Genomic DNA, 55994 nt, shown 5'->3' on the forward strand with positions numbered 1-55994 from the left:
GGGCCTCGGCCTGGACGCGCTGCTGGTCGCGGACCTGAGCCTGCGCCTGCTGGTCGTGCGCCGCGCGGGCGGCCTGCACCTGCTCGGCTTGTTGATGGCCCGCCTGGGTGCGCTGAGCCTCGGCCTGGACGCGCTGCTGGTCGCGGGCCTGAGCCTGCGCCTGCTCGTCGTGCGCCGCGCGGGCGGCCGGCGCCTGCTGGGCCTGCTGGCGGCCCGTCTGGACACGCTGAGCCTCGGCCTGGGCGCGCTGCCGATCGTTCGCCTGAGCCTGCCGCTGGCGCTGAGCGTCGTTGACCGCCCGGGTCTGCGCCTCCGCCTGCAGGCGTTGCTGGTCTCGGCCCTGCGCCTGGGCGGCCTGTTGACGTTGGGCCTCGGCCTGGGCGCGGGCCTGCTCCTGCGCCTGGATCTGCCCCTGGACCTGTGGCGGGCGGCCCTGGGCGTCGACTTCGCGGCGAGGCTCGGCTTGCGGACCCTGGCGTTGCGGCGCGGCCGCGGCGGCGATCGCCGGCGCGACGCGGGCGGCGTAGGCCTGGCGCTGGGCGCGCTCGCGGTCGAATGCGATCTGGCGCTGCTGCGGCTGCGGCTGGGCCGCGCTTTGGTCGCGCCAGCGGCGCCAGTCGTCGTTGCGCTGCCGCTCGGCGGCCCACTGGCGCTGCGGGGCCAGGACCACGTCGCGATGCGTCCGCCAGTCGGCGGCGTAGGCGGCCTGGCGCTGCTGGTGGATGGCGGCGTAGTGCAGCCGCTGCGCGCGGACGAAATAGCGGGCCGCATAGTCGATCAGATCGGCGCCATAGCCGGAATAGGGCCGGCCATGGCTGTCGTAGACGCCAACCAGCTCGCCGTCGTCGTAGGCGTAGGAATAGTCGGTGTCGCGGATCAGGAACGGGCGGTCGCTGCCGTCGCGGTAGAAGTACTCGCGGATTCCATAGGGGGTCTGCTCGACCACGCGGTATTCGCCGCCGCTGGAGCGCCAGACCCAGGGGCGCTCGCCGTCATAGTCCACCGTGTAGTCGGGCGGGCTGTCGGCGAAGGCGTCGCCGAGGTCGTAGGCGGCGTCCACATAGCTGTAGAGCGGCCGGGGCGGCCTGGCCGCGCGGCGCAACACCGGCGCGGGCGGAAGCTGGTTGGCGGCCGGCGCAACAATCTCGGGCGGCGGCGGGGCCTCGGCCAGGGGCAGGCTGGCGATCGGCGCGCCGGCGACGAGCGCGGCCGGTTTCCGGTCGCACGCGGCGAGCAGCAGGCTCGCGGCGGCGGCGGTCAGGAGAAGGCTGCGGTAGGACATGGGGCTAAAACCCTTCGGCAATCGTCGCTGTTCCAATCGGGCCGGCGAACATGGCCCACCGGACATGAACGGCGACGGACGGGCCTGTTCAGGCCTTACTCTGGCCACCCGCGTCAGGTCTTCTGGGGGCTGGCCAAGGGAGTATCACCATGGCGGACGTGCATTACGGCGTGGTCCAGCAGGACGGCGCCTGGACGATCATCGGCGAGAGCCTGCACTTCGGCTCCTACAAGACGCGCTGGAGCGCCGAACGCGCCGCGCGGCGGCTGGCCCGGAAATCCGGCGGCCTCCCCGTCCAGCTCCACGTACAGGACGAAACCGGCGTGCTCATGCCGCCCGCGCGGCTGGTCTCGGAGGACTGACGCGGCGGGCCACCCGCGCCCATGCCGGCTCCCACTTGACGGTGAATATCACAGGCGTAATATATTACGTATGTGAGATGGGAGTGCGCCATGGTCATCCGTCAGGTCCTGCCCTTCGATTTCGAACCCCGCAGCGGACGGCGACTGCCGCCGCACATCCGCATGGCGATCGGCGCCTCGCTGGCGCTGCACGCGGCGGGGGTCGTCTACCTGGCCTATGCGAAGTTCAATCCGCCGCCCCCGCCGCCGGTGTTCGCCGACCCGATCACTGTCGGGCCGATGGTCAAGCTGCCCAGGCCGGACCTTCCGCCGCCGCCGCCCGCGCCGCGTGTCCCCATCCACGAGACGACGATCTTCGATCCGCCCCCGCTGGCGCCGCTTCCGGTCCCGCCGCAGCTCGATCCGCCGCGCGAGCTGAAGCCGGCCGACCCCATTCCGCAGATCACCGCGACGGCCGGCGAGACGGCGCCTCAGACCCACACAATCGGCACCCCCAGCTGGCTTCGCCGGCCGACCGGCGAGGAGATGGCCAACGTCTATCCCGAGGGCGCGCTGCGCCATGAGCTCGGCGGCTCGGCGACACTGGCCTGCCTGGTCGCGGCGAGCGGCACGGTCCACGACTGCCGGGTCGACGGCGAGACCCCGGCCGGCGCCGGCTTCGGCCCCGCTGCGCTCAAGCTCGCGCGCTTCTTCCGCATGAACCCGCAGACGATGGACGGGCGGCCCGTGGACGGGGCCAGCGTCAACATCCCGATCCGCTTCAACCTGAAGTGAGGCGCGCTCAGTAGCTCTTCGGCAAGCCCAGCACCCGCTCGGCGATGAAGTTGAAGATCATCTCGCGGCTGACCGGAGCGATGCGCGGGATCATCGCCTCGCGGAAGTAGCGCTCGACGTCATATTCCTTGGCGTAGCCCATGCCGCCGTGGGTCAGGACCGCGGCCTCGCAGGCGCGGAAACCGGCCTCGCCGCCCAGGTACTTGGCGGCGTTGGCCTCCGCCCCGCATTCGCGCCCGGCGTCGTAGAGGGCGGCGGCCTTGAAGGCCATCAGATTGGCGGCCTCCAGCTCGGCCCAGCAGCGGGCCAGCGGGTGGGCGACCCCCTGGTTCTGGCCGATCGGGCGGCCGAACACGACCCGCTCCTTGGCATAGCCGGCGGCGCGCTTCAGCGCCGCGCGGCCCAGGCCCACGGCCTCCGCGCCGATCAGGATCCGCTCCGGGTTCAGCCCCTCCAGCAGGTAGTAGAAGCCCCTGCCCTCCTCGCCGACCAGGGCGTCGGCCGGAACCTGCAGGTCGTCGATGAAGACGGCGTTCGATTCCACGGCCTTGCGGCCCATCTTGGCGATCGGGGTCGCCTGGATCTTCTCGCGGTCGAAGTCGACGTAGAACAGGCTGATGCCGTCGGTGGCCTTCTTCACCTCCGCCCGCGGCGTGGTGCGGGCCACGATCAGCATCTTGGTCGCCCGCTGGGCCATGGTGGTCCACATCTTCCGGCCGCGGATGACGTAGCCGTCGTTGGTGCGCGCGGCCTGCGTCGTCAGGCTGGTCGTGTCGAGCCCGGCGTCCGGTTCGGTGACGCCGAAGCACATCTTGTCCTCGCCCGAGATCAGGCGCGGGATCAGCTTCTGTTTCTGCTCAGGCGTCCCGAACTTCACCAGCGGCATGGGCCCGAAGATGTTGAGGTGCAGCGCGCTCGCGCCCGAAAACCCTGCGCCGCTCTCGGCCACCGCTTGCATGGCGATGGCGGCCTCGGTGACGCCCAGGCCCGAACCGCCCAGCTCGACCGGCATGGCCGCGCCCAGCCAGCCGGCCGCAGCCATCGCGGCGACGAAATCCTCGGGGAACTCGCCGGTCTCATCGGTGCGCCGCCAGTAGTCTGCGTCGAAGCGCGCGCAGAGCCGCAAGACCCCCTCACGGATCGCCTCCTGCTCGTCGCTGAACCAGAAGCCGTTCATCGCGCCGTCTTCCCCGTGCCGCCTGACGCGAATCTCGCCGGATCAAGCCGCGCCGCATAGGGGCCAGGATCACGCCCGGTCACGCAAGCCGTCACGAGCTTGGCGGCCAGGGGCGCGAGCAGCCATCCGTTGCGCCGCGCGCCCACCGCCAGGATCACGCCGGCCGTCCGCGACAAACCGACCATGGGCAACCCGTCGGGCGTCGCGGCCCTGACACCCGCCGAAACGCCGAAGGTCGCCCCGGCGAGCCCCGGGAGCAGAACGCCGGCCGCGCGGACCAGGGGCTCGAGGGCCGCCCGGTCGATGCGGGTATCGCAGAGGCCAGGCTCCATGGTGGCCCCGACCGCCAGGCCGTCGCGCCCCGGCACGGCGTAGGCGCCCTCGCCGCGCAGGCTCATCCGCCCGCCGCGCACATCGGAGAAGCGCAGGATCTGGCCCTTGATCGGCGAGAGGCGCGAAAGTTCCGGGGCGACCTCGGCGAGACCGTGAGCGGCGCCGGTGGCGATCACCAGCCAGTCGGCGTCGGTTCGCTCCCGCACGGCCTCGCCGCGGAATTCCACGCCCGCCGCCTCGGCCTCGCGCCGCAGGGCGCTGAGCGCCGGCCCGGGCTCCAGCCGCCAGTCCTCCCGCACCAGCAAGGCCTGAAGGCCAGGAGCCACGCCGGGCGCCAGGTCCTCCAGCAGGCCCCGCGGCAGGTCCGGGCCCCGGAGGCCCAGCCGCATCAGCCGCGCGCGGACCTCGCTCAGCCAGGCGGGCGACCCCGCCGCCACCGTTCCCGACCGGTCGATCCCGATCCCGGTCCGCGCGGCAAGTCCCGGCCAGAGGTTGCGGGCCGCCAGCAGGAGATCGAGGTCGCCGGCCGTCTCGGCGTCCAGCGCCGCCTCGAACGCAGGCGCCAGCATGCCCGCCGCCACGGCCGAAGCGCTCGGGCTCTCCGTCGGGTCCCAGACACTGACCGAACAGCCGGCGTCGGCCAGGGCGAGGGCCGCGCTGAGGCCCAAAGCGCCCGCGCCTGCGACGATCACCTGGGGTCCCGGGCTCATGGCCCTAACGAGCCGCCCAGACCGGGAAAATCAAGCGGAACCCGGCGCGGGCGAAGGGGTTAAGCCGCCAGAGGGGGGCGTGGGCTCCCATGTTGATTCACGGAGCTGCGTCATGGTCACCGCCACCCAATCCGCCTCGAAGAAGAAGGCCCCCGCAAAGTCGACCGCCAGCCGCGGACCCGACGCGGTCGCCCTTCTGAAGGCCGACCACCGCGCGGTCGAGAAGCTGTTCGGCCAGTTCGAAAAGGCCCGTGACGCCGATCGCAAGAAGGCGCTGGCCGACAAGATCTGCCTGGAGCTGCGCGTGCACATGCAGATCGAGGAGGAAATCTTCTACCCGACCAGCCGCGAATATCTGAAGGACGAGGACATCGTCGACGAGGCCGTGGTCGAGCACGCGGCGGCCAAGGACCTGATGGGCGAGATCGCGGGCATGCAGCCCGGCGAGGACCTCTACGACGCGAAGATGACCGTGCTGCAGGAGCAGATCGAGCACCACGTCGAGGAGGAGGAGACCGAGTACTTCCCGAAGGTCAAGAAGACCGACATGGACTTGAAGGCGGTCGGCGCCCGAATGCAGACCCGCAAGGACGAGCTGATGGCCCAGATGGACACCGCCCAGGGCAAGGCGGTCCAGTAGGCCTCTACGAAAACGCCCGCCGGAATCCGGCGGGCGTTGACGTCCGGTGGTTTGGGTTCGCCTATTCCGCCGCGATGCTGACGGGACGGGCGCGGTCCTTGAAGTTGATCTCCTGGAGGTACTTGATCCCCTCCTCGGCGATGTCGTCGCCGACCATCTTGTCGCCCTCGGCGCGCAGCTCCTCCATGTCGACATAGGTCGCGTAGAAGGCCCGTGTCCGCTCGGTGATCAGGCCCGCGTTGTTCAGCGTCTTGATCAGCACCCGGAAGATGTTGGTCTGGCTCTTCAACCGCTCGCGGCGCGCCTCGTCGTTCTGGATGATCTCGCGCACCCCCTCCAGCACCTTGTCCGGATCGAGGCCGAAGTCGCGGTAGACCTGAGCCTGCTGGATCGGCGAGCCCAGGTTGAAGAGCAGGCTCTGGAAGCAGTGGGCCGCCCAGTCCTCGACCGTCTCACGCTCTTCCTGGCTCATCTTCGGGATCGTGCGGTCGGCCCAGATCTTCCCGAACTTGTGGTGGAAGGCCTCGTCGGTCATCACCAGCTGGAAGAGCTTCCGGGCCAGGGGATCGCGGTTGTACTGGAAGCTGGTGGCGAAGGCGCCCATGGCCAGGCCCTCGACCAGCATCTGCATGCCGATGATCTTCTTGTAGACCTCGGGCGCGGAGATGATGTCGACGAGGAGCTGCTGCAGCACGACGCCGCAGGGCCGCGGCCGGCCCCAGCGGGCCTTGATGTAGCGGGCGAAGGCGGTGACGTGGCGCGCCTCTTCGCGGGTCTGGTTGGCGGCATATTCCTGCGCGCCCTGGTCCTTCAGCACATGGCAGAGCGAGGCCGAGAGGTTCAGCGCGCCCTGCTCGCCGTGCAGGATCGAGGAGAATTGCCAGAGCGTCATCTCGTTGATGAACTTGGCCTTCTGGCCGGTCTTCTCAAGATGCTCGAGGACATAGGGCACGCCCAGGCTGACCACCTGGTCGTCGGGCAGCAGGGCGTCGTTCTCCATGTCCCAGGGGGCGGAGAAGTCGATGTATTTCGGGTCGAGCGGATCCCAGAAGTGGTCGTGTGTCGCCGAGATGATCTTGTCGAAGGCGGTCGAGCGCGCGCCATAACGGTCGAGCTCCAGCATGGACTCGAAATCGTCGGGCGCGACGGCGTCGTAGAGGATATCCTTGGTGATGTTGCCGTCGGCCATCTGATGTGTCCTCCCTGGGGCAATCCATAAGAGAACATCAAAGCGCTAACTGAACAATGATCTCTTACGTCACAGTCCGCCTCGAAGAGCACCCGCGCGGCCGCGTCGCCTTCGTCGAGATCGACAATCAAAAGAAGCTCAACAGCCTCTCGTCGGAGGTGATGGAGCAGTTCGTCGAGGTGTTCCGCCATCTGTCGGCGGACCCCGCCCTGCGCGCGGTGGTGCTGCGCGGCGCGGGCGGCAAGGCCTTCATCGGCGGAGCCAACATCGACGAAATGGCCGCGGTCGACAGCCCCGAGGCCGGGCGGGCCTTCATCCTGAAGGTGCACGGCTGCTGCCAGGCGATCCGCGACCTGCCGGCGCCGGTGATCGCCGCGGTCGACGGCTGGTGCCTGGGCGCGGGCCTCGAAGTGGCGGCCGCCTGCGACATGCGCCTCTGCTCCGATCAGGCGCGGTTCGGCATGCCGGAGGTGCGCCTCGGTATCCCCTCGGTCGTCGAGGCCGCCCTCCTCCCGTCGCTGATCGGCTGGGGCCGCACGCGCCGAATCCTGATGACCGGCGAGATCTTCGGCGCCAATGAGGCTCTGGCCTGGGGCCTTGTCGAGGAGGTCTATCTGCAGGCCGCGCTGGAATTGGCCGTCCATGATCTCCTCGAGAAGCTGCTGGAGGCCGAGCCTCGGGCCGTGCGGCTGCAGAAGGCGCTGATCCAGCGGTGGGAGGAGCTGCCGATGAGCCGGGCCATCGCCGCCGGCGTCGACGCCTTCGAGGACGCCTGGACGACCGAGGAGCCCAGGGCGTCCATGGCCCGATATCTCGCCGATCGGGCCGCCGCCCGACGCTGAGGGTCAGACGACGGGGTGCGCCTCGCCCCAGCCCTGATGCCATTCCGGCTCGCCCGCATACCGCGCCGCCAGGAAGTCCACGAAGGCGCGGACCTTGGCCGCCAGGTGGCGGGCGTGCGGATAGACCGCGTGCACATGGATCAGCTGCGGTTCGTAGGCGCAGAGCAGCGGGACGAGCCGCCCGGCCCGCAGGTCGTCGGCCGCGGCGAAGGCTGGGGTGCGGATGATCCCCAAGCCCCGGCGGCCGGCGGCCACGCAGGCGTCGGCGCCGCCGAACCGCAGGCGGCCGTGCACGCGCACCTCGGTCCGGTCGTTGGGGCTGCCATAGAGCCAGATGGTCGGATCACGCACATTGGTGTCGAGGATCGCCTCGTGCCGGGTGAGATCCTCAGGCGTCGCCGGCGTCCCCGCCGCGTGCAGGTAGGTCGGCGAGGCGCAGGTCACCATGCGCACGGCCGCGAGCTTGCGCGCGATCACCGAGGAATCGGCGAGGTCGCCGATCCGCACGCCGACATCGAAGCCCTCCTCCACCAGATTGACCATGCGGTCGGTCGAGGAGACGTCGAGCGAGACCTCCGGATAGGCCGCGGCGAAGTCCAGCAAAGCCGGGGTCAGCTGGCTCGCACCGAAGGAGACGGGCGCGGAGATCTTCAACAGGCCCCGCGGCCCGCTCTGGTCGCGCACCGAGCCCTCGAGGGCCTCGAAGTCCTCCAGCAGGCTGCGCGCGCGCTCCAGGTAAGCCCGGCCGGTGTCGGTGAGCGAGACGTCGCGCGTCGTGCGGTTCAGCAGGCGTGCGCCCAGCCGGTTCTCCAGGCGCGCAACCAACTTGGATACCTGGGCGCTGGACACCCCGAGACGGCGAGCGCCTTGCGTGAAACTGCGCGCGTCCGCGACAGCCGCGAAGGCGCTGATCTCGTCGAAGCGGTCCATGGCGATTAGTTCCTCAGCGGAAACATACTTATGCGGAGGAGCCGGATTATCAACGATGGAGCGTGGGTCCATCTCTCGGTCAACAAGGCACAGGAGCTTGAGACATGGCCCAATCCCGCACCGTCGCCGTCGTGGTCGGCAGCCTCCGCAAGGAGTCGTTCAGCCGTAAGCTCGCCAAGGCGATCGCCGCGGTCGCACCGCCCCACCTCACCTTCGACTTCGTCGACATCGGCCAGCTGCAGCACTTCAACCAGGACCTCGAAGCGACCCCGACAGCGGAGTGGACGGCCTTCCGCGAGAGCATCAAGGCGGCCGACGCGGTGCTGTTCGTGACGCCCGAATACAATCGCGGGCTCCCGGGCGTGCTGAAGAACGCCATCGACGTGGGATCGCGGCCCTATGGCGCGAGCGTCTGGAACGGCAAGCCCGCGGCGGTCGTCAGCAATTCGCCCGGCGCGATCGGGGGTTTCGGCGCCTATCACCAACTTCGCCAGTCGCTGGTCTTCCTCAATGTGCCGACGGTGAACCAGCCCGAGACCTATGTCGGCGGCGTGGCCGAGCTCTTCGACGCCAACGGCGAGCTGATCAACGAAAGCACCGCCGAGTTCCTGACCGGCTTCGGCCAGACCTTCGCGGACGCCATCGAGAGGCATCTGAGCTGATCGCCATGACGCTTCCCACCCTGTTCATCCCGCACGGCGCCGGCCCCTGCTTCTTCATGGACTGGACCCGCGGTCCCGCCGACACCTGGGATAAGACCGCCGCCTGGCTGAAGGGTCTCGTCGCGGCCCTGCCCGAGCGGCCGAAGGCGATCCTGATGATCTCCGGCCACTGGGAAGAACCGGTGTTCACCGTGGGCTCCTCGCCCGCGCCGCCGATGCTCTTCGACTACTACGGCTTCCCGGAGGAGACCTACCGGCTGAGGTTCGACGCGCCCGGATCGCCGGCGCTGGCCCAGCGCGTGCGCGACCTGTTGGGCGCGGCAGGCTTTGCGACCGCGGAGGATGCCGAGCGCGGCTATGACCATGGCGTCTTCGTGCCGCTGAAGCTGGCCACGCCCGACGCCGACATCCCGGTCGTCCAGCTCTCCCTGCGCGGCGACCTCGACCCCGAGGCGCACCTGGCCGCCGGCCGGGCCCTCGCGCCGTTGCGCGACGAAGGCGTGCTGATCGTCGGCTCCGGCATGAGCTGGCACAACATGCGTGGCTTCTCGCCGGCCTTCACCGCCAAGTCGGAGGTCTTCGACGCCTGGCTCGCCGACGCGCTCGCCGATCCGGCCCGCCGCGAGCAGGCGATCCGCCACTGGGACCAGGGGCCCTACGCCCGCGAAGCCCATCCGCGCGAAGAGCACCTCGCGCCGCTGTTCGTGGCGGCCGGCGCGGCCGAGGACGAGCCTGGGCGCGTGGTCTTCCGCGATGTCGCGATGGACGTGGCGATCAGCGGCTACGAATTCGGCGCGCCGAGCTAGATCCGCTCCCCCCGAGCGGGCGGGCGTTCTCCTGACGGTGTTTCACACACCCGCCGTCGGGAGGGCGTCCGCGTTCGCGTTCAGGCCGCGGCGGTCGCCTGGTCGTCGATCGCCTGGCCGGCCAACGACTTTTCGAGGGCGGACTGGATGACCGCGTAGAGACGGCCGGCCTCGATCGGCTTGGCCACGAAGTCGTCCATGCCGGCCTGCATGTATTCGGTGACCTGGTGGGCCATGGCATTGGCGGTGAGCGCCACGATCGGCGTGCGCGTCCGGCCCTCGGCCCCCTCGCGGGCGCGGATGACCCCGGTGGCGGTGGGGCCGTCCATCTCCGGCATCTGCACGTCCATCAGGATCAGGTCCCAGGGCTCGGCGGCCCAGGCCGCGACCGCTTCACGGCCATTGCCGACGATGACCGGTGTGACCCCCACCTGCTCCAGGAGGGTGCGCAGCACGAGCTGGTTCATGCCGTTGTCCTCGGCGGCCAGGACCCGGAGCGAGACGCCTTCGATCGGGGCTGTGGGTTGCGCCGACGGCGGCGCGAGCTTGGCCGGCGCGGCGGCGATCCTGGCCAGCGGCAGTTCGACCGTGAAGGCCGCCCCGGCGCCAAGCGTGCTCTCGGCCCTGATCGTCCCGCCCATCAGTTCGGCCAGGTCGCGGCAGATCGCCAGCCCCAGGCCGGTGCCGCCGTAGCGCCGGGTGGTCGAGGCGTCCGCCTGTTCGAATTTCTGGAAGAGGCCCGCGAGCTTGTCGGGCGCCACGCCGATGCCGGTGTCGGTTACGCTGAGGACGAGGCGCTTGGCCTTGCGGGTCACGGCCACCTTCACCCCGCCGGTCTCGGTGAACTTGAGCGCGTTGGAGACCAGGTTGTAGAGGATCTGACGCACCCGGACGCTGTCGCCGCGATAGACGCCGCGGGCGCCGCGCTCGACCTTGAGCTCGAAGGCCAGCCCCTTGGCCTGGGCGGTGGCGGCGAAGGCGCCGAGCGCGCCTCGGGAGAGTTCGGCGATGTCGAACTCCGCCTGTTCCAGCTCCAGCTTGCCGGCCTCGATCTTCGAAAGGTCGAGCACGTCGTTGAGGATGGCCAGCAGGCTCTCGCCGGACTGGCGTATCACGTCCAGCCGCTCGCGCTGGTGGCTAGCGAGCTCGCCCATGGCCATGGCCTGGGCCATGCCCAGCACCCCGTTCAGCGGCGTGCGGATCTCGTGGCTCATGGTGGCCAGGAAGGCGCTCTTGGCGCGCGTAGCGCTTTCCGCCTCGTCCTTGGCCTGGACCAGGGCGCGTTCGGCCGCCTTGCGTTCGGTGATGTTCTGCAGGGCCCCGATCATCCGCAGGGGCAGCCCCTCTTCGTCGGTGAGGTAGCGCACCGCGCCCTGCACCCAGACCTCCCGGTCGTCGGAGCGGCGGACGCGGTATTCCGGACGGTAGGGAACGCCTTCGGCTTCGTGCCGCGCCCAGGCGGCCTGTGTCGCCGGCAGGTCGCGCTCGTCGATGGTGGACCAGATGTCCGCCGCGAGCTGGCCGTAGGTCGACGGCTCGGTGAAGAAGGCGCCCTCCGCCCCGACCTTGATCAGCTCCTGGCGGCGGTAGTCGAGCTCCCAGACGTGGATGTCGGCGATTTCCATCGCCAGCCGCAGCCGCTCTTCGGATCGCTCGGTGCGCTCCAGCGCTTCGACCATCTCGGTCACGTCGTGCGAGGTGATGATCAGGCCGCCGATCTCGCCGCCGGCGGCGCGCCAGGGCGTCAGCTCAACCTGCAACCAGATGACCGAGCCGTCGGCGCGCTTGAACTCCACGCGGTCGGCGCGGACGGATTCGCCGGCCAGGCAGCTGTCGTAGACCGAGCGCCACTTCCCATAGGTCTCCGGGAAGATATCGTAGAGCGAGCGGCCGATGACCTCGCGGCCGACCAGCTGGCGGCTCTCGATCCAGCGGGGGCTGGCCGAGACCACCCGCATCTCGCGGTCGGTCATCAGCAGCGACAGGGGCGCGGTCTGGATGATCTGGGCGACCATCCGCTGGGCCACATCGCTCTCACGGCGCGCCGCCTCGCGGGCCAGCTTCGACTGGATGCGGCTCCATTCGTCGGCCACGAAGTCGGCGAGGTCCTGCAGCCGCTCGGCGAGCTCGGCGTCATAGGCGCGCGCCTTGGGGCCGGCGACGGCCAGCACGCCGGGGATCGTGCCATCCTCCAGGCGGATCGGGGCGGCGACATAGAGACGGGCGTAGGGCGGGCCGGTGACCCTGGGCCGGTCACGGAACCGCGGGTCCTGGCTCGCGTCGGCCAGCCAGAAGAGACGCCCTTCCTCGACGGCGATCCGCGCGACCGGGGCGTCCTTGGGCAGGCGGCCCTCGGGATCGGTGCTGCGCCAGGTCTCGCCGTCGCCCACCAGCACCACCGAGGCCTCGACGTCGGCAAACAGCGTCCTGGCGAGACGCCGCGCCCGGTCGAACACCGGCCCGGAATGCTCAAGGCCGTTCGGCATGTTCAGGCGACTTGCGCCGGCCATTCATCCCCCCCGGGATGCGAGTTCGTCGTCATTGGCGGAGTTGTCGCCCACCGGAGTTAAGAAAGGCCTCTAGGAGCCTCCCCGGCGAGGCGTTCCCGCAACCATGTGGTGCAGCACGATCCCGCTCGCGGTCGCCACGTTGAGGGAGTCGAAGCCGCCGGCCATTTCGATCCGCACGGTCCTGGCGCAGGCCAGCACTGCATCCGGCAGTCCGGGGCCCTCGGCGCCGAACAGGATCGCCGTGTGCGCGGCGGGGACGAGGTCCGCGAGATCGGTCTCGCCTTTCGGAGAAAGCGCCACGACGGAGAAGCCGGCCGCCTGCAGCCGCGCGGCGAGCGCCGCGGCCTCCCCGCCGCGGGCGAAGGGCGTCGTCAGCGCCGCTCCCACCGAGACCCGGATCGCCTTGCGGTAAAGCGGATCGCAGCAGCCGTCGTCGAGCAGCACCGCGTCGGCCCCGAAGGCCGCGGCGTTGCGGAACAGGCCGCCCATGTTGTCGTGGTTTGCGATGCCGACCAGGCCCAGCACCAGCGCCCGCGCCGGCAGGACCGCCAGCAGGGTCTCCAAGTCCGGCTCGGCCCGGGTTCCGGCCGCGAGGACGCCGCGATGGATCGAGAACCCCACCACCGCGTCCATCACCGCCTGGCTGGCCGCATAGACCGGCGCGCCCGGCGGCAATCGCGCCAATAGCGGCTCCAGGGCCGCAACCCGCTTGTCCGCGACCAGGACGGAGCCGATCGGATGGCGGCCGGCCGCGATCAGCTTTTCCAGCACCACCACGCCTTCGGCGATGAAGCCGCCTCGACGGCCGACCAGGTCGCGCTCGCGCACCTCGCGATAGTCGGCGAGCCGCGGATCGTCGGGGTCTTCGATAGCGATGGCGGCGGTCATGCGAGGCTTTTGTCATGCGCCCCGGCCCGCCTCCAGCCCGCAACAAAGTTGACGCTGGCGTCACCTTGCGATCTATACAATGCTAAAATCGCAGGAGGACGCATCATGGCGGACGGCAATCTGGCGAACCTCGCCCAGGCTCGGGAAGAGGCGTACGCGACGCCGCTGGCGGACCTCAACCCGGCCCAGCCGGCGCTCTTCCAGGCCGACGCCATGTGGCCGATCTTCGATCGCCTGCGCGCCGAGGACCCGATCCACTACACGCGCGAACACGAGTTCGGGCCCTACTGGTCGATCACCAAGTACAACGACATCATGGCGGTGGACACCAACCACCAGCAGTTCTCGTCGGACTTCATGAAGGGCGGGATCACCATCGCCGGCGGCCAGGCCGACATGGACCCGCTGCCGATGTTCATCGCCATGGACCCGCCCAAGCACGACGTGCAGCGCAAGACGGTGAGCCCGGCGGTCTCGCCGATGAACCTGCACACCATGGAGCCGCTGATCCGTGAGCGGGCCGCCGCGATCCTCGACTCGCTGCCGATCGGCGAGGAGTTCGACTGGGTGGACCTGGTCTCGAAGGAGCTCACGGGCATGACGCTCGCGACGCTGTTCGACATGCCGCAGGAAGACCGCCGCCAGCTGGTCTACTGGTCTGACGTGGTCACCGCCGCGCCCGGCCAGGGCCTGATCGACACGATCGAACAGAAAATGCAGATCTTCGTCGAGTACCACGCCTATTTCACGAAACTGTGGAACGAGCGGGTCAACGCGCCGCCGCAGGGCGACCTGATCTCGATGCTGGCGCACGGCGAGGCCACCCGGAATATGGAGCCCCGCGAGTTCTTCGGAAACATCGTGCTGCTCACCGTCGGCGGCAACGACACGACGCGCAACACCATCTCCGGCTCGATCCTGGCGCTGAACCAGAACCCCGACCAGTACGCCAAGCTGAGGGCCAATCCGGGCCTCATCCCCTCGATGGTCTCCGAGACGATCCGCTGGCAGACGCCGCTCGCGCACATGCGCCGCACCGCCGTCGAGGACGTCGAGATCGGCGGCAAGACCATCCGCGCCGGCGAGAAGGTGGTCATGTGGTACGTCTCGGGCAACCGCGACGAAGAGGTGATCGACAATCCGAACGCCTACATCATCGACCGCGAGCGGCCGCGCACCCACATCTCCTTCGGCTTCGGCATCCATCGCTGCGTCGGCAATCGCCTCGCCGAACTGCAGCTCAAGGTGATCTGGGAAGAGATCCTCAAACGCTTCCCGACCATCGAGGTCACGGGCGAGCCCAAGCGCGTCTATTCGACCTTCGTGAAGGGCTATGAGCGGATGAACGTGGTCATCCCCACGCGGACCTGACGATGGATGCGAAGACGGCGATCGGGGCTGCGGTCGACGCGATGTACGCCATGGTCTCCGGCCCCGCGGGCCCCCGCGACTGGTCACGGCAGTGGGAGGTTTTCCACGAAGACGCGCGCCAGATGCGCACCGGCGTCGACGGCGCGGGAACGCCCTGGATCAAGATCATGGACCCAGCGTCCTACACCGCCGACACCGCGCCGTTCTTCGCGGCCACGCCGTTCTTCGAGGTGGAGATCGCCCGCCGGATCGACCTCCTGGGGAACATGGCCCACGTCTGGAGCCTCTACGAGGCCCGCAACGCGCCGGACGACGCGACCCCGGAGCGCCGTGGGATCAACTCGATCCAGCTCTACAACGACGGCCAGAAGGGCTGGCGGATCATCTCGATGATCTGGGACAACGAAAGGCCCGGCGTGGCGGCCGAGCGCTTCTAGCGATCGTCCGGCGTTTCGCGCACGCGGACGATCAGCGACTGGCTGGCGGTGGCCATCAGCTCCCCGTCCTGGGCGAACAGGTACATCGCCCCGTGGCCGAAGCCGCCGTGCACGCCGAGAATGCGGATGTCGCAGAGCACCCATTCGGTGGGCACGATCCGGCGGATGCGCAGCGTGTTGTCGAGGCTGTTGCCGCCGGCGTTCTTGCCGAGCGCATTGCCGATGCCGGACGGCACGTGGTCGGCCATGACCGCCAGCATCGGGGCGTCGATGGCGAAGCGCTCGCGCGGCCGGATCCACAGCAGCGAGCGGCCGTCGTGCTCCGGCTTGCCGGCCCGGTCGCCGCCGTAATGGCCCTTGACCACTCGCACCTCGATGCGGCTGTGCAGGCCGGTGTCGGCGCCGCGCCAATGCTCGCCCGGCTCGCAGTCCTCCGGGCGGGGCGCGCCCGGCATGGTCAGCCACTGCTCGGAAATCTCGCTCGGCCGCGCGCCCAGGGCGGCGTTGACCGTGAAGATCTCCTTGTCGCCGACGTGGCCGATGACGCGAGCCTGGCTGTTGTACTTGCCGGCGGCGGGCACCCAGACGTCGAGGTCCACGACGCTCGGCGGGCGGGCGTAGGAGAGGTATTGGGCGGTCGCCCAGATCAGCGGCCGGCCGGTGGTGCCCTCCATGGCCGCGATGGCAGAAGCCAGACCGACGCCGCCGAACATGAACATCTCGCCCGGCCGGCCCACACAGACGTCCGGGGTCAGCGGCATGAACCAGCGGTGCGGGTTGTGCGTGGCGCGCAGGTCGAAGAACAACCGATCCATGCCGCTCTCATGACCCCGTCGCAGGCGTGTTCGCAAGCCCGCAGAATGGCCTATATGGAGGCCATGGCTCTCAAGACCGTCAAAGCCCTGCACCCGGCCGGCCGCGATGATATCGGCGACCTCGTTACCCGCCGCCCCGTGCCGGCGCCAGGCCTGGAGCAGGTCGACCCGTTCCTGTTCCTGAACCACCACGGCCCGCAGACCTATGGGCCGAACAACGCAGGCCTGCCCTTCGGACCCCACCCGCACCGCGGCTTCGAGACCGTGACCTTCATCCTGGACGGCGAACTGGCGCACCGCGATTCCGCGGGCCACGAGAGCATCATCAAGGCCGGCGGCGTGCAGTGGATGACCGCGGGCTCGGGCCTGATCCACGCCGAGGTCTCGCCTGACGATTTCATGAAGACGGGCGGTCCCCTGGAGCTGCTGCAGCTCTGGGTGAACCTGCCCGCCCGGCTGAAGATGAACCCGCCGCGCTATGTGGGACTGCAGGTCGATCAGATTCCGGTCGTCACCGCCGACAGCGGCGCAGCGGCCATTCACCTGATCTCGGGGACCTGGGGCGGCCACACCGGCCCGATCTCCTCGCTGACCGGGGTCTTCATGACCACCATCGACCTCAAGGCCGGCGGCAGGGCGGGCTTCGGCTCGCTCGCGGGCCGCAACGTCTTTCTCTACGTGATCTCCGGCGAGGTGAAGGTGAACGGCATCGCCGCCACCGCCTGGCATTTGGCCGAGCTCGACCTTGAGGGCGACACCGTGGAGATGGAGGCCGCCGAGAACTCGCAGGTGCTGTTCGGTCACGCCGAGCCGATCGGCGAGCCGGTCTTCGCCCATGGGCCGTTCGTCATGAACACCCGCGAGGAGATCGTCGAGGCGATCCGCGACTACAACGCCGGCCGCTTCGCCAACGTCAGCGCGGTCTAGGCGGAATAGGCCGGCTTCAGTCCGGGCGTGGGCCAGCGCACCTTGCCGATGCGGCCCGAGCCGGACAGCGTCAGCCAGACGTCGCGCATGTCCTTGCCGCCGAACGCCAGGTTGGTGGTCCACAGGTCGTTGGACTGGATGAATTCCACGCCGCCGGCCTTGTCGAAGATGCTGATCCCGCCCGCGAACAGCGTGCAGACGCAGACCCGCCCGTCGGCCTGCACCTTCAGGCTGTCGGCGTAGGTGCGGCCGGCAAGCTTTCCCTGCTCACCGTCCGGCGGATAGGAGGTCGAGGGGCCGAGCACGCCGGGGCCGGCGATGTCCCAGGTCCAGAGTCGGGGCGTCTCGCTGACGTGCAGCTGCCTGCCGTCGGGCGAGATGCCGATGCCGTTGGCCTGGCGCAGGCCGCCCTTCACCTGGCGCACATGCTTGCCGTCGGCGGTGGCGTAGTAGATGCCGCCGTCGCCCGGGGTCTTGCCGATGTCGCTGATCCACATCCCGCCGTGGCGATCGAAGACCAGGTCGTCGAGCGCCACGAACTTCCTACCGTCGCAGGCGTCGTAGAGGGTTCTGAACTTTCCGGTCTTGAGGTCCAGCCGCTGGATCGACCCGCCGAGCATCGCGCCCGGCGCGGGCTCGCCCGAGACGTTCACTCCATCTCGCATCCGGAAGCCGAACCGGCCGCCGTTGTTGGCGATGTAGAGCGCCCCGTCGGGCCCGATCGCCAGGCCGTTGGGTCCGCCCTCGAGCTGCGCCACGACGCTGACCTTGCCGTCAGCGGAGAGCCGGCTGACCGTCTTGCGCTGGATCTCCACGAACAGCAGCGAGCCATCGCGCATGGCCACCGGACCCTCCGGGAACTGCAGGCCTTCGGCGACGATGGTGATCGGCAAGGTCGGCGGCGGCAGCGGCGGGCGTGGGGCGGGCGCGGGCTGGGCTACCCCCCGGCCGGCGAGACCGATCAGCGGCAGGGCGGCGAGCAGTCTTCGGCGATCCATGGTCTTCCCTCTCAGCCGCGCAGGGCGGCGGAAATCGCGGCAAGCCCGGCGCTCAAATCCTCGGCGGTCGGCCAGCCGTAGCCGACGCGGAAGTAGCGGTCCGGCATCTCGAACCAGTGGCCCGGCCCGACATAGGCCCCGTGGTCTTCCAGCAGCCGGCGGTAGAAGGCGTCCGTCCCGACCGCCGGCTCGGCCTTCATGCGCGGGAAGCAGACCACGCCGCCGCTCGGCCGCACCCATTCGAGCCGGTCCTCGCCGGCCATCCAGTCGCTGACCAGCGCCAGGCGCCGGCGCATCTCGGCGAGGCGTGGCGCGAGGATCGCCTCGCGGTTTTCCATCACCTGCTCGGCCACCCATTCGTCCATGACGCTGCCGCAGATGCTGATCTGCTCGCTGGCCGCCAGGAATACCTCCTGCAGCGCGGGGTCCTGGGTGATCAGCCAGCCGATCCGGATGCCCGGCACGCCATAGGCCTTGGAGAGCGACGAGACGCTGATCACATGCTTGCCCAGGGAGGCGGCCTGCGGCAGGCGGCCCTCGTACGACAGGTCCCGATAGGTCTCGTCGACCAGGAGGCGGCAGCCGTGGCGCGCCGCGAGGTCGACGAGCGCGCGCAACTCGGCTTCGCTCAGCATCACCCCGGTCGGATTGTGCGGACAGGTGACGCTGATGATCCTGGTGGCCGGCTTCAGGGCCGCGGCGACCTGGTCGATGTCGATCCGGAAGCCGTCCTCGAAGCTGAGGTCGATGTGGGTGGTCTCGCAGCCGATGGCCCGCGGCGTCTCCAGGTTGGTGGCGTAGTTCGGCCGGATGACGACGAGGTGGTCGGCCGGCCCCAGCAGAGAGGTCGCGATGATGAAGAGCGCGCCCGCGGCGCCCGTGGTGACCAGCACGTCGGCGGCGGTGAGCCCGCTCCCCTCCTCGGCGATCAGCTCGCGAAGCCGTTCGCGGCCGCGGTGCTCGCCATAGAGCAGCGGCATGTCGGGAATGGTCAGGCCGAGGTCGGAGAGCCGCTGGTCGGCGACCGAGCTTTCCGACAGGTTGAAACGGATGCGCGCGTAGCCGTACTCCTCCGGCGACTCCACCTCGATCGGCATTCGGACGTAGCGCAAAGGATCGGTTCCTAGTTGCGGGTGAAGACCGGGTCGCGGCGTTCGCGGAAAGCGGCCACCGCAGCCTTGTGGTCAGCGGACTTGCGCAGGATCCGCAGCTCCGGCGCTTGCATGGCGTTGGCCTCCTCCGGCGACAGATCCGGCGCGCGGTTGGCGGTGCGCTTGGTGGCCTCGACCGACAGCGGGGCGCGGCTGGCGATCCGTTCGGCGAGCACGATGGCGGCCTCGCGCAGATGGTCGGGCGCATGCAGGCCGGTGACCAAGCCATAGCGCTCCGCCGTCTCGGCGTCGTGCGGCAGGCCGGTGAGCAGCATTGCCTTGGCGCGGGACACCCCGATCAGCCGCGGAAGGCGGTAGGTCGAGGCCATCAGCCCGACATTGACCCCGGCGCAGACGAACTTCGCCTCGGTGGAGGCCAGCCGGATGTCGCAGCAGAGCGCCAGCTCGAAGCCGCCGCCGACGCACCAGCCGTTGACCGCCGCGACCACCGGCACGCGGGTCGCCTCCAGCCGGTCCAGCAGCCGCCCGAACCCTGCCAGGTCCTCACCGCCGGGGCCCGTGTTCTTCAGGTCGTCGCCGGAGCAGAAGGCGCGGCCCTTGCCGGTGACGATCAGGCAGCGGAGCGCGTCGTCGGCCTCCACCTGGTCGAGCGCCGCCATGAAGGTCTGGCGCATCTCGACGCCCAGCGGGTTCATCGGCGGGTTGTCGATTTCCAGCAGGACGACGGCGCTGCTGATCGGCTGGACGTGAACGGCGCCGCTCGGGTTTGTCATTGGGCGACCTCCTGGCGCTCGACCGCCGCCGCGCCCTCGGTGATCAGGGCCTCGATCTCGTCGGGACTGAACCCGGCCTCGAACAGCACCTCGCGGGTGTGTTCGCCGACCTCGGCCGGGCCGGTGCGCAGTTCGACCGGCGTGCCGTGCAACTTGATAGGCGTCCGCACGAACCGGCGGCCCGCCACCTCGGCCAGGAGCCCCCTCGCCTTCACCTGCGGATCGTCCCAGGCCTGCGCGATGGTGTTGAGCGGCCCGGCCGGCACGCCGACGGCCTCCAGCCTGGCCATCCAGTTGGCGGTCGTGTCGCCGGCCAGAATCCCCTCGATCCGCGCCTGCAGGGCGTCGCGGTTCTTTACCCGGCGGTTGGGGCGGTCGAAGCCCTCCTCCTCTGCGAGGCCCGGCCGGCCCAGCGCCTCGCAGAAGCGGACCCAGAGCCGCTGGTTGTTGACGCCCACCACCATGTGCCCGTCGGCGGTCTTCAGCGCCTCGTAGGGCGCGGCGAGCCGATGGCGCGTGCCCTTGCGCTTGGCGACCTCGCCGGTGGTCAGGAAGAGACCGCTTTCCCAGATCGTGTAGGCGAGCGCCGATTCCAGCAGCGAGGTCTCGACATGCTGGCCCCGGCCGGTCGTGTGGCGGCTCTGCAGGGCGGCCAGCACGCCCACGGCGCCGAACACCCCGGCATTGAGGTCCGACAGCGGAACCCCGGCCGCGCAGGGGACCTCGCTCCCCTCCTCGCCGGTGAAGCTCATGATGCCGCTCATCGCCTGGGCAATCAGGTCGAAGCCGCCGCGGTCGCGGTAGGGTCCGTCGAGCCCGAAGCCCGACACCGAACAGTAGATCAGCCGCGGATTGAGCTTGGAGAGCCGCCCATAGCCCAGCCCGATGCGGTCAAGGGACCCGGGCCGGTAGTTCTCCACGAAGACGTCCGCCGTCTCGGCCAGCCGGCGCAGGGCCGCCGCGCCGGCTTCGGTGGTGAGGTCGAGCGCGATGGCGCGTTTGTTGCGGTTGACGAAGTCGAAGGCGCGGAAGGCCGCGCCCGGATGGCCCCGCGTGGTCTCACCGGCCGGCGGCTCGATCTTGACCACGTCGGCGCCCAGGTCGGCCAGCACCATGGAACAGTAGGCGCCGGCGATGACGTGGGTGCAGTCCAGCACCTTCAGGCCCGAGAGCGCGGACATGGTTTGCCTCCTGCTTTCCGCGCCTTACGGCTAGTAATTCACGCGTTGGGTTATCGCGCCGTCGACGATCATGTTGACGCCGGTGGTGAAGGCCGAGCGCGGGCTGGCCAGGAACACCGCCGCCGCCGCGATCTCCTCCGGCGTCGCCATGCGCCCGGTCGGGTTGCGCTTGATCATCTGGTCGAAGAAGCCCGGCATATTGGCCTTCACATTGCCCCAGACCCCGCCCTCGAAGAACACCGTGCCGGGCGAGACCACGTTGCAGCGCACCTTGCCGGCCGCGTTCTGCCGCGCCACGCCCTTGGCGAAGTGGATCAGGGCCGCCTTCATCGCGCCATAGGCCGACGGGTTGTCCGAGTTCACCGACGACACCGAGGAGATGATGATGAAGGCCGCGTCGCCGGTCTTGGCGGCCGCCGCGGTCAGGAAGGGCTTGGCGGCCTCCCAGGTGCGCACCGCGCCCAGCATGTCGATGTCGAACATCGCCTGCCAGTCGGCCTCGGCGTTACCCTGCGCCAGGGCGCTGGCGTTGGAGACCAGGACGTCGATGCCGCCCAGGGTTTCGCCGGCCTTGGCGACGAAGGCCTGCAGCGCCGGCCCGTCGGCGATGTCCACGACGTCGCCCCAGGCCTTGACGCCCTTGGCCTCCAGCGCCTTGACCGTCTCGGCGATCTGCGCGGCGTTGCGGGCGCAGACGGCGACGTTGGCGCCCTCGTCGGCGAAGGTCTCGGCGATGGCCCGGCCGATGCCGCGCGTCCCGCCGGTCACCACCGCCGTCTTGCCCTTCAATTGCAGGTCCATCGCCGTCCCCTCGTCTTATGATCTTGCTTCAGGCCATGAACAGCGAGCCGAACCGCTCGCGCAACAGGTTCTTCTGCACCTTGCCCATGGCGTTGCGCGGCAGGTCGTCGACGAAGACGATGCGCTTGGGCGACTTATAGGGCGCGAGCTGCGCGCGGCAGGCCGCGATCAGCGCAGCCTCGTCGCCGGCCCCGATGACCACGGCGACCACGCCCTCTCCGAAGTCCGGATGCGGCACGCCAACCACCGCGCTCTCGGTGACGCCGGCCATCTCGTCGAGCACCAGCTCGATCTCCTTGGGGTAGACGTTGTAGCCGCCGGAGATGATCAGGTCCTTGGCCCGGCCTGAAATCCAGACCCGGCCGTCGGCATCCTGACGGCCCACGTCGCCGGTGATGAAGAAGCCGTCGGCGGTGAATTCCTCGGCGGTCTTCTCCGGCATCCGCCAGTAGGCCGAAAAGACGCTGGGCCCGCGGATCTCGATGACTCCGGTCGCCTCGCCGCCGCCGATCCGCAGCTCCACGCCCGGCAAGGGATAGCCGACGCTGCCCGGGATGCGCTCGCCTGTCAGCGGATTTGAGGTGATGATCACCGCCTCGCTCATGCCGTAGCGTTCCAGGATGCGCATTCCGGTGCGCTGCTCGAACTCGGCGAAGGTGGATTCCAGCAGCGGCGCTGAGCCGGAGATGAAGAGCCGCATGTGGGCCGCCATCTCGCCGCTGAACCCCGGATTTGCCAGGAGGCGGGTGTAGAAGGTCGGGACCCCCATCATCACGGTGGACCTGGCCAGCCCCGCCAGCACCTGGGCGTCATCGAACTTCGGCAGCCAGACCATCGGCGCGCCGGAAAGAAAGGCGCAGTGCAGCGCCACGAAGAGGCCGTGAACGTGGAAGATCGGCAAGGCGTGCAACAGCACGTCGCCGGGGGTGAAGCCCCAGATCTCATGCAGGGCGACGGCGTTGGCGGCGAGGTTCCCATGGCTCAGCATCGCGCCCTTGGAGCGACCCGTCGTGCCGGAGGTGTAGATCAGCGAGGCGAGGTCGCCGTCGGCGCGCGGGACGGCGGCGGCCAGGGGCTCGGCGGTCCGCGCCTCGGCCACGAACGCCGCCGGATCGGTGAGGAACAGGCGCGGCTCGGCGTCGCCCAGGAAATAGTCCACCTCGGCGGGCGTGTAGGCGGCGTTCAGCGGCAGGAAGACCGCGCCGGCCTTCAGGACGCCCAGATAGGTCATCACCCCTTCGACCGACTTCTCCGCCTGCAGCGCGACCCGGTCGCCAGGCTCGACGCCGCGCGCGATCAGATGACCGGCGACCTGGGCGGCGCCGGACTCGAGCTCGCCGTAGCTCACGGCCGAGCCGTCGCCGAGCAAGAAGGCGGGCTTGTCGCGGTCTATCGGGAAGCCGCCCGCCAGCAGATCGTAGAGGTTCGCCATGCTGAAGTCTTATGGGCCGCGGGCGGCGGACGCCAGCCGGTGGTCGGCGACCAGATCGTCGATGATCCGTCGGCACTGATCGGCCCCCTGCGGGTTCGCGCCCGGCAGGGCGGCCAGGACGATCAGGGCCTTCCACAGGGTCCAGCCGCGGCCGCGCGCCCAGGCGCCTGCGTCCAGCGGAAGCGCGGCGCGGAAGGCCGCCCGGCTCTCCCCTTCGAAAAAGGTCCAGGCGATGGCCAGGTCACAGGCCGGATCGCCCACCGCCGAACACCCGAAGTCGATCACCGCGCTGAGCCGTCCGCCTGTGACGAGCAGGTTCCCGGCCGCGATGTCGCCGTGCACCCACACCGGCGGCGCGCTCCAGGCGCTCGACAGCGCGGCCTCCCAGACCTCGGTCGCCGCGGCGGCGTCGATACGCTGGCCGAGCACCGCGATCGCCTGGTGGGTTTCAGCGTCGTAGGCGCCCAGCGGTCCGCCTCGCCAGAAGCTGTGCGGGCCCGCGGGCGGGCCGTCGGTGGCGTCGATCCGCTGCAGGGCCGTCAGGAATTCGCCCAGCCCGGTCGCGAACCGCGGGAGATCGTCGATAAGCTCGACCGTGGCCGTCCGGCCCTCGATCCATCGATAGACCGACCACGGCCAGCGGTAGCCCTCACCCGGCGCGCCCATGGCGAGCGGCTCGGGGATCGCCAGCGGCAGATGCGGCGCGAGGCTCGGCAGCCAGCGCTGCTCCTTCTCCACCTGGGCGGCGTAGCGGGCCGCGCTGGGCAGGCGCACCGCCATGTCCTCGCCCAGGTGAAAGGTCCGGTTGTCCCAACCGCCCTCGGCGACCGGCCGGATGGGCAGATCCGCCCACTGCGGGAACTGGGCGGCGACCAGCCGCCCGGCGAGCGCGGCGTCGATCTCCATCCCGGTGTTCAGGCCCTGGCCGCCGGCTTCCAGGCCTCGAGCAGCGCCGCCTCGCGCAGCGGAGCGAGGCCCGCCCGCAACTTGGCCTGCCGCTCGGCGGGCTGCTGCAGGAACCAGGCGAGGGTGTCGGCGGCGGTCACCGGCAGCGGGCGATAGGTCAGGCCGGCGCGCAGGGCCTTGGAAATGTCGCGGCGCGCGAAGCCGGCGGTCTCGCCCTGGCCGGGCACCCAAACGGGCTGGTCGGTCCAGGCCTGAACCTTCAGGTCATCGAGGAACTTCGTCGAGACCCAGGTCAGCTTGGGCTCCACGTGGACGCCCTGCGCTATGCCCGCCAGCATCTGGCGCATGGTCATCGGACGCGCCGGACCCGTGCCGTTGAAGACGCCTGTCGTCCGCGACTCCGCCATGCGGATCACCCATTCGGCGAGATCGCGCGAATCCACGAACTGCACGGGGTCATTGCCATCGCCGGGCGCCAGGATCTCGCCGCCGCGCGACAGCCGCACGGGCCAATAGGTGAAGCGGTCGGTCTCGTCGCCGGGCCCGGTGATCAGCCCGGGCCGGATGACGGTCACCGCGCCCTCGCCGAACTGGCGCCGCGCCTCGGCCTCGCTCACCGCCTTCAGCGGTCCGTAGAGTTCCGGGTGTGCCTTCAGGGTCTCGGCGGTCTCGGCCATCGGGTCCGCGCCCTTGTAGGGCGCCACAGCCGCCGTCTCGTCGGCCGGTTTGTCGTTCTTGGCATAGGCCGAGATCGTCGAGATGAAGATGTACTGCTTCACCTTGCCCTTCAGCACCTGGCCGGCGTCGCACACCCAGAACGGCAGGGTCGTCGGATTGTCGATACAGACGTCCCACGTGCGGCCCTGCAGGGATTTCAGGTCGCCGGTGTTGCGGTCGCCGAGCAGCTCCTCGACGTGGCCCGGCCACTCCTGGGGCTGCTTGCCGCGGTTGAAGATCGTCACCTCATGGCCGCGGGCGAGCGCATAGCGGACCTCGTGGGGACCGATGAAGCCGGTGCCGCCAAGGATCAGGATACGCAGCTTCGTCTTCGCCTTGGGCGTCGCGGCCGCGCGGGCCCGGGGCGCCGTGGCCAGCACCAGGCCGGCGGCCGCCGAGAGGCTCAGATAGTCGCGTCGGGTCGTCATACCGCTCCCTCCCCTGTCCCGGTCTCAACCGGTGTTTCGCAAGCCTGCCGCTACGCCGTTGATGGTCAGGTGGATGCCTTCCTGCACCGCCTCGTCCGCGTCGCCGCGGCGGCGGCGTCGGATCAGCTCGATCTGCAGGTGATTCAGCGGGTCGATATAGGGCAGGCGTGAGCGGATGGCGGCGGCGAGGTCCGGGTTCTTGTCGAGCAGGGCCGACTGGCCGGTGATCGCCAGCAGCGCCTCGTTGGTGCGCTCCCACTCGGCCTTGATCTGGCCGAAGACCTGGTCGGCGAGCGCCTTGTCCTCGACGAGGCCCGCGTAGCGCCCGGCGATGGCCATGTCGCCCTTGGCCAGCACCATCTCCATGTTGGCGAGCGCCGAGGAGAAGAACGGCCAGGTCTCGTGCAGCTCTGCGAGCGCCTCGATCGGCACGCCCGCGTCGCGCACCGCCGAGCCGAAGCCGTACCAGCCCGGCAGCATGGTCCGCGACTGCGACCAGGAGAACACCCACGGAATGGCCCGCAGGCCCCCGATGCTGGGGGTCGCCTGCCGCGAGGTCGGCCGGCTGCCGATATTCAGGTCGGCGATCTCGGTGATCGGGGTGGCGCCATAGAAGTAGTCGACGAAGCCCGGGGTCTCGTGGACCAGGGCGCGATAGGCCGCCATCGAGCCCCGCGACAGGGCCTCCATCGCCTGGGCGTGCGGCTCGGTGACCACGGAGTCGGCCTCGCCGCGGAACGAGGCCAGCACGACGCCGGCGGTGAGCGTCTCCAGGCTCTGCCGGGCCAGCTCCGGGTCGGCGTATTTGTTGGCCACCACCTCGCCCTGTTCGGTGATGCGGATGCGGCCGTTCACCGTGCCGCCCGGCTGGGCCAGGATCGCCTCGAAGCTGGAGCCGCCGCCGCGGCCCACCGCCCCGCCCCGGCCGTGGAAGAGCTGTAGCCTCAGGCCCTCGTCGCGGGCCACGCGGCCGAGCGCCCGGGAGGTCTGGTAGAGCTCCCAGGTCGAGGTCAGGTAGCTGCCGTCCTTGTTGCTATCCGAATAGCCGATCATCACCTCCTGCAGGCCGATCGGCTCGACAAGTTTCCGGATCAGCGGCAGGGCGAGATAGGCCTTCAGGGTCTCGGGCGCCGCGCGCAGGTCGCCGATGGTCTCGAACAGCGGTTCGGCGAAGACCTGGGTGCTTGGGCGCTTCTGGGGCGGATCGCCCGGCGCGAACAGCCCCACCTCCTTCAGCAGCAGATAGACCTCCAGCAGGTCGGAGACCGACTGGGTGTTCGACACGATATAGGCGCGGATGGAGTCCTTGCCGTAGAGCCGCTTCACCTCGGCCGCGGCGCTCAGCACGCCGTATTCGCGCACCGTCTCCTCGCTGTAGTCGGCGAAAGGCGAGTGGAGCAGCCGGCCGTGGCCGAGCTCGGCGATCAGCAGGTCGCAACGTTGCGCCTCGTCCAGCGCCTCGTAGTCCGCGCAGACGCCCGCCACTTTCATCAGCTCGGCCACGGTGCGGGCGTGCACGGAGGAATTCTGGCGCAGGTCGAGACGCGCCAGGTGGAAGCCGAAGGTGTCCACCGCCCGGATCAGGTCCGGCAACGGGCCGTGGGCGAAGGTCTGGCCGTGCTTGGCGATCAGGCTCGCCAGCACCGTCTCCAGGTCCGCTTTCAGTGCATCGGGGCTGTCGTAGGGTTCGGCCACCGCGGCGGGCGGGCGCGGCGCCGCTTCGCCGGTCAGGCGCTGGTAGGACGCGGCCAGGCGAGCGTAGACGCCCGTCAGGGCCTGGCGATAGGGCTCGTCGGCCCGGTGCGGCGAGGCGTCGTGGGCCGCGTCGGCGAGCGCCTGGAGCTCCGGCGTCACCGCCGCCAGCCGCGCTGACATGGAAAGCTCCGCGCCGAGGGCGTGGATGTCCTCGAGATAAGTCCGGAGCGCGGCCTGCGACTGACGCGCCATGGCCTGGCGCAGCACCTCGGCGGTGACGAAGGGATTGCCGTCCCGATCGCCGCCGACCCAGGACCCGACCCGCAGGAAGCTGTTCAGGTCCTTCGGTTCGCCCAGCACCTCCAGCCAGTGGGCGTAGAGGCGGGGCAACTCGGGCAGGAAGCTGCGCTCGAAATAGGAGACGGCGTTCTCGATCTCGTCGCCGACGCCGAGCTTCACCGAGCGCAGCAGGCGCGTACGCCAGAAGATCGAGACCTGCCGCATCAGCTCTCGCTCGATGCTCGCCCGCTCGGCCTCGGTGCGGGCGTGGTCGAAGGCATCGAGGTCGTCGGCGATGGCGCCGACCCGATCGAGCACGCTCTTGCGGCGCACTTCGCTCGGGTGGGCGGTGATCACTGGGGCGATGAGGGCGCCGCGCAGGAGCTCGATCACCGCATCCTGGCCGACGCCTTCGGCCTTCAGTGTGCGGAGCGCGCCGGCCAGCGTGTCCGGCCGGCTGTCCCCGCCCCGGCCGCGGCCGCGCTGGATCTGGTCCTCGGCGATGTTGGTGATCTGCAGGAAGCAGGCGAAGGAATGGGCGAACCGCACCGTGTCGGGCAGGCTGAGGCCTTCCAGCCGCCCGGCCATCAGCTTCGCGGCCTTAGGCGTACCCTCGCGATGGAAGGCCACCGAGGCCTGCCGGATCTCCTCGATCTGGCTGAACACAGCCTCGCCGTCCTCGGCGCGGATCACGTCGCCCAACACCCGGCCGAGGAAGCGGATGGTGGCGCGGAGCCGGTCGGGAAGCGAGGTCGCCATGCCTTGAGGAAAAGCCACAGCGAGGCGCGCGCGTCATCTGGTTTCCTGCCCCCGGAACAGCGATAGTCGCGCCGCCCATAGGAAGCTCCATGTCCCCCGACGACGCGCTTGCCCGGATCCGCCGCTATGACGGCCGCCTGAAGGCCTTCGTGCGCGTCTTCGATCCGGCGCTGGGCGACGGCGACGGCCCGGTCTTCGCGGCCAAGGACCTGTTCGACGTCAAGGGCGTCCCGACCGGCGGCGGCGCCAGGGTTCCACTGGCGGAGGATCCACCGGCCCACGCGGCGGTCGTCCAGAAGCTGCTCGACGCCGGCTGGCGCGCGGCCGGCAAGACCCACACGGTGGAGCTGGCCTACGGCGGCTGGGGCACCAACCGCGCGGTCGGCGCGCCGTGGAATCCCTGGGACGCCAAGGTCCACCGCGCGCCGGGCGGCTCCTCCTCGGGCTCGGCGGTGGCCGTGGCCGCGGGTTTGGTCGAGGCGGCGCTCGGCAGCGACACCGGCGGCTCGGTGCGCATCCCTGCGGCGGTCTGTGGCGTGGTGGGCCTGAAACCCGGTCGCGGCCTCGTCAGCCTCAAGGGCGTGCATCCCCTCGCCCCGGCGCTCGACACGGTCGGCGCGCTCGCCAAGGACGTGGCGACGGCGGCGCGCATGCTGGGCGTGATCTCCGGCCCCGACGGCGCGGCGGCCGTGCGCGAGGCCTTCGACGCCGAGGCGGCGCTGGCCATGGACGTGGCCGGCCGGCGCCTCGCCGCCATTCCCCTGGAGCACCTCGGCGAGGTCGACGCCGAGGTGGGTCGCCTCTACCTCGCCGCGCTGGACCGTCTGCGCAAGACCGGCGTGACCGTGCAGATGGTCCGCCCGCCCAAGGCGCTGGACGAGAGCTTCGCCCCCAACGGCCTCCTGATGGCCGGCGAGGGTTGGCGGATCTGGCGCGAGCGGATCGAGACGCACGGCAAGGTCATGGACCCATGGATCGTGCGGCGCTTCGAGGTCGGCCGCGACATCTCCGACGAGCGCCTGGCCCAGGCCCACGTCCAGCGGGCCGACGACCAGACCCAGTTCCACGCCTGGCTCGCCGGCTACGACGGCCTCGTCACCCCGACCTGCCCGATTCCGGCGCCGCCTATGGATGAGATCGACGAGACCACCTCGCCGCTCAGCCGCCTCACCCGGGCCGCCAACTACCTCGACCTGCCGGGGATCAGCGTGCCGTGCGGTCTGACCAAGGAGGGGATGCCGGCGGGCCTGCAGATCCTCGGCCGGCCGCGCGACGAGGCGATGGTCGTGGCCTTGGGGGCGGCGTTCGAGGGCGTATCAGGCTGGAATGGCCGCGCGCCTGATCTCAGCGGGTTCGAGAGCTAGAGCTCCGGGTGCGCCTTCAGGAGCGGCTTGGGCGCGGACAGGCGCCAGCCGGCCCGCAGCACCTCGGCCAGTTCGTCCGCCTCGATGGCGGCCAGCCGGATCAGCACGGCGGCGTAGGACCGGTAGTGGTCGTCGTCGAAGAACCGGTCGCGCGCGGCCTCGATCAGCATCTCCTTGCGTTCGATCTGGCAGCGGACGGCGAGCACCGCCGGATCGGCCACGCGGGGCTTCTTCGGATCGACCCGCAGCAGATAGGTCCAGGCGAAACCCTTGCCGCCCGCCACCTCGAACACCAGCCGCCCGCCCTGGGAGGCGTCGACGACGCTCGGAAGCGCCAGCGCCAGGCGGCGGATCTCAGCCGGATCGATCATGCTAGGCGGCCCTCGGAAATGCCCCCGCGGCCAGGACACCGCGGTGCAGGACGGTTTCGCGCGGCGGCATGCGGGCCACCGTCTCGGCGGCGCACGACGTGCGGACCAGCACCACGTCGGCCGGATCGCCCGGCCTGGGCCAGAGTTGCTCGCCGGTCGGGCTGAGCGGGACTGGGCCGCCGGTCGCCAGCCGCAAGGCCTGGGACAGGCCGAATTCGTCGGACCAGCCGTACATCTGGCAAGCGATCCAGGCCTTCAGCAGCACGTCGCACTGGCCGAACACGCCCCAGAAGTCGACCACCGTGTCGGTGCCCATATAGACCGGGACGCCCTTGGCCAGCAGGATCGGGATCGGCATGACCTTGCGGCCCATGGGCACGGTGGAGGCCACCGACATGCCGGCGTGCGCCATCAGCGAGGCCATGTCCGCGGCCTCGGCGTCGTCCAGCGACATCAGGCAGAAGCAATGGCTGAAGGTCACCCGGCCCTTCAGGCTCGGCTCCTGCTCGACGCGCGCGGCGATCCGCTTGATGGCGGCGATCCCGGTCTCGGCGGGCTCATGCAGGTGCATGTCGATGGGCGCCTTGGCGTCGAGCGCGATCTGCAGGACCGTGTCGACCGAACGCTCCAGCCCGCCGTCCACCGCTGTGGGGTCGATGCCGCCCACGTGGGTCGCGCCGGCCGCCATGGCCTCGCGCATGGTCTGCTCCAGGTGGACGCTGACCAGGCCATGCTGCGGGAAGGCGACGATCTCGTGGCCGAAGGTGGGATCGCGGCGGTCCAGCGCCCGCTTCAGCCGCACGAGGTTCTGGATGCCCACCACCGGATCGACGTTGCATTGGCTGCGGGCGAAGGTCGCGCCCTTCGACTGCAGCAGGTTCACCAGCCGGTCGGCATGAGCCTCCACACCGGGCAGCATGCCGGGCAGGAGCCGCTGCTCGATGGCGATCTGGCCGGGGATGCCGTTCTTCTTCAGCCGCGGCGGACGCCAAGGATCGCCGTAGAAGGTCTTGTCGAGGTGGATGTGCATGTCGCGGAAGGCCGGCAGCATCAGCAGGCCCCCGGCGTCATAGGCGCGGCCCGCGGGCTTCGGACCGCCCGCCGGCGTCACGGCGGCGATCCGGCCACCGGCGATCCGGACGTCGAACAGCGCCGTCTTCGTGCCGCTGACCCCGTCGGCGTCGTGGTCATAGCCGGTCTCCAGGCGGACGTTGCGCAGGACGTAGGCGTCACTCGCGGTCGCGGCCGCCGAAGCGGCCGGCGCAAGCGTCGCAGCGGCGGCGACGCCCATCAGGGCGCGGCGGGAAAGGTCGGCAGGCGGAAGGGTCATCCGACAGAGATGCCAGAAACGTGGCTCGCGTCTACTCCGCCCTGAGCGCCGGCGCCGGGCGTTTCGAGAGCGCCTGGAAGGCCGCCAGCAGGCCGCCGACCCCAGCCACCAGGGCCGCGGCCGCCAGCAGGGCCGCGACGCCCGCCCAGTCCATGCTCCACTTGGCGTGGAAGACCTTCACCACCACCGGCCAGGCCGCCGCGTAGCCGAGCGCCACGCCCGCCGTCCCGGCGATGACGCCGACCGCGCCGTACTCCAGCACATAGGCCGCGAGGATCTGTGCGCGGGAGGCGCCCAGCACCTTCAGCGTCGCCGCCTCTCGGGTCCGCGCCCGGGCCCGCGCCGCGATGGCCCCGGCCAGCACCAAGAGGCCCGCCAGCGCCGCGACGCCGGCGGCCCCGCGCACGGCGAGCGCCAGGCGGTCGAAGAGGCTGGTGGCGGCCTCCAGCTGCTCTCGCACCGAGATCACGTTCACCGTCGGAAAGGCGCGGCCGAGCTCGTGGATCACCGCCGCCTCCTGGGCCTTGGACGCCTTGGCGATGGCCACCTGGCGCAGGTTGGCGCCCTCGACGGCCGAGGGCGTCACCACCAGCGGGAAGCTCGCGCCGAAGCCGCCGAAGTCGACCTTGCGCAGCACCGCCACGCGGGTGTCGATGTCGCGGCCGAGCACCGAGAGCGTCACCGCGTCGCCGACCTTCACCGCCTTGCCCTTGGCGACGTCGACGTCCATGGCGATCAGCGGGGGCCCGGCGTAGTTGGCCGGCCACCAGCGACCCTCCAGGATGCCGGGGTCCTCCGGTTTCGGCCCGATCGCCGACATGGAGATGTCACTGTCGTAGGCCCAGCGGTCCTGACGCGCGATCTGCTCGGCTGCGACCGGCTGGCCGCGCACCTTGGTGATCCGGCCGGTCACGAAGGGCTCGCGCAGATAGTTCTTCTGGGTCAGGGGCTGGCCGAAGGCGCGGCCCACCGCCGCGTCGAACTCGGCGGCCCGGTCGCCCGGGATGTCGGTGAAGACCAGGGCCGGCGCGGTCCTGGGCGCCACCTCGGCCACCTGGTTCAACAGCGCCGACTGGATCAGCACCACCGCGCCCAGCAGCGCGACGCCGAGCCCGATGGCCGGCGAGGCGGTCCGCGCGGCGGAGTGCGGCCCAGCGAGGTTGGCGAGGCCGATGCGCAAGGGTCCCCGCGCGCCGGCTCGCGCCTTGCCCGCCACCCAGGCCGCGCCCCAGCCCAGCAGCCACAGCAGGCCGAAGGAGGCCGCGACACCGGCGATCATGATCAGCGCGGCGAGCTTGGTGGGGGCCGTGGCCACCGCCATGGCCGCGAGGCCCGCCGCCGCCAGGATCGCGCCCACGATCTCCGGGCCGAGGGTGAGCGTCCCGGAAAGGTCGCTGCGGAACAGGCTGGCCGGCGGCGTGGACCGCGCCCGGCCCAACGGCGCAAGCGAGAAAGCCGCCGCCGACAGGAGGCCGAAACCCGCGGCCTTCAGCAGCGGCCCGGGGTAGACCGCGAACAGCGCCGGCACCGGCAGGTTGTTCTTGACCAGGGCGCCCAGCAGCAGGGGCGCAGCGGCGCCGACCGCCAGGCCGATGACCACCCCCAGCGCCGCCAGGAAGCCGATCTGGATGAGGTAGATGTCGCGCACCAGCTGACCCTCGGCGCCCAGGGCCTTGAGGGTGGCGATCACCGGCTTGCGGGCCTCGAGATAGGCGCTGACCGCCCCGAACACCCCGAGCCCGCCGGCCACCAGCGAGGCCAGGCCGATGAAGCCCAGGAAGTATTCCAACTGGTCGATCAGCCGGTGGATGCCGGGGGCGGCGTCCTCGCGGTCGCGGATCCGAACGATGCCGCCCAGCGCCGTGTGCAGTTGCGTCTTGGCGGCCTGCAGCGGCGCGCCGGGCCGCAACGCCACCCGCGCGGTCTCGCCGAACGGCAGGCCGGGCGCGAGAAAGCCGCCCTTTTCCACCGCCCCGATATTGGCGATCACCCGGGGCCCGAGCGCGAAGCCCCTCGACAGGCGATCCGGCTCCTCCATCAGCACGCCGCGCACCACCAGCGGCAGGTTGCCGGCCAGGAACTGGTCGCCAACCTTCAGGTGCAGACGATCGAGCAGCGGTTGTTCGACCACGGCCCCGGCGACGCCGCCGTTCGGCGCAATGGCCGTCTGCAGCGCTCCGCCGCCCTGCAACGTCACCTTGCCGGCCAGGGGATAGCTGTCGCTGACGCCGCGCAGCTCGATCAGCCGCCGCTCGCCGGACGGCGCCTCGGCCATGGCCATGGAGGCGACGGAGTAGGACACCCGCCCCTCCGCCTCCAGGGCGGCGCGCTCGGCCGGGTTGAACACCCGCTGGCGCACCGAGAGCGCCAGGTCGCCGCCGAGGATCTCGCTGGCCTGGCTGGCGAGGCCGCGCCGGAAGGCTTCGGCCGTGGAGCCGGCCGCGGCGATGGCGGCCACGCCGAGCGCCAGGCAGGCCAGGAAGATCCGGAAGCCGCGCACGCCGCCGCGCAGCTCGCGTCCGGCGAAGCGCAGGGAGAGCGGCATCATGCGTTTTCAGCCACCCGCCCGTCGCGCAGCCGCACTGCGCGGTCGGCGCGCGCAGCCAGGGTCTCGTCGTGGGTGACCAGAACCAGGGCCGCGCCGGTCTCGGCGACCAGGTCGAACATCAGGTCGGCGACATGGCCGGCGTTGGCCGCGTCGAGATTGCCGGTGGGTTCGTCGGCGAACAGCAGGGCCGGCCGGCAGGCGAGCGCGCGGGCCAAGGCCACCCGCTGCTGCTCGCCGCCGGAAAGCTGGTGCGGATAGTGCCGCCCGCGGGCGGAGAGTCCCACCCGGTCGAGCCAGGCCTTGGCGGTCTCGGTGGCGCCGGGCGTCCGGGCGATCTCCAGCGGCGCGGCGACGTTCTCCTCGGCGGTCATGTTGGGCAGCAGGTGGAAGCTCTGGAAGACCAGCGACACCCGGCCCCGGCGCAGGCGCGCACGCCCGTCCTCATCGACGCCGGCCAGGTCCTGGCCGAACAGCAGCACCCGCCCACCGGTCGGCCGCTCAAGCCCCGCGGCCACAGCGATCAGCGAGGACTTGCCCGATCCGGACGGGCCCACCAGCGCCACACGCTCGCCCTTTCCAACGCGCACATCGAGGCCGCGAAGGATTTCCACCGGGCCCGCCGCCGACGGCAGGGTCAGCGAGACGTTCTCCAGGGTGAGCGGATCGGAGCCAGTTTCGGTCAATGACGGTCCTTCAGGCGTTGAGCAACGAACACGATCTTCTAAATAGGACACGCGCATGGCCGATACACGACCCCTCTTCCTCTCCCGCCGAACCCTGATCGCTACAGGGCTCGCCGCCCTGCCGGTCCGGGCGCTGGCGGCGCGCGGCCAGGTGGTGACCATCCTCGGGGACTCGATCACCGCCGGCTACGGCCTGCCGCAGCAGGCGTCGCTGCCGGTGCAGCTGCATTTCGCGCTCGAGAAGCTGGGCGTCCCCAACATGGTGCGCGGCGCGGGCGTCTCCGGCGACACCACCCAGGACGGAGCCGCCCGCGTCGATTTCAGCATCCGGCCCGACACCGCCGTGGTGGTCGTGGCGCTCGGGGGCAACGACCTCCTGCAAGGCGTCGACCCGAAGACCACGCGGGCCAACCTCGATCACATACTGACGCGGCTGAAGGCGCGCCACATGGGTGTCGTGCTGGCCGGACTGCACGCCCCGCCGGAGATCGGCGCCGGCTACGCCCGGGACTTCGACGCGGTGTTCCCGTCGCTCGCCAAGGCGCACGGCGTCACCCTCTACCCCGACCTCCTGGCGGGCGTCTCCCGCATCAAGGCGCTGAACCAGGGCGACGCCATCCACCCCAACGCCCAGGGCGTGAAGGTGATCGTGGGCCGGCTGGCGCCGGTCGTGGCTAAGGCGCTGAAGACGCGAGGCTAGGCGCCCTCTCAGCGGGCCGGCGTCCATAGCGCCAGGCGAGCGAGGGCAGCAGCACGAGGCTGGCGATGGTCGAGGTGATCAACCCGCCCAGGATGACGATCGCCATCGGCCCCTGGATCTCGCGCCCGGCCTGGCCGGTGGAGAGCGCCAGCGGCAGGACGCCGAGGCCGGTCACCAGCGCGGTCATCAGGATCGGGGTCACCCGCTCGCGAGTGGCGACCAGCACGGTGTTGATCGACCAGTCGTGGCCCTCTTCGGCGATCAGCTGCTCGATATGGGCGACCAGCAGGATCGAGTTGCGGGCCGCGACGCCGAACAGGGTCACGAACCCGACCAGCGACCCCAGCGAAAGGCTGCCGCCGGTCAGGCCGACAGCGATCACCCCGCCGACCAGGGCGAAGGGCGTGGCGCCGAGGATCAGCATGGTCGCCCGCCCGCTGCGGAACGCCAGCAGCAGGAGCGCGACAACCCCGCCTACCGCGAGGGTCAGATTGAACAACAGTTCCTTGCGCGCCTCGGCGGCGCCCTGGGCCGTGCCGCTATAGTCCAGATAGACGCCTGCCGGCAGCTTCACCTTGGCGGCGATAGCGGTCTCCGCCGCCTTGGCGACCTTGGCCGCGGCGCTTGGCGCGGGATTGGCCGTCACCACCTGGCGCGGCCGCCCGCCCTCATGGCTTACCGAGGTGCGGCCTTCCGACAGATAGACCTTGGCGATGGAGCGCAGCGGCACCGCCGCGCCCGCCGAGGAGCGCACCAGCAGATCGCCCACCGTCTCCGGGTCGCGCCGCAGGTCGGGCGTCGTGGTCACAGCCACGTCGATGGTGCGGTTTTCCTTGAAGATCTCCGTCGCCGTCGCGCCTTGATAGGCTGCGCCCACCGCACTCAGGGCCTCGGCCGGCGCGATGCCAAAGCGCCCTAGCGCCGCAAGATCGAGGTCGACACGCACCACCGGCGTCGAAGGCGGCGTCTGCACCTGCACGTCCAACGCGCCGGGCACGGTCTTCAGGACCGCCGCGACCTGCTGGCCGACATGATCGAGGGTGTCGAGGTCCGCCCCGTAGATCCCGACAGCCAGCGAAGCCGTCTCGCCGGAGAAGGATTCGCCGATGCGGTCGCCCAGGAAGGTAACGACCTCGGTCTTGAGTCCCGGATAGCCCTCCAGGACCTTGTGGATGCGGTCCTGGATCTCGTCCTGCTTGCGGCCGGAGAGCCCGGGTTTCAGCTCCACGTGGAACTCACTCTTCTCGGTGCCCCAGGTGTCCTCGCCGCCCTCGGCGCGGCCGATCTGCTGCTCAATGCTGCCGATGCCGTCGATGGCCAAGAGCTCGCGGCTGATCCTTTGGCCGTAGTCGCGCATGACGCCGAGCGAGGTGCCGGGCGGACCTGAGACCCCCAGCACGAAGTGGCCCTCGCGGAAGCTCGGCAGCAGTTCTGAATTGAACAGCAGAAAGCCCGCGACGGTGGCCGCCAGCGCCACGGCGCTGACGCCTAACGCCCAGCGCGGCGCGTCGATCGCCCGCAGCAGGATCTTGTGGTGCCAGGTCTTGGTGTGGCGCAGGAAAACCGGCTCGCCGCGCAGCCTGGCGTTCTGCAGCAGGAGCAGGGCCAACGGCGGGGTGATCACCACGGCCACCGCCAGCGAGGCCAGGGTGGCGATGATGAAGGAGGCCGCCAGCGGCGAGAAGAACGCCCCCTGCAGCCCGGACAGCAACAGGACCGGCAGCAGCACCAGGGCCAGCATGATGGTCGCGTAGATCACCGGCGCGCGCACCTCGATGGACGCAGCCAGGATCACGGCGGCCGGCGAGGAGCCTTCGGCGCGGGTGCGCAGGCGCCGGACAATGTTCTCCGTGCCGATCACCGCGTCGTCGACGACGACCCCCAACGCCACGGCAAGCCCGCCCAGGGTCATGGTGTTCAGGGTCGAGCCCATCCGGTCGAGCACGATCACCGCGGTCAACAGCGCCAGCGGGATCGAGACGAAGGCGATCGCCACCGTGCGCATGTCGCGCATGAACAGGAACAGCACCACCGCGATCAGCACCGCCCCGATCGCCAGGTCGTCGCCGATCCCGCGCAGGGCCGAGGAGATGAAGTTGGCCGGCCGGTGGAGACCCGCGTTGACGGTCACCCCCTGAGCCTTCAGCGCCGGCGCCATCTCGGCCATGGCCGCCTCGACCGCGTGGGTCGCCGTCAGGGTATTGGCGCCGTACTGGCTGGAGATCGAGAGCAGCACGCCCGGCCGGCCCATGATCAGGGCGTCGCCATTGAGCTGCGCCGGGCCGTCGACCACTTCCGCCACGTCGCCGATGCGGGCGGGCGCGGCGCCCGCCACCGCCGGCAGCGGCGCGGCGGCGATGTCGGCGGCGTTCTGCACCTCGCCGTGCGCCTCGATCAGGATGCGCTGCTGCGGCGTGTCGATGTAACCGCCGCCGGAAACCCCGACAGCGGACTTGGCGGCGGCGAGCACGTCAGAGAGGCTGAGGTCGCGCGCGGCGAGCGCGTCGGGCCGTACGCGGACCTCGATCCGCCGGACCTGGCCGCCGTAGACCGTGGCCCGCGCCACGCCGTCCGCCGCCAGGATGCGCGGACGTACGGTCCAGTCGACGAGGTCGCGCAACTGCATCGGCGTCAGCCGATCGCTTGTGAAGCCGATCTTCAGGAGGTCCATCGTGGACGAGGTCAGGGGCGTCACCTTAGGCGCGCCGACCCCATCGGGCATCTTGTCGACCTCGTTCAGGGCCTCCGACACCACCTGCCGGTCACGGAACGGGTCGGAGCCCTGCGTGAAGTTCACCGTCACGATCGACAGGCCCGCGATGGATTCGGAGCGCAGCGACGCCACGCCCGCCGAGCCGTTGATCGCCTGCTCCACCGGGCGGGTGACCAGCTGCTCCACCTGCTCGGCGGTCAGGCCGGGCGCGTCGGTCTGCACCTCCACCTGGGCCGGCACGAAGTCCGGGAAGACGTCAAGCTTGGCGCGGGTCAGCACGATGCCGCCGTAGACCAGCAGCAGGATCGCCGCGGCGATCATCAGCCGCGGCCGGTCGAGCGTCCATCCGACGATCCGCGAGAGCATGTTACTCGCCCTTGGCCGGGCCGGACTGGGCGGCGAAGAGCTGCGAGGCGCCGGCGGTCACCACCGGCTCGCCTGCCTTGAAGCCGCTCGTGACGAAGAGGCCATCCGGGTCGCTGGCCCCCGGCGGGACCACCCGCCGCTCGAAATTCGTGGCGTCCCTGCGCACGAAGACGAAGGTTTGGCCGCCGGTCCGCAGCAGCGCAGCGCGGGGGATCACCACGCCCGGGGCGTCAGGCCCGTGCGAGACCGTGGCCGAGGCCACCGCCCCGGTTCCCAGCTGCACTGCGGCGGGGCCGGTCACCAGGGCCAAAAGGCCGGTCGCCTGCAAGCGCGGATCGCCCACCCGCGTCGGGCCGAGGATCGCGGCGTGGACCGCCCCCGACGGCAGGGCGATGATCGCCGAGCCGGTGAACTGGGTCAGCCCCGAGGCGGCGTCAATGCGAACCAAGGCCGCGCGCCCGCCGGCGATGTCGGCCACCAGGCGGCTGCGCCGGGCGTCGGAGAGCCGCGCCAGGGCCGGGCTCCATTCTAGCCCCACGCGCCGGCGCAGGAGCTGCAGCTTGGCGGCGTCACCGCGGGCCTGGGCCGCAGCGGTCTCGGCGGCCTGCCTGGACACGGTCTGGTCCGCGGCGTTCAGCGCGCGGGTGCGGTTGGCCTCGGCCTGCGACGCGGCGAGCGCGGCCACCGCCGTGGCGATGTCGGAATCGAGCTGCGCCAGCGGCACCGGATCGAGCGCGCGGGCGAAGCCGCTCACGCTCGCCGTCCGCCTCGCGGCCGGCAGCGGCGCGGTGACGATCCCGAGGCGCGCCTGCGTCGCCGCATCGAGTTTCACCAGGGCCGCGCCCTGCCCCAGGGCCGGCCCGGCGAGCAGCGCCAGACAAAGGACCGCGGCCCGAACAAAAGCCCTCATCGCGCCCTCCCCGCTTCCGTCATCGCCTTCTCGATCACCGCCGTCTCCGCCGCGTCCGAGGACCGCCGGATCGCATCCTCGAAGTCGACGAAGGCGCCGGTGGCCACGTGCCTGGCGTCGTTCGCCGCGAGTTCGGCGTCGGCCGCCGCGCCCTCCGCCGCCAGTTCGTCGACCCGGTCCGTCTCGCCGGCCTTGAGGGAGCGGGCGGCAAGGTTGGCCGCGCCTCTGGCCAGGGGCGCGTCGCGATCCCGGTTCCGGAAGAAATCCGTCTGCGCCACGCTGAGCGCCGCCGTGGACGCATCGACCGCCGCCAGCGCATTGGCCTGGGCCAGCTCCAGCGAACGCCCCGCCGCGGCGCGGGTGGCCTCGGCCTGAGCGATCGCGCGCCGGTTCAGGTCCCAAGGCGGCAGCGCCAGGGACAGGCCGAACGGCAGCTTGGTCACCCCGTGGTCGTAGTTGTAGGCCGGGCCTAGGCTGACGGACGGATACTGGTTGGCGATCTCCAGCCGCAGCGCCTGCTCGGCCAGGTCGTAGTCGGCAATCGCCCGCAGGACGTCGCGCCGCGAGGTCGCCGCGTCCCGCCGCCACACCGGCAGGGGCTTCATGTCGGTGAGCCCCCAGGGCGCGGGGGCCAGCGCCAGCGGCCGCGCCACCGCCGGGCTGACACCGAGCGCCTTGGCGAGGTCATCGACCGCGGTCTTGAGGCGGCCATTGGCGGCGGCCAGGCGTCCGTTGGCGGTGCTAAGCTCGGTGCGCGCTAGGATCAGGGCCGGCCGCGCGTCCTGCCCTGCCTTCACCCGATCCTCGATCCGCGACGCGCGGCGTCCGCGGACCGCGACCGCCACCGTCGCGAGCGTGATCTCCTGCTGAGCGGCCGTGAGGTCGCTCCGCGCCCTTTCAAGGTCCGTGCGCACGCTCCAGATCGTCTCGCCGTAGTCGTAGAAGGCCTGCAGCGCCTGCAACTGGGCGGTAGTCACCCGCACGCTGCGCCGGGTCCCGAAATCGAGCGGGATGTCGCCGGCGCCGCTGTAGCCCCAGCGCGGCGCCTCGCTGGCGTATTCGGCGGTGAGCGTCAGGCTGGGCCCCGGCGGCGACTTGGCCGCCCGCGCCGCGGCCAGGGCCGCCAGGTACTTGGCGTGCGCCTCGGCGATCTGCGGATTGCGCCCGATCGCCTCGGAGAGCAGCTCGGCGGTCGTCCAGACAGCGCCCAGCGGCTTCTCCTCGAGACGGCGCGCGTCCAGCTCGGCGACGAACTGCGCCGGATGCGGCGGCGCGGGCGCATAGTGCGCGCAGCCGCTCAGGCCCAGCGCCAGGATCGCGGCGCTAAGGCCCGTACGCCTCACTTGCCGACGACGAGCACTTGGAAGGAGCCCGGGACCATCGGCGGGCGCCCGCCGCTGGCCGGCCGCGGGCCGAATTCCGCGGCGGGCAGATAGAGGCGGCCGCTGCGCGGATCGATGGCGATCGTCCGGGCGCTGACCTGGGTCTTCACGGTATCGACGATGCTGGCCTTGCCCTTGCCGACGCTGACCACCGCGAGCGTTCCGTCGCGGCCCGCGGGCACGAACGCCAGCCGCTGCTTGGGATCGAAGGCCACGCCGTCGGCGCCCTTGCCGGTCGCGAGCGTCACGACGATCTTGCCGCTGCCGGCCTCCAGCACGACGGTCGCGCCGTCGCAGGCCGCGATCAGCTGCTTGTCGGCGGCGTCGTAAGCCAGGCCCGTCGGGCCGTCGCAGCCGGCCAGCGGATAGCGCGTGACCACCTTGCGCCCGGCGATATCCAGCACGGCGATCTCGTTCTTGTTCTCGACATTGACGAAGGCGCGCCCGGCGCCGTCGACAGCCGCGGCTTCCAGGTCGCCGCCGACCGCGATGGTCCCGACCGCCTTGTGCGCCTTGGGGTCGATCAGGGTCACGTCGCCGCCCCGATGGTCCATCACCAGGACCAGGCCGGAATGGGCGTCGAAGGCCGCTGCGTCCGGCCCGACCCCGGTCTTGACCCGAGCGGTTTCAGCGCCGGTCTTGGCGTTGATGAACACCGCCTCGGCGGTCCCGCCGTTGGTCACCAGGACCTCCGCCCCGCCGTTCACCGGCAGCGGGTCGTGCAGGATCGCTCCCGGCGCCAATCCCGGCGTCACGGCCTTGGTGGCGATGTCGATCGCCATCACGGACCCGCCGTGCGCCACCAGCACGCGATTGTTGGCCTCGTCGACCCGCACATAGTCCCAGCCGCCGTCAGGCCCGGCGACACGGTCGACCACATGATAGCCGCTGGGCGCCGCTTGGGCGCTCCCGGCGGCCAGGCAAAGACCGAGGCAAAGCGCGGCGATAGGTTGAGCGTTCATGTGACGTGTCTCCCTTTCGCTCTTCGCTAGGCCCCGCCGGTTGACCGCCCGATGGCGCCCAGATTGTCGAACCCCAATGTTGGACGTCTACGCTGCTTCGGGGAAGGTGACACGCGCCTGCAGGCCGGGCCGCGCGTCCAGCAGTTCGACCTCAGCGCCATGCAAGCGGGCGACGGCGGCCACCAAGGCCAGTCCAAGGCCGCTCCCCGGAGTCGAACGGCTGCGTTCCAGGCGATAGAAGCGGTCGAACAGCCGCTCCCGCTCGGCTTCCGGCACGCCTGGGCCGTTGTCCGTCACCAGCAGCGTCGCCGCGCGCCCGCGGCGCGCCACCTCCACCGCGATCCGCGTGTTCGGCCCGGCGTGGCGCAGCGCGTTCTCCACCAGATTGACCAACATCTGGGTGAGCAGTTCCGCGTCTCCGTCGACGATGACGCCGGTCTCGGCCGCCAGGCTGAGCGCCCGATGCATCTCTTCCGCCGACGGCGCGAAGGCTTCGGTGACCGTGCGCGCCACGCTCGCCAGATCGCAGGGCCGGAAGGCCGCGCGGCGAGCTCCGCCTTCGATCTGGGCGATGCGCAGCAGGGCCGCGAAGGTGTCGAGGATCGAGTCGAGGTCGGCGAGCGCCCCCTCCAACGCTGGCCCCCGCTCAGGCGGCGCGGCGAGACCGGCTTCCAGTTTCTGGCGCAACCGCGTCAGCGGCGTGCGCAGGTCATGGGCGATGTCGTTCGATACCTGGCGCAGGCTCTCCATCAGAGCCGCGATCCGATCCAGCATCCGGTTGAAGGTCAACGCCAGGCGGTCGAGGTCGTCGTCCGACCCACGCACCGGCACGCGGCGGGCCAGGTCGCCGTCGATGATCGCCTCGGCGGTGCCGGTGATGGCCGCGAGCCGGCGATGCACGTCGCCGCTCAGCGCATAGCCGCCGGCGACGCCCAGGATGACGACGCCGATGAAGGCCATGCCGAAGCCGCGAAGCACGGTCCCGTCCAGCGCCTCGATCCGCTCCTCGTCGTCGCCGACCAGCAGCTTGTAGCCGTCCGGCAGGGCGACGGCGAACAGGCGGACCGGCTCTTCGCGCGCCTGGCCTCCCCGGCGCAGCAGGGACCATCCCATGGCCGCTCGGGTGGTCGCCAGCCGGCCGGCCAGCGGCTCCCCCGACGGGCCCTGCAATCCGAAATCCAGCGAGCCCGGGGTGTGATCGCGCTCGTGGACGGCGTCGACGACCCCCTTCAGGCCCTCCGAGCGGTATTCCTGGACCAGCGCCGCCGACTCCGCGCGGATCCGGGCGTCGAACTGCTCCGACAGCGCGTGCCGCGTGCTGAAGAGCGTGATCGCGCCCAGCGCCACCACCGCGAGCGCGAAGACGGTGGTGTAGAGCCCGGCCAGGCGAAGGCTGGTGGAGCGGAACACCTAGTCCGGCTCGCGCAGGATGTAGCCCGCGCCGCGCACGGTGTGGATCAGCTCGCAGCCGTGACCGCGGTCCACCTTGCCGCGCAGGCGGCTCATGTGCGTCTCGACGATGTTGGTCTTTGGATCGAAGTGGAAGTCCCAGACGCTCTCCAGCAGCATGGTCCGGGTCACCACCCGGCCAGCGTGCCGCAGCAGGTATTCCAGAAGCTGGAACTCGCGCGGCTGCAGCTCGATCCGCCGCCCGCCCCGGGTGACGGTGCGCTTCAGGAGGTTGAGCTTGAGGTCCGCCACTGCCAGTTCTGTCCGCAGCTCCTGGGTCGGCGGGCGCCGGGCCAGGGCGTTGACCCGCGCAAGCAGCTCGGCGAAGGCGAACGGCTTGACCAGATAGTCGTCGCCGCCAGCCTCCAGTCCCTCCACCCGATCGTCGATGCCGCCGAGCGCGGTGAGCAGCAGCACCGGCGTCTTCACCCCGGAGGCGCGGATCGTCCGCAGGATCGCCAGGCCGTCGATCTCCGGCAGCATCCGGTCGAGGATGATGACGTCATAGGGCTCGCCGGCGGCCAGCAGCAGGCCGTCGCGCCCGGCCGCGGCGTAGTCGACCGCATGGCCGGCCTCCGACAGCGCGCGCTTCAGGTAGCTGGCCGCTTCCCGGTCGTCCTCGACGATAAGCAGTTTCATGACAAGAACCCTGCCCCGAACCGATCCCGACGGGAAGGCTGCGGCGACCGTCTCAGGGCGCGATGTGGGCGGCGGTCAGTTCGGCGCGGGCGGCTTCGAGTTCGGCCTGGAAGGCCGGCTTGGTCACCAGCCGGGCTACCAGCACATTGCCCAGCACCTGACCGGCTTCGATGTCGCCGCGATAGTGGACGCCGCAGATCAGCCGGCTCTCGGCGTAGTCGGAGGCGCGCGCCAGGATGATCTGCGCGTTGCCGGGCATCAGGTTGGCGAGCACGGCGGCGGAGGCATAGCCCATGGTCGCGTGGCCCGAGGGATAGCTGTTCTTCACGTCGTGCCGGTCGTCGCAGACGTCGAGCTCCGGGTCGTTGAGGAACGGCCGTTCGCGCTTGAAGAAGGCCTTGGCCTGCTTGGCCGCGACGCTGTCCTCGTTGCGGAGGTCGGCGAACAACCTGGCCGTCGCCGGGAACCGTTCCAGGCTGAAGGCCGGGCCGAGCACGTCGGCGATCGAGCGGACGTCCTCGACCTCGTCGTCGTGCTTCGCCTGGGCGAGCCGCTCGGGCGTCCGCGCCGAGACGGCGATACGGTGCAGTTCGGCCCGGCCCTCGACGGCGGCCGGCGCATCGTCCTTCGGCGGCGGCGGCAGGAACGTGGCTGGGTCGAGATCGCCGGGGCTAAGGAACTTCGACACCGCCGGGGCCTTGGCAGGGATGGGTTGCGCCAGGACCGGGCCGCCGACCAGCAGCAGGGCGGCGAGCGCCGGCAGAACGCGCGTGCGACGCATCAGAAGTTCACCTTCAGCGACACCTGATAGTTCCGCTCCGGCTGGAAATAGTACTGGTCGTAGGGGACCGTCTTGCCGGGCTTGATCGAGGTGAATTTCTGGCTGTCGAGCAGGTTGTAGACCGCCCCCTCCAACCGGTAGCGGCCGAACCGATAGACGACGGTCAGGTCGGTCGAGTGATAGCCCGCGATCTTGTAGGCGGCCGGCTCTCCCTCGGCTCCCCACTGCAGCCCGGTGTATTTGTCGGCCAGCGAAACGGTCCAGGTGTCGTCCTGGTAGTAGGCGCCCAGCGCGACCGTGGACTTCGGCGCATTGGCGATCTGCTTGCCGCCGGTGATCACCACCGGAACGCCGTCGACGGTGGTGTTGGCGCCCTCCGCCTTGGCCGAGTTGATCGAGCCGTTGGCGAACAGGAAGATCCGGTCAGTCGCCTGGAAGGTCACCGAGCCCTCGACGCCCTTGTAGATCGCCCCGCCCAGGTTGAAGTTGACCGTCTCCAAACCCGCGACCGGGTCGGTGACCGTCACCGTCTGCAGCTTGTTCTTGAAGTCGATGTAGTAGGCGTCCGCGTCCACCGTCAGGCGCGCGCCGTGGTAGACCAGGCCCGCCTGGTAGTTGGTCGACTCCTGCGGTTCGAGCTGGCTGAGCTGCGGACTGACCACCTGGGTGACGCTGATGTCGGGCACCAGGAAGCCGGTGGCGTACTGGGCATAGACCGAAAGGTTGTCCCGCACCTTGTAGTTCGCGGTCAGGAAATAGAGCGTCTTGGTGAAGGTCTTGGAGTCGTGGAACGGCTGCCGGGACTTCTGGTTGACGTCGGAGTCCACATGGAGGTCCTCGTGCAGGTACTTGATGCCCGGCGTGACGGTAAGCTGCGGCGTCACCTTCCATTCGAAGTCGATGAACGGCTCGTACTGATGCCAGCCTGAGTTCTGCAGGTACTCCAGATATTGCGGGACGCCGGCCAGAACCTTCTGGCGATAGTCGACGGCCTTGGGCGTCACCCCGAGGCTGGCGGTGGCGTCATAGTCGTAGCGGGCGCGGGGACCTGTGTCGGCGGTCTCCAGCCAGACGCCGGCCTTCAGCATGCCGAACGGCAGCTCCTGGTCGAGGTGCAGGATGTCGCCGTAGATCTTGTAGACGTTGAGCTTGGTGTAGCCCGGCACGTGGCCGTTCACGACCGGCTTGCCGCCCGGGACCTGGGTGATCGCAAGCCCGTTCCTCGCCGCGATGTCAGTGGGCGACAAGGTCGGATCGAGGGCCGATTCCGTGTCGTTCTTGTAGTAGTAGGAATAGAGGGTGTCCTCGAGCTTGAGGCTCGGCGTGATGTCGCCGTTCAGCTTGGCGTAGTTGAACCAGGTGTGCTTGGTGACGAGGTTGTACCCGAAATAGGTCGGGCTGGCCGGGTCGGTGCTCAGGCCGAAATTCTTGCCGAACAACTGGGTCTGCAGCAGGGTCGCGCCGGTGTTGTCGTTGGTATGGACCTTGGTCTGGTTCCAGGTCCCCAGAACGGTCAGCTTCCAGCTGTCGACGATCGGGAAGACCGCGCGAACGAGCTGGTTGTAGGCCTTGGCGCCGGAGTGGGTCAGTGCGCCGTCGGTGGTCAGCTCCTGGAAGTTGAACAGGGCGTGGGCGCCGTTCAGCTTGTCGATGTCGCCGGTCGAAAGCTTGGTCACCGACATCCAGGTGTTCCACGACCCACCGGTCACCGATTGTGACCCGCCCCGCTCGTCGCTGACCTCGGGCGAGAACAGGTTGATGGAGCCGCCGAAGCTCGCCACGCCGAGCTGGCTCGCCTGGCCGGGCCCGCGGTCGACCACCACCGCCCCGATCGTCGAGGACGGGAAGAAGGACGTCGAATGGTGGGTCGGGCCGTTGGCGTCGCCCCACGGGATGCCGTCGTAGGTGATGTTGTACTGGCCGTCCTGGAAGCCGCGCAGGACGGTCTTGGCCTCGCCGAGGCCCGGACCGTTGAACGAGGTGCCCGAGACGCTGGGCGAGAGATTGACGATCTGGGTGTAGTCGGCGGTCACCGGGATGAACTGGTCGATGGCCTTGCGGTCGATGATCGACTGCGGCTCGGTGGCCTCCAGCGAGGCCTTCACGGGCGCCGTGGTCGTGGCGCCGCCGGCCCCCGTCACCACCAGCTCGTCGACCTGCCGGCCGAAGTCGGGCGTTTCGGGATCGATATGCACCGGGCCGGCGTCCGCCACCGCGGCTGCGGCGTCCGCCGCCAGGGCGGGGCTGCAGCCCAGCACCAGGGCCAGGGCCGAACCGCCCAACCAAAGCATACGGCATGTCCGTATACGTACAAAACTCGCCCGCATCTCAATGCCCCCAAATGATCGAGCTGGATCAGATCCAGCGCGATGCTCTCTTTGCTTGGCGACTTTGAAACGTGGTCTGACTTATCTCGCAAATGAAGGTTTAATGACGGTATTCGTTTGGGCAATATGTTGGGTATAATCAATCTTTACCCCACCGGGGCGTTAGGCGGCGCGGGGCAACATCTTCGGTTCAGGATCGCGCCGCGTCCTTGCCCTTCACGTCGTCGCGCGCGCCGAACCTCAGGAGCGCCGTCCAGGCGGCGAGCGCCCAGGCCGCGCCGAGGCACCAGCCCGCCAGCACGTCGCTCGGCCAGTGGACGCCCAGGTAGACCCGGCTGAACCCAATGCCGATGACCAGGCCAATCGCCAGGACATAGGCCATGATCTTCGTGCCGCGGTTCGGCTCCAGGCTGGCGATCAGCATGGCGAGCGTCAGGAAGGTCGCCGCCGACAGGGTGGAGTGCCCGCTGGGGAAGCTTGACGAATAGACATAGCTGCCGTGCGGCACGAGGTCGGGCCGCGGACGGCCGTAGAGGTGCTTCAGGCCCTCGCTGGAAACGAAGGCGAGCAGCACGGTCGCGGCCATGATGCCGGCATGCCATCGCCTGCGGTGCATGAGGAACGCCAGCACGCCCACCACAGTGACCAGGGTCATCACCGTGACGCCGCCCAGCGCGGTGACGTCGCGCATCGCCTCCTCGAACGAGCGCGATCCGATCGGGTCGCTGGGGTCGGCTGGATTGCGTAGCGCGAGCAGAATGTGGCGGTCGAGCGCCAGCGTGTCGCCCTCGCCCACCTCGCTGGCGATGTTGAAGAAGGCCCAGACCGCGCCCGCCGCGCCGATCACCAGGATCAGCGCGCGGCTCTCGATGCGGCGCAGCAGGCTTTTCAGGAATTTGGGCATTGGCCTCCCGGCGCGCAATCGTCCTGGAGGCTATCAGGTCCCGGGCTCAGGCGAAGGTCCGCATCTCAGGCGGCGGATAGCGGAGCGTGCGTTCCACCGCCGCTTGGGCGGCGTCGCGGCTGGCGTTCGCGCCGTCCGCCACCGTCACCCCATCCTTGTCATAGACGCTCCAACGCCACCCCTCCTCGGATTGGCTCAGCGAATAGGCGAAGGGCGAATCGTGCGGCATCGGGCCTTTACTCCACGCGGTCTGACGGGAGGCTCAACACCCAAGCCGTGCATCTGGTTTCGCCGCGTTGCAGCATTGCCGCCCCGTTGCCGCAAATGTGAACGGAGTCAGGCGTCCGTATCGAGCAGTTCCCGTCCGGCCTCGCGGACGCTGGCGCAGCCGGTGAGGATCATCGCCACCGCCAGCTCCGAGCGCAGGGTCGCCAGCATCTTGCTGACCTGCGCCTCGCCGCCCGCGCCCAGCGCATAGGCCCAGGCCCGGCCGACGAAACAGGCCTTGGCGCCCAGCGCCATCGCCTTCAGCACGTCGAGCCCCGAGCGGATCCCGCCGTCCATGTAGACCTCCAGGTCCGAGCCCACGGCCTGGGCGATCTTCGGCAGGGCCGAGATCGAGGAGCGCACGCCGTCGAGCTGCCGGCCGCCATGATTGGAGACCACGAGGCCTTGCGCGCCGGCCTTCACCGCGTCCTTGGCGTCGGCGGGGTCGAGCACGCCCTTTACCACGATCGGCCCATCCCAGACCTCGCGCACCCAGTCGAGGTCCTTCCAGGTCACCGAGCGGTCGAAGTTCCGCGCGATCCACGAGAGATAGTCGGTCACGCGCCCCTTGCCCTCGATGGCGGCCGCGACCGAGCCCAGGGTGTGCGGCCGGCCGTGGGTCCAGACGTCCCACATCCAGGCCGGATGGGTGATCCCGTCCCAGGCCTGGTTGAGCGCGCCCGAAAGGCCGCTCGAGCCGGTGAAGCCGGAGCGCACGTCGCGGTAGCGGGCGCCGGGCGTCGGCAGATCGACGGTGAACACCAGCACCGGACAGCCCGCCGCCTTGGCCCGGCCCAGGAGGTCGCGCATGAAGCCGCGGTCCTTCAGGACGTAGAGCTGGAACCACGGCGGCGCGCCGGTGGCCGCCACCTCCTCCAGCGAACAGAGGCTGACGGTCGACAGGCACATGGGCACGCCCGCCGCCGCCGCGGCTCGCGCCGCCTGGGTCTCGCCGCGGCGAGCGTACATGCCGGCCATGCCGACCGGCGCGAGCCCCACCGGCATGGAGAAGGTCTGGCCCAGCGTGGTCACCGCCATGTCGAGCTGGGACATGTCGCGCATCACCCGCTGGCGAAGCGCGATGGCCTCCATGTCGCCGACATTGCGGGCCAGCGTCGCCTCCGCATAGGAGCCGCCGTCGATATATTCGAAGAAGATCTTCGGGAGCCTGCGCCGGGCGAGCTCGCGATAGTCTGAAACCGAAGCCGCCCGCAAACGTCCCTCCCCCACTGAAGCCCGCGGAGTTGGAGCCCGAAGCGCGGGCCAGCGCAAGCCTCAGGCGGCGACGGCCTGCGGGGGCGGGACGCTCATAATCCAGACCTGATGGGCGCGGGCCAGGAGCTCGCCGTCCGCGTCGAAGAGGGCGACGCCCGCCGTCTCCTTGCGGCCCTCGCGGACCAGCGGCCAGGCGGTGACGATGCAGGGTTCGCCGGCGCGCGGCCTGCGGATCACCTCCCCGGTCATGGTGCCGAGCAGTGCGCCGTGACGGCCTTCCTTGACCACCCAGGCGAAGAAGCCGGGGCAGTCGAGCGCCGCCCAGATCACCTCGGTCGAGACCAGGCCCTCGGCGTCGGCGAAGGCCTGGTCCGGCGTCCAGGCGCAGGCCACGTGGCCTGCCGGCGCGCCCTCGACCTGGCCCGCGAAGACCCGCAGGCCGTCGCCCTCATGCCGCTCGGGGCCGCAGGTGAAACAGATCGGGTGGATCCGCTGTTCATGGCCGAGGTAGCGGTCGCCCGCCGCGCGGGCGCGTTCCAGGCTGGGTGGACGAGGCGGCCGGGGAAGGAGCGCCGCAGCAGCCACGTCGCCTCGGCCGACCAGCGAGCCCTCGGCGTCGGTCATCACCGCCGCGCCGTCCGCCAGGGTCAGCTCCAGGTCGACGTCCAGCGGCACACGCGCCCGCAGCATTGAGGTGGCGGGCCCGTCGATATCCCGGGCCAGGACGCCGCAGACATAGCCGCCGTTGCCGGAGTTGGGGGGCCCGCAGAACTGCTGGGCGATGACGATCTTGGGCAACGGAAATCGCTCTTGGAATCAAAGGATCAAATCAATGGCCAAGGCTTTTCCACGGAAGCCGCATGCGACGGAAGCCCAAATCGCGCTCACGCGACATTGGAGCCCGCCGAGCGCTGGGCTAGTTTGCGCGCCAAGCCGCCCGCGGGCGGATTCGTACGCGACGACTATTTAGGAGATATCGGGTGACCGAGCGGATGGAACGGCCCTGGGCCCTGATGCGCCACCACGCCGGCTGGGCGGACGTCTTCCACATCGAGACCGAGAGCAACGACTCCATCTCGGGCTTCTATCCCGACCGCGAGACCGTGGGCCCGCCGGTGAGCTATTCGGTGCGCGCGGTGCTGGCCCGCTTCACCACGCTCGAGGCCGCCCGCGCCGCCCGCGAGGGCGCGGTCGCCGAATGGCGCAAACACGACGCCGGCGTCCGCGACGCCGAGACCCAGTTGCGCGAAGCCGAGAAGGCGCGCGAGGACGCCTGGCTGAAGTGCCTCAGGGACGCCGCCGAGCGGTAGGCTACTTCAGGTACTTGTCGAACCAGTCGAGCGTGCGCTGCAGGCTGTCGATCTGGTTTTCGCGCTTGGCGAAGCCATGGCCCTCTTCAGGGTAGTAGTGGACGTCCACGGTCGCTCCGACGCCCTTCAGGGTGGCCACCACCTCGGCCGCCTGGCCGCGCGGCACGCGGATGTCGTTCTCGCCCTGCAGGATCAGCAGCGGCGCCTTGGTCTGCTTGATGTAGGTCATCGGCGAGTCGGCGTCATAGACCGCCTTGTCGGCCACCGGGTCACCGATCAGCGAGCGCTGGTAGGCCTGCAGGGCCGCGTCCTCGTGCTTCAGCATCTCGTACCAGTTGATGATCCCGTACATCGAGACGCCGGCGGCCCAGACGTCCGGGGTCTTGCCGACCGCCATCAGGGTCATGAACCCGCCGTAGGATCCGCCGGTGACGCCGATCTTCCTGGCGTTCACATATCCGGTCGCGGTCAGGAACTTCGCCGCATAGACCTCGTCGATCAGGTCGCCGCCCCCCAGGTCCTTGTGGTTGGCCTTCTGGAAGGCCTCGCCATAGCCGGTGGAGCCGCGCGGATTGGGCTGGATCACCACATAGCCGCGTGAGGCAAGCGCCAGCGCCAGCCGGCTGAAGCGGTCCTGGGTCTGGCCGGTCGGGCCGCCGTGCGGGATGACAACGCCCGGCGCCTTGCCGTCGCGCTTCAGGTTGAGCGGGGTCAGCAGGATCGCACTGATCACCGTGCCGTCCTGGCTCTTGTAGTGGACGATCCGCGACACCGGCAGGCGCGCCGGATCGAGGCCGGGGGCGGCGAAGCTCGTCAGCCGGGTCGCCTTCCCGGCGCGATCGAGGATCCAGTAGTCGAAGGGCGTATTGCTGGCGTCGTGGCCGACCAGTAGCCGGCCGTCGGCGGCGAAGGGGCTGCCGGAGCCGCCGGCCTCGGCATTGAAACCATCGGGCAGCGGCGCCTTGATCACCTGGCCGCCCTGGAGGTTGTAGACCGAAATGTCCTGGCGCCCGTCGGCGTCCGTGGCCAAGGTCACCGACACGCCATCCGGCGAGAAGCTGCCGCTGCGCTGTTCCCAGGGCGTGGGCGCGAGCCAGGTCAGCTTGCCGGACGCTGCGTCCATGAGCGCGGCCTGGTCGATGCCGCCTTTCTGGTTGGAGGTGACCGCGAGCAGCTTGCCGTCCGGCGACAGGTCGTTGGCCACGATCCGCGCCTTGACCGCGGGCGTGTTGAGCTGCTTCGGCGGGGCCACGCCGGCCACGTCGAGCCGCCAGACGCTGCCGGTGGTCGAGCCGATATCCTGACGGTCGGCGATCAGCCACTTGCTGTCGGCGGTGAAGACCACCGGCGCCCAGCCGTTGTCGAGTGTCGGCTCCTTGGTGATCTGGCGCACGGCGTGGCTCGCCACGTCCATCACCGAGACATTGGTGATCGGCGAGGTCTTGGGCTTGGAGCCAAAGGCCAGCAGCTTACCGTCGGGCGAGAAGCGCGCGCCGGTTTCCGACACCGTCGGCGAATTGCTGAGGTCAACGACCTCGCCGCCCGCCAAGGGCACGGCGTAGAGATCGTACATCTCGTCGCCGCCGTGATCGGACTGGAACACCACCCATTGGTTGTCCGGGGAGATGGTGATGCCGAATTGGCGGTCATCGGAGTGGGTCAGCTGGACGGGCGCCCCGCCGGCCGTGCTGTATTTCCACAGGTTGTAGCGCCCGCTCAGGTTGGCCGCGATCACCACCCATTTTCCGTCCGGACTCCAGACCGCGTCGAGGGACGCGCGGTTGGCATAGAGGTCGGCGACCGCGACCGGCGGGGCCGCCGGCTTCTGCTCGGAGACCACGCTCTTCGGGTCGGTGATCGCCCGTGGGGGGCCGGGCACGGGCGCGGCCGCGGCCATGCCGGCGAACGCCAGCGTCAGCGCGCTCGCCGCGCCCAGTGTCAAAGCTTTCCGCATCGCCCTACCCCTTGGTCTCGGTCCTGGATCGCCGGGCCGCCCTAGTGCTGATCGGGCGCCCGGTACTGGTCATGACAGTTCTTGCAGGCCCCGCCGGTGGCGCGGACCTGCGCCTTGATCGCGTCCAGGTCGCCGGCTGTGGCGACCTCCTGCAGCTTCGCCGTCTCGCCCTGCAGCTTGGCGACGGCGGCCGCGAAGCCGGCGGCATCGGTCCAGATCTCGGGTTTGGCGGCGGTCTTCACCCCGGCCTCCGGGCCGCTGCCTTTGGGGAACCAGGTCGGCAGGCCGTCGGCGAGCGTCTTCACGGTGGTGGCGCCGGCCGCGATCGCGGCCTTGTCCGGCGCGTCCTTGCGCAGCTCGCCGTTGACGCCGCCGAAGGCCTTGCCGAGGTCCTTGTAGTGCGCCTGGCGGGCCAGCACGGCCTTGCCGCCGGGGGTGGTCGGCGCGGCGTCCTGGGCCAGCGCGGCGCCGGTGGCCGCCAAGCCAAGGCCCGCCGCAAGCGCGAACGCCGCCGTCATCATCCTGAGAGCCATGCCGCCATCCCTCTGTGAAGCCCCGTCAATGCAACTGTGAGGGGAACGGGGACGCGGCGTCAACGGCCCCTGGCGGCGGCCGGCCTAGCCGGCGCGGCCGGCGCGGCGCCCTGCGCCAGCAGGGCGGCGCAGTTGGCGTCCTTGGCGAGACCAGCGTCGACGAAGGGCAGCAGGACCGCGACGGGCGACAGGAGGGCGCCCAGCGCCACAGCCGCCCCGCCCTGGGCGAAGGCCCGGCCCTTCTCGACGCCGACCTTCGGCGCCAGCATCGGCCCGCTGACGGTGACCGGAACCAGGAGCCGCACGAGCTGGAACTTCTTCGGATGGCCGCGCACCTTGAACGCCAGTTGCTCGGTGTCGAGGTTGATCACGCCGCCGCCGTCGATGAGCACCGGGCCGGTGTCGACCACCAGCCGGTCGGCGCTCAGCACCCCGCCCTTGGCCGAGAAGTGGGCCACGCCGCAGCGGATCGGCGTGGTCGTCTGGTTCTTTGAGAACAACAGGCCCAGGCCCTTGATCAGGTCGACGCCGGCGAGTTCGGCCAGCGACTGGCGGATCTCGCCGCTCGGAACCACCAGCAGCGCCTCGCCGTCGGCATCGCCCATGAAGTCGTGCACGGAGTCGCCGGACCCGTGCAGCTTGACCCGGCCCGCCAGCGCGCCCGCGAACGGGACCGATCCCTGGAACCGCACCGGCAGCAGACCCTCCAGCCGCGCATTGGCCAGCCGCAGGTCGATGTCCGTGGTGGCAGTCGCCGGCCGGGCGTTCAGCTGGGCAAAGCCGGTGATGCGGCCCTGCGGCAGATCCAGCTCGACCGGCTCGGCTCTCAACAGGCCCGCGTCGAGCTTCACCCGCGCCGAGGCGGCGCGCAGGTGAATGGGCGCATTGGTGATCGAGGCGGCCCTGTAGCTCACATCGGCGTCGAGGCCGCGGATGCGGCTGAAGCTCAGGGTCGCGTCCGGGAAGATCCGCGCCTCGGCCTGCATCTTCCGGGCGGCCGCCACCTGATTGGGCGAGGCCACGGCGCCGGTCTTGCGCGCCCCGCCGAAGAGCGCGCCCATGTCCGGGAAGTCGAGGCTTTGGGACTTCAGGTCCGCGGTCAGGAACGGTCGCTTGTCGCCGGTCCGCACCGAGATTGTGCCGCTGAGGTCGGAGCTCCCGACCCGGCCGCCGAGATTGTCGACCTTCCACAGGTGCATGTCGCGCGAGAGGCGGCCGTGCAGGCTGTAGGGCGGAGTGTTGGGCAGCGGCACACCGGTCAGGCCATAGAGATCGGCAAGGTCCGGCCCGCGGCTGGTGACGTTCACGTAAAACTGGGCGAGGTCGAAAGGCTTCGGCACCGCGCCCTGGGCGGTCACATAGGTGTCGCCGGCCCGGATGCTGGCGTTGAAGGGATAGGGCTTGTTGCGGTCGATGTTGAGCAGCGGCCCGCCGGTCAGCTGCAGCTTGAAGGGCTGTTTATTCAGCACCCCGTCGCCGGTCATCTGGAAGCCCGGATTGGCTTCGCCCAGCCGCTCCTTGGCCTCGACGGCCCCGGAGAAGCTCAGCTTGCGCTGGTCGTCGACGACCTCGAGCACGCCGCCGTCGATGACGAACTTGCGGATCGGCGGCAGGCGCAGCGGCTGGTCCGGCTTGGAGCCGTCCGAGAAGTCCCAGGTCGCCCGGCCGTCCGCGTCGCGATAGAGCGCGACCCGCGGCCGGTCGATTTCCAGGAGGCGCAGGTCGAGGCGCCCGACGAACAGCGGGATGAGCCGGATCTGGACGGCGATGCGGTCGATGTCGGCGAGGTTGGCAGGCCCGGTCCCCTTCGGCGCCCAGGCCGGATTGGCGACGTGCACGCCGTCGACCGTGGCGCTCGGTTGCCAGGACCATAGGTGGACCTTGAGATCGCCGGTGATGCTGACCTGACGGTGCATCCGCGCCGAGGCGATGGAGGCGACGGGACCCCGCAGCCAGTTCCAGTTCCAGATCGCCGCCAGCAGGGCCGCGGCTAGCGCCAACGCCAGGAAGACGCCGCCAGTCCACAGCAGGACCCGGCGGCGCCGGCGATCGTGGGCCTCGCGCCCGTCGTCATCGCGGCCTTCGGCCTCCGGTGTGGTTGCAGCTTCGGTGGTCAAGCGATCGGCTCCAGGCGCAAGCGACCCTAACGCACGAACCCCGACTTGGGCGCCGCTAGTGTTTGACCCCTTGGCCGGAGAGGGCCGAGACCGCGGTCGCCGCCAGGATGCGCAGATCGAAGCCGAGCGAGCGGCGTTCCAGATATTCGCGGTCGAACCGGGCCTTCTCCGCGATCGGCAGTTCGTCGCGGCCGTTGATCTGCGCCCAGCCGGTGAGGCCCGGGCGGAGCGCATCGACGCCGGTCGCCGTGCGCAGCGCCACCAGGTCGTGCTGATTGAAGAGTGCGGGCCGTGGGCCCACCAGGCTCATGTCGCCCGCAAGCACGCTCCAGAGCTGCGGCAGCTCATCGAGGCTCGTGCGTCGCAGCGTCCGGCCGAGCGGCGTCACCCAATGCTCGGGATTGTCCAAGAGGTGGGTGGCGACGTCCGGGGCTCCGGTGCGCATGGTGCGGAACTTCGGCATGGCGAAGAGGCGGTTCGCCCGCCCCACCCGCTGCGACCAGTGGAGTGCGGGCCCGCGGCTCTCCAGCCGCACGGCGACGGCGAGGCCCAGCAGCAGGGGCGACAACAGGACCAGGCCCGCCAAGGCGCCCATGATGTCCAGGGCCCGCTTCAAAGACCGCTCCTGCCGAACAGCCGTCCAGATCGCGGCTCCGGCGGTTGTAGGCGCAGCCGAGGCTCAGCGCCAAGTCAGGCTGACTTGGGCTCGGCGACCTTCTTCTTCAGCTTCGGTGCGACGGGTGCAGCCGCGGCGATAGCCTCCGCCGGCGTCTCGGCCAGTATGTTGGGCTCGATCACCTCCGGTACGGCGGCTTCCGGCGCAAGGGCTTCCAGGACCGGCGAAATCGGTGCGGACTCGCCGCTCACCGGCTCCAGCGCCGCCGGGGGCTCGATGAGGGCCTCTGCCCCCGGCGCCGCATCGAGGACGGCCTCGACCACCGCTTCGGGAGTGAGTTCGGCCACGGCTTCCAGCACGGGTTCCGGGAAGGATTCGATCGCCGCCTCGACGGCCTCGGCCACAGGCGCGGCCAGGACGGCCGGCTCCGGCGCGACCGCCGCCTCGAAGGTGGCCGCGCCGCCGAACATCGCCTTGAGGTTCGCGGGCCGCGCCCAGCGGGTCATCCACCACCAGGCCGCGCCGCTCACCGCCGCGCCGGCGAACAGGCCCCAGAGGGGCGAGGCCAGGCCAACGGGGACGCGAAGCAGGGCTTCCGGCTTGGCGAGGGTCTCGGTTTCGGGGGCGAAGGACATGACGGGGCTCCTGCGGATTGTGCGACGCAACATTATCATGCCGAACGATCTCGCAAGTGCGAAAGATCCGTGAAATCGAAAATGTGATCCGGGCGCCCGATCGCCGGGCGTCAGACGCTGTAGACCCGCGCCTCGCCGCCCTCGCCCAAGGTTCTGGCGGTCCAGCTGCAGACGGCCTCGAG

The 55994-nt window shown here is 70.4% G+C and carries 51 protein-coding genes (1 of these 51 running past the window's edge); 12 read left to right on the forward strand and 39 right to left on the reverse strand.

All coding sequences use genetic code 11. The annotated features are described in order from the left end of the window. The coding region (locus tag ACESMY_RS15090; RefSeq protein ID WP_372785431.1) for a hypothetical protein at nt 1-1282 on the reverse strand (1282 nt) is incomplete at its 3' end. A gap of 149 nt (nt 1283-1431) precedes the next feature. Here ACESMY_RS15090 and ACESMY_RS15095 point away from each other — a divergent pair. Together ACESMY_RS15095 and ACESMY_RS15100 are read left to right on the forward strand one after the other, a co-directional pair. After that, nucleotides 1432-1644, forward strand: coding sequence for a hypothetical protein (locus ACESMY_RS15095; RefSeq protein WP_372785432.1), 213 nt, complete (start codon nt 1432-1434; stop codon nt 1642-1644). Between the two features lie 90 nt (nt 1645-1734). Then, nucleotides 1735-2418 carry an energy transducer TonB gene (locus ACESMY_RS15100; RefSeq protein ID WP_372785433.1) on the forward strand — a complete coding sequence of 228 codons (684 nt, stop codon included), beginning with the start codon at nt 1735-1737 and terminating at the stop codon, nt 2416-2418. A 7-nt stretch (nt 2419-2425) separates the two neighbouring features. Here ACESMY_RS15100 and ACESMY_RS15105 read toward each other — a convergent pair whose 3' ends face one another. Together ACESMY_RS15105 and ACESMY_RS15110 are read right to left on the reverse strand one after the other, a co-directional pair. Continuing rightward, complete coding sequence (locus tag ACESMY_RS15105; protein WP_372785434.1) at nt 2426-3595, reverse strand: acyl-CoA dehydrogenase family protein; 1170 nt, start codon at nt 3593-3595, stop codon at nt 2426-2428. Beyond that, nucleotides 3592-4638 (reverse strand): NAD(P)/FAD-dependent oxidoreductase, encoded by a 1047-nt coding sequence (locus tag ACESMY_RS15110; protein ID WP_372785435.1) that lies wholly within the window; start codon nt 4636-4638, stop codon nt 3592-3594. Before ACESMY_RS15110 ends, ACESMY_RS15105 begins: the two co-directional genes overlap by 4 nt. Before the next feature lie 112 nt (nt 4639-4750). Here ACESMY_RS15110 and ACESMY_RS15115 point away from each other — a divergent pair, with 112 nt between their 5' ends. Then, on the forward strand, nt 4751-5278 hold the full coding sequence (locus ACESMY_RS15115; RefSeq protein ID WP_372785436.1) for a hemerythrin domain-containing protein: 528 nt from the start codon (nt 4751-4753) through the stop codon (nt 5276-5278). A 61-nt stretch (nt 5279-5339) separates the two neighbouring features. Here ACESMY_RS15115 and ACESMY_RS15120 read toward each other — a convergent pair whose 3' ends face one another. Next, the gene (locus ACESMY_RS15120; protein WP_372785437.1) at nt 5340-6467 is read right to left on the reverse strand and encodes a ferritin-like domain-containing protein; all 1128 of its coding nucleotides are present in this window, start codon (nt 6465-6467) and stop codon (nt 5340-5342) included. A gap of 56 nt (nt 6468-6523) precedes the next feature. Here ACESMY_RS15120 and ACESMY_RS15125 point away from each other — a divergent pair, with 56 nt between their 5' ends. Then, nucleotides 6524-7309, forward strand: a complete 786-nt coding sequence (locus tag ACESMY_RS15125) for an enoyl-CoA hydratase (RefSeq protein ID WP_372785438.1) — start codon at nt 6524-6526, stop codon at nt 7307-7309. Nucleotides 7310-7312: 3 nt separating this feature from the next. On the opposite strand, the gene ACESMY_RS15130 is transcribed toward ACESMY_RS15125, so the two are convergent. Next, nucleotides 7313-8239, reverse strand: a complete 927-nt coding sequence (locus ACESMY_RS15130) for a LysR substrate-binding domain-containing protein (protein WP_372785439.1) — start codon at nt 8237-8239, stop codon at nt 7313-7315. 104 nt (nt 8240-8343) lie between these two features. On the opposite strand from ACESMY_RS15130, the gene ACESMY_RS15135 reads away from it, so the two are divergent. Together ACESMY_RS15135 and ACESMY_RS15140 are read left to right on the forward strand one after the other, a co-directional pair. Next, a complete protein-coding gene (locus tag ACESMY_RS15135; protein ID WP_372785440.1) occupies nt 8344-8901 on the forward strand; it encodes an NADPH-dependent FMN reductase in 558 nt (185 codons plus the stop codon). Nucleotides 8902-8906: 5 nt separating this feature from the next. Next, a complete protein-coding gene (locus ACESMY_RS15140; protein ID WP_372785441.1) occupies nt 8907-9707 on the forward strand; it encodes a class III extradiol ring-cleavage dioxygenase in 801 nt (266 codons plus the stop codon). Nucleotides 9708-9787: 80 nt separating this feature from the next. Here the strand turns inward: ACESMY_RS15140 and ACESMY_RS15145 are convergent, their stop codons facing one another. After that, on the reverse strand, nt 9788-12217 hold the full coding sequence (locus ACESMY_RS15145) for an ATP-binding protein (RefSeq protein ID WP_372785442.1): 2430 nt from the start codon (nt 12215-12217) through the stop codon (nt 9788-9790). 69 nt (nt 12218-12286) lie between these two features. Then, a complete protein-coding gene (locus ACESMY_RS15150) occupies nt 12287-13105 on the reverse strand; it encodes a TrmH family RNA methyltransferase (protein ID WP_372785443.1) in 819 nt (272 codons plus the stop codon). Nucleotides 13106-13210: 105 nt separating this feature from the next. On the opposite strand from ACESMY_RS15150, the gene ACESMY_RS15155 reads away from it, so the two are divergent. Together ACESMY_RS15155 and ACESMY_RS15160 are read left to right on the forward strand one after the other, a co-directional pair. Then, complete coding sequence (locus ACESMY_RS15155; RefSeq protein ID WP_372785444.1) at nt 13211-14476, forward strand: cytochrome P450; 1266 nt, start codon at nt 13211-13213, stop codon at nt 14474-14476. A 2-nt stretch (nt 14477-14478) separates the two neighbouring features. Further along, nucleotides 14479-14913: a hypothetical protein gene (locus ACESMY_RS15160; protein WP_372785445.1), complete on the forward strand. Its 435-nt coding sequence runs from the start codon at nt 14479-14481 to the stop codon at nt 14911-14913. Here ACESMY_RS15160 and ACESMY_RS15165 read toward each other — a convergent pair. Continuing rightward, entirely contained in the window at nt 14910-15728 is an 819-nt protein-coding gene (locus tag ACESMY_RS15165; RefSeq protein WP_372785446.1) for an acyl-CoA thioesterase, read from the reverse strand. The genes ACESMY_RS15160 and ACESMY_RS15165 overlap by 4 nt on opposite strands. A 63-nt stretch (nt 15729-15791) precedes the next feature. Here ACESMY_RS15165 and ACESMY_RS15170 point away from each other — a divergent pair, with 63 nt between their 5' ends. After that, nucleotides 15792-16655, forward strand: a complete 864-nt coding sequence (locus tag ACESMY_RS15170; RefSeq protein WP_372785447.1) for a pirin family protein — start codon at nt 15792-15794, stop codon at nt 16653-16655. Here the strand turns inward: ACESMY_RS15170 and ACESMY_RS15175 are convergent. The 9 genes from ACESMY_RS15175 to ppc are packed head-to-tail and all read right to left on the reverse strand — an operon-like array spanning nt 16652 to nt 27736. Next, complete coding sequence (locus ACESMY_RS15175; RefSeq protein WP_372785448.1) at nt 16652-17653, reverse strand: SMP-30/gluconolactonase/LRE family protein; 1002 nt, start codon at nt 17651-17653, stop codon at nt 16652-16654. The genes ACESMY_RS15170 and ACESMY_RS15175 overlap by 4 nt on opposite strands. 11 nt (nt 17654-17664) lie before the next feature. Next, on the reverse strand, nt 17665-18765 hold the full coding sequence (locus ACESMY_RS15180; protein ID WP_372785449.1) for an aminotransferase class I/II-fold pyridoxal phosphate-dependent enzyme: 1101 nt from the start codon (nt 18763-18765) through the stop codon (nt 17665-17667). 11 nt (nt 18766-18776) lie between these two features. Continuing rightward, nucleotides 18777-19538 carry an enoyl-CoA hydratase/isomerase family protein gene (locus ACESMY_RS15185; RefSeq protein ID WP_372785450.1) on the reverse strand — a complete coding sequence of 254 codons (762 nt, stop codon included), beginning with the start codon at nt 19536-19538 and terminating at the stop codon, nt 18777-18779. Continuing rightward, a complete protein-coding gene (locus ACESMY_RS15190) occupies nt 19535-20719 on the reverse strand; it encodes a CaiB/BaiF CoA transferase family protein (protein ID WP_372785451.1) in 1185 nt (394 codons plus the stop codon). The genes ACESMY_RS15185 and ACESMY_RS15190 overlap by 4 nt, the downstream gene beginning before the upstream one ends. 30 nt (nt 20720-20749) lie before the next feature. Further along, complete coding sequence (locus tag ACESMY_RS15195; RefSeq protein ID WP_372785452.1) at nt 20750-21520, reverse strand: SDR family NAD(P)-dependent oxidoreductase; 771 nt, start codon at nt 21518-21520, stop codon at nt 20750-20752. A 28-nt stretch (nt 21521-21548) separates the two neighbouring features. Continuing rightward, on the reverse strand, nt 21549-22952 hold the full coding sequence (locus ACESMY_RS15200; RefSeq protein WP_372785453.1) for an AMP-binding protein: 1404 nt from the start codon (nt 22950-22952) through the stop codon (nt 21549-21551). 9 nt (nt 22953-22961) lie between these two features. Beyond that, nucleotides 22962-23858, reverse strand: a complete 897-nt coding sequence (locus tag ACESMY_RS15205; RefSeq protein WP_372785454.1) for an aminoglycoside phosphotransferase family protein — start codon at nt 23856-23858, stop codon at nt 22962-22964. 8 nt (nt 23859-23866) lie between these two features. Continuing rightward, the gene (locus ACESMY_RS15210; protein ID WP_372785455.1) at nt 23867-25003 is read right to left on the reverse strand and encodes an NAD-dependent epimerase/dehydratase family protein; all 1137 of its coding nucleotides are present in this window, start codon (nt 25001-25003) and stop codon (nt 23867-23869) included. Between the two features lie 24 nt (nt 25004-25027). Then, complete coding sequence (gene ppc, locus ACESMY_RS15215) at nt 25028-27736, reverse strand: phosphoenolpyruvate carboxylase (RefSeq protein ID WP_372785456.1); 2709 nt, start codon at nt 27734-27736, stop codon at nt 25028-25030. 89 nt (nt 27737-27825) lie between these two features. Between ppc and ACESMY_RS15220 the strand changes: the two genes are divergently transcribed. Continuing rightward, nucleotides 27826-29100 (forward strand): amidase, encoded by a 1275-nt coding sequence (locus ACESMY_RS15220; RefSeq protein ID WP_372785457.1) that lies wholly within the window; start codon nt 27826-27828, stop codon nt 29098-29100. Here ACESMY_RS15220 and ACESMY_RS15225 read toward each other — a convergent pair. Genes ACESMY_RS15225 through ACESMY_RS15240 form a run of 4 tightly spaced genes read right to left on the reverse strand, consistent with a single transcriptional unit; the run spans nt 29097 to nt 34032 of the window. After that, complete coding sequence (locus ACESMY_RS15225; RefSeq protein WP_372785458.1) at nt 29097-29471, reverse strand: MmcQ/YjbR family DNA-binding protein; 375 nt, start codon at nt 29469-29471, stop codon at nt 29097-29099. The two genes, ACESMY_RS15220 and ACESMY_RS15225, sit on opposite strands and share 4 nt — an antisense overlap. Nucleotide 29472: 1 nt before the next feature. Beyond that, nucleotides 29473-30801, reverse strand: coding sequence for an amidohydrolase (locus ACESMY_RS15230; protein ID WP_372785459.1), 1329 nt, complete (start codon nt 30799-30801; stop codon nt 29473-29475). Nucleotides 30802-30832: 31 nt separating this feature from the next. Then, nucleotides 30833-33349, reverse strand: coding sequence for an ABC transporter permease (locus tag ACESMY_RS15235; protein WP_372785460.1), 2517 nt, complete (start codon nt 33347-33349; stop codon nt 30833-30835). Continuing rightward, nucleotides 33346-34032 carry an ABC transporter ATP-binding protein gene (locus ACESMY_RS15240; protein WP_372785461.1) on the reverse strand — a complete coding sequence of 229 codons (687 nt, stop codon included), beginning with the start codon at nt 34030-34032 and terminating at the stop codon, nt 33346-33348. Before ACESMY_RS15240 ends, ACESMY_RS15235 begins: the two co-directional genes overlap by 4 nt. 55 nt (nt 34033-34087) lie before the next feature. Between ACESMY_RS15240 and ACESMY_RS15245 the strand changes: the two genes are divergently transcribed. Continuing rightward, the gene (locus tag ACESMY_RS15245) at nt 34088-34732 is read left to right on the forward strand and encodes an arylesterase (protein WP_372785462.1); all 645 of its coding nucleotides are present in this window, start codon (nt 34088-34090) and stop codon (nt 34730-34732) included. Here ACESMY_RS15245 and ACESMY_RS15250 read toward each other — a convergent pair. The 12 genes from ACESMY_RS15250 to ACESMY_RS15305 form a co-directional block, all read right to left on the reverse strand. Next, nucleotides 34707-37811, reverse strand: a complete 3105-nt coding sequence (locus ACESMY_RS15250) for an efflux RND transporter permease subunit (protein WP_372785463.1) — start codon at nt 37809-37811, stop codon at nt 34707-34709. The genes ACESMY_RS15245 and ACESMY_RS15250 overlap by 26 nt on opposite strands. 1 nt (nt 37812) lies before the next feature. Continuing rightward, nucleotides 37813-38721, reverse strand: coding sequence for a hypothetical protein (locus ACESMY_RS15255; RefSeq protein WP_372785465.1), 909 nt, complete (start codon nt 38719-38721; stop codon nt 37813-37815). After that, nucleotides 38718-40064: a TolC family protein gene (locus ACESMY_RS15260; RefSeq protein ID WP_372785467.1), complete on the reverse strand. Its 1347-nt coding sequence runs from the start codon at nt 40062-40064 to the stop codon at nt 38718-38720. Before ACESMY_RS15260 ends, ACESMY_RS15255 begins: the two co-directional genes overlap by 4 nt. Next, on the reverse strand, nt 40061-41065 hold the full coding sequence (locus tag ACESMY_RS15265; protein WP_372785468.1) for a YncE family protein: 1005 nt from the start codon (nt 41063-41065) through the stop codon (nt 40061-40063). Before ACESMY_RS15265 ends, ACESMY_RS15260 begins: the two co-directional genes overlap by 4 nt. 87 nt (nt 41066-41152) lie before the next feature. Then, entirely contained in the window at nt 41153-42475 is a 1323-nt protein-coding gene (locus tag ACESMY_RS15270) for an ATP-binding protein (RefSeq protein WP_372785469.1), read from the reverse strand. Next, nucleotides 42476-43153, reverse strand: coding sequence for a response regulator (locus tag ACESMY_RS15275; RefSeq protein WP_372785470.1), 678 nt, complete (start codon nt 43151-43153; stop codon nt 42476-42478). A gap of 52 nt (nt 43154-43205) precedes the next feature. Next, nucleotides 43206-43934, reverse strand: coding sequence for a phosphatase PAP2 family protein (locus ACESMY_RS15280; protein ID WP_372785471.1), 729 nt, complete (start codon nt 43932-43934; stop codon nt 43206-43208). Beyond that, on the reverse strand, nt 43934-46225 hold the full coding sequence (locus ACESMY_RS15285) for a TonB-dependent receptor (protein ID WP_372785473.1): 2292 nt from the start codon (nt 46223-46225) through the stop codon (nt 43934-43936). The genes ACESMY_RS15280 and ACESMY_RS15285 overlap by 1 nt, the downstream gene beginning before the upstream one ends. A 226-nt stretch (nt 46226-46451) precedes the next feature. Beyond that, nucleotides 46452-47165: a phosphatase PAP2 family protein gene (locus tag ACESMY_RS15290; RefSeq protein WP_372785474.1), complete on the reverse strand. Its 714-nt coding sequence runs from the start codon at nt 47163-47165 to the stop codon at nt 46452-46454. A gap of 46 nt (nt 47166-47211) precedes the next feature. After that, nucleotides 47212-47394, reverse strand: coding sequence for a hypothetical protein (locus ACESMY_RS15295; RefSeq protein WP_372785475.1), 183 nt, complete (start codon nt 47392-47394; stop codon nt 47212-47214). Nucleotides 47395-47501: 107 nt separating this feature from the next. Then, complete coding sequence (locus ACESMY_RS15300; RefSeq protein ID WP_372785477.1) at nt 47502-48647, reverse strand: L-lactate dehydrogenase; 1146 nt, start codon at nt 48645-48647, stop codon at nt 47502-47504. Nucleotides 48648-48707: 60 nt separating this feature from the next. Continuing rightward, entirely contained in the window at nt 48708-49445 is a 738-nt protein-coding gene (locus ACESMY_RS15305; RefSeq protein WP_372785478.1) for a hypothetical protein, read from the reverse strand. Between the two features lie 182 nt (nt 49446-49627). On the opposite strand from ACESMY_RS15305, the gene ACESMY_RS15310 reads away from it, so the two are divergent. After that, nucleotides 49628-49957, forward strand: coding sequence for a hypothetical protein (locus ACESMY_RS15310; protein WP_372785479.1), 330 nt, complete (start codon nt 49628-49630; stop codon nt 49955-49957). A gap of 1 nt (nt 49958) precedes the next feature. Here ACESMY_RS15310 and ACESMY_RS15315 read toward each other — a convergent pair whose 3' ends face one another. From ACESMY_RS15315 to rlmJ, 6 genes are all read right to left on the reverse strand, one after another. Further along, complete coding sequence (locus tag ACESMY_RS15315) at nt 49959-51911, reverse strand: prolyl oligopeptidase family serine peptidase (protein ID WP_372785480.1); 1953 nt, start codon at nt 51909-51911, stop codon at nt 49959-49961. Between the two features lie 41 nt (nt 51912-51952). Next, nucleotides 51953-52444: a cytochrome c gene (locus ACESMY_RS15320; protein WP_372785481.1), complete on the reverse strand. Its 492-nt coding sequence runs from the start codon at nt 52442-52444 to the stop codon at nt 51953-51955. Nucleotides 52445-52503: 59 nt separating this feature from the next. Further along, nucleotides 52504-54561, reverse strand: coding sequence for an AsmA family protein (locus tag ACESMY_RS15325; protein ID WP_372785482.1), 2058 nt, complete (start codon nt 54559-54561; stop codon nt 52504-52506). A gap of 55 nt (nt 54562-54616) precedes the next feature. After that, the gene (locus ACESMY_RS15330; RefSeq protein WP_372785483.1) at nt 54617-55177 is read right to left on the reverse strand and encodes a sugar transferase; all 561 of its coding nucleotides are present in this window, start codon (nt 55175-55177) and stop codon (nt 54617-54619) included. A 74-nt stretch (nt 55178-55251) separates the two neighbouring features. Next, on the reverse strand, nt 55252-55812 hold the full coding sequence (locus ACESMY_RS15335; RefSeq protein ID WP_372785484.1) for a hypothetical protein: 561 nt from the start codon (nt 55810-55812) through the stop codon (nt 55252-55254). A 110-nt stretch (nt 55813-55922) separates the two neighbouring features. Continuing rightward, a protein-coding gene (gene rlmJ, locus ACESMY_RS15340) for a 23S rRNA (adenine(2030)-N(6))-methyltransferase RlmJ (RefSeq protein WP_372785485.1) crosses the window boundary here: on the reverse strand, nt 55923-55994 show its final stretch. Its footprint extends 750 nt past the window's final position; 72 of the gene's 822 nt are visible here — the last part of the coding sequence; its start codon lies beyond the right edge, outside the window; the stop codon is at nt 55923-55925.

Origin of the sequence: Phenylobacterium sp., from assembly GCF_041691455.1 — a bacterium.
In the GTDB taxonomy this organism is placed as follows: Bacteria; Pseudomonadota; Alphaproteobacteria; order Caulobacterales; family Caulobacteraceae; genus Phenylobacterium.

What these genes read in the sequence shown, in the direction of transcription:
- ACESMY_RS15095 (WP_372785432.1), top strand. Translation starts at nt 1,432, where the DNA reads ATGGCGGACGTGCATTACGGCGTGGTCCAGCAGGACGGCGCCTGGACG.
- ACESMY_RS15100 (WP_372785433.1), top strand. Translation starts at nt 1,735, where the DNA reads ATGGTCATCCGTCAGGTCCTGCCCTTCGATTTCGAACCCCGCAGCGGA.
- ACESMY_RS15105 (WP_372785434.1), bottom strand. Translation starts at nt 3,595, where the DNA reads ATGAACGGCTTCTGGTTCAGCGACGAGCAGGAGGCGATCCGTGAGGGG.
- ACESMY_RS15110 (WP_372785435.1), bottom strand. Translation starts at nt 4,638, where the DNA reads ATGAGCCCGGGACCCCAGGTGATCGTCGCAGGCGCGGGCGCTTTGGGC.
- ACESMY_RS15115 (WP_372785436.1), top strand. Translation starts at nt 4,751, where the DNA reads ATGGTCACCGCCACCCAATCCGCCTCGAAGAAGAAGGCCCCCGCAAAG.
- ACESMY_RS15120 (WP_372785437.1), bottom strand. Translation starts at nt 6,467, where the DNA reads ATGGCCGACGGCAACATCACCAAGGATATCCTCTACGACGCCGTCGCG.
- ACESMY_RS15125 (WP_372785438.1), top strand. Translation starts at nt 6,524, where the DNA reads ATGATCTCTTACGTCACAGTCCGCCTCGAAGAGCACCCGCGCGGCCGC.
- ACESMY_RS15130 (WP_372785439.1), bottom strand. Translation starts at nt 8,239, where the DNA reads ATGGACCGCTTCGACGAGATCAGCGCCTTCGCGGCTGTCGCGGACGCG.
- ACESMY_RS15135 (WP_372785440.1), top strand. Translation starts at nt 8,344, where the DNA reads ATGGCCCAATCCCGCACCGTCGCCGTCGTGGTCGGCAGCCTCCGCAAG.
- ACESMY_RS15140 (WP_372785441.1), top strand. Translation starts at nt 8,907, where the DNA reads ATGACGCTTCCCACCCTGTTCATCCCGCACGGCGCCGGCCCCTGCTTC.
- ACESMY_RS15145 (WP_372785442.1), bottom strand. Translation starts at nt 12,217, where the DNA reads ATGGCCGGCGCAAGTCGCCTGAACATGCCGAACGGCCTTGAGCATTCC.
- ACESMY_RS15150 (WP_372785443.1), bottom strand. Translation starts at nt 13,105, where the DNA reads ATGACCGCCGCCATCGCTATCGAAGACCCCGACGATCCGCGGCTCGCC.
- ACESMY_RS15155 (WP_372785444.1), top strand. Translation starts at nt 13,211, where the DNA reads ATGGCGGACGGCAATCTGGCGAACCTCGCCCAGGCTCGGGAAGAGGCG.
- ACESMY_RS15160 (WP_372785445.1), top strand. Translation starts at nt 14,479, where the DNA reads ATGGATGCGAAGACGGCGATCGGGGCTGCGGTCGACGCGATGTACGCC.
- ACESMY_RS15165 (WP_372785446.1), bottom strand. Translation starts at nt 15,728, where the DNA reads ATGGATCGGTTGTTCTTCGACCTGCGCGCCACGCACAACCCGCACCGC.
- ACESMY_RS15170 (WP_372785447.1), top strand. Translation starts at nt 15,792, where the DNA reads ATGGCTCTCAAGACCGTCAAAGCCCTGCACCCGGCCGGCCGCGATGAT.
- ACESMY_RS15175 (WP_372785448.1), bottom strand. Translation starts at nt 17,653, where the DNA reads ATGGATCGCCGAAGACTGCTCGCCGCCCTGCCGCTGATCGGTCTCGCC.
- ACESMY_RS15185 (WP_372785450.1), bottom strand. Translation starts at nt 19,538, where the DNA reads ATGACAAACCCGAGCGGCGCCGTTCACGTCCAGCCGATCAGCAGCGCC.
- ACESMY_RS15190 (WP_372785451.1), bottom strand. Translation starts at nt 20,719, where the DNA reads ATGTCCGCGCTCTCGGGCCTGAAGGTGCTGGACTGCACCCACGTCATC.
- ACESMY_RS15195 (WP_372785452.1), bottom strand. Translation starts at nt 21,520, where the DNA reads ATGGACCTGCAATTGAAGGGCAAGACGGCGGTGGTGACCGGCGGGACG.
- ACESMY_RS15200 (WP_372785453.1), bottom strand. Translation starts at nt 22,952, where the DNA reads ATGGCGAACCTCTACGATCTGCTGGCGGGCGGCTTCCCGATAGACCGC.
- ACESMY_RS15205 (WP_372785454.1), bottom strand. Translation starts at nt 23,858, where the DNA reads ATGGAGATCGACGCCGCGCTCGCCGGGCGGCTGGTCGCCGCCCAGTTC.
- ACESMY_RS15210 (WP_372785455.1), bottom strand. Translation starts at nt 25,003, where the DNA reads ATGACGACCCGACGCGACTATCTGAGCCTCTCGGCGGCCGCCGGCCTG.
- ppc (WP_372785456.1), bottom strand. Translation starts at nt 27,736, where the DNA reads ATGGCGACCTCGCTTCCCGACCGGCTCCGCGCCACCATCCGCTTCCTC.
- ACESMY_RS15220 (WP_372785457.1), top strand. Translation starts at nt 27,826, where the DNA reads ATGTCCCCCGACGACGCGCTTGCCCGGATCCGCCGCTATGACGGCCGC.
- ACESMY_RS15225 (WP_372785458.1), bottom strand. Translation starts at nt 29,471, where the DNA reads ATGATCGATCCGGCTGAGATCCGCCGCCTGGCGCTGGCGCTTCCGAGC.
- ACESMY_RS15230 (WP_372785459.1), bottom strand. Translation starts at nt 30,801, where the DNA reads ATGACCCTTCCGCCTGCCGACCTTTCCCGCCGCGCCCTGATGGGCGTC.
- ACESMY_RS15235 (WP_372785460.1), bottom strand. Translation starts at nt 33,349, where the DNA reads ATGATGCCGCTCTCCCTGCGCTTCGCCGGACGCGAGCTGCGCGGCGGC.
- ACESMY_RS15245 (WP_372785462.1), top strand. Translation starts at nt 34,088, where the DNA reads ATGGCCGATACACGACCCCTCTTCCTCTCCCGCCGAACCCTGATCGCT.
- ACESMY_RS15250 (WP_372785463.1), bottom strand. Translation starts at nt 37,811, where the DNA reads ATGCTCTCGCGGATCGTCGGATGGACGCTCGACCGGCCGCGGCTGATG.
- ACESMY_RS15255 (WP_372785465.1), bottom strand. Translation starts at nt 38,721, where the DNA reads ATGAGGGCTTTTGTTCGGGCCGCGGTCCTTTGTCTGGCGCTGCTCGCC.
- ACESMY_RS15265 (WP_372785468.1), bottom strand. Translation starts at nt 41,065, where the DNA reads ATGAACGCTCAACCTATCGCCGCGCTTTGCCTCGGTCTTTGCCTGGCC.
- ACESMY_RS15275 (WP_372785470.1), bottom strand. Translation starts at nt 43,153, where the DNA reads ATGAAACTGCTTATCGTCGAGGACGACCGGGAAGCGGCCAGCTACCTG.
- ACESMY_RS15280 (WP_372785471.1), bottom strand. Translation starts at nt 43,934, where the DNA reads ATGCGTCGCACGCGCGTTCTGCCGGCGCTCGCCGCCCTGCTGCTGGTC.
- ACESMY_RS15285 (WP_372785473.1), bottom strand. Translation starts at nt 46,225, where the DNA reads ATGCTTTGGTTGGGCGGTTCGGCCCTGGCCCTGGTGCTGGGCTGCAGC.
- ACESMY_RS15290 (WP_372785474.1), bottom strand. Translation starts at nt 47,165, where the DNA reads ATGCCCAAATTCCTGAAAAGCCTGCTGCGCCGCATCGAGAGCCGCGCG.
- ACESMY_RS15295 (WP_372785475.1), bottom strand. Translation starts at nt 47,394, where the DNA reads ATGCCGCACGATTCGCCCTTCGCCTATTCGCTGAGCCAATCCGAGGAG.
- ACESMY_RS15315 (WP_372785480.1), bottom strand. Translation starts at nt 51,911, where the DNA reads ATGCGGAAAGCTTTGACACTGGGCGCGGCGAGCGCGCTGACGCTGGCG.
- ACESMY_RS15320 (WP_372785481.1), bottom strand. Translation starts at nt 52,444, where the DNA reads ATGGCTCTCAGGATGATGACGGCGGCGTTCGCGCTTGCGGCGGGCCTT.
- ACESMY_RS15335 (WP_372785484.1), bottom strand. Translation starts at nt 55,812, where the DNA reads ATGTCCTTCGCCCCCGAAACCGAGACCCTCGCCAAGCCGGAAGCCCTG.